The following is a 57,017-nucleotide window of genomic DNA, read 5'->3' as shown; positions in this document are numbered from 1 at the left end:
GCGTTGGGGACGCCCGCCCGCGCCGCGTGCTCGCGCGCCGTCGCGATCGACGCCTCGTGGTAGTCGACACCGACGAACCGGGAGTCCGGAAACGCCTGCGCCATGAGGATCGTCGTCACGCCGTGCCCGCAGCCGATATCGGCCACCCGGGCGCCGGCCCTGAGCTTGTCCACGACACCGTCGAGCGCGGGCAGCCAGGAGGACAGCAGGTGGGCGTGGTAGCCCGCCCGGAAGAACCGCTCAGTCCCGCGGAACAGACACGGATGGTGTTCGCCCCACTCCATGCCCGCACCGGTGCGGAAGTTCTCGACGGCGCGCGCCTTGACGTGAAACAGGTCCTCCACCACCGCATAACCACCCGGCAGATCCACCGGTCCGTCCGGATTCGCCAGGCACAGCGCCTGTTCCTCGCTGAGGTGGTAGGTGTCCGCCGCCTTGTCGTACTCGACATACCCGCCCGCGGCCTGATTGGCCAGCCACTCGCGTACATAGCGTTCGTCGGTGCCGGTCCGTTCGGCCAGTCCGGCGGAGGACCAGGCCCCCTCGGCAAGAGCCGAGTACAGCCCGAGCTCATCGCCGATCAGCACCAGCATGGCGCTCATCGCCGCGCCGAGATCGCCTATCGCGCGACCCAGAAACGCCTGGAGCTTGTCTTCGTCGATGGCCATCGCCGGCTCCTTCGCCCATAGGTATGGACGACTTCGAAGCTACTCGCGTCCGTGCGCCGACGGAACCGTTCGAGCAAAGATCCGATCAGTGCGCGGTCACCACTGCGAGCCCTGGCACACCACGCTGTACGGCGCGTCCTGGGCCACGAGGACCTGGCCGTCGACGGCGACATCGCAATGCGGGTTCGGCGCACCGACCCCACCCTTGGTGGTGCTGCTCACCTGCAGGATCGCCCACTGCGGATCGGCCAGCGTGGTCTCGAAGACGAACGGCCGGTCCGGCGCGACGTTGATGGTCTCGCGCTTCACATAGGAGTAGGCATCGGCGTTGTAGGCGGCCTTGTCGGCCGGCTGGGCCGTCAGATACAGCACCTGGAAGTCATACGGGGCAGTTGAGGTGAGGGTGTAGCGCACTTGGTGCCCCGCCGCCGGCTCGGCGTGTGCCACGCCGGTGGTCGCCACGAGGGCCGCGCCCGAGATCAACACCGCTCCGACCTTGCTCATACCTTTTCGCATGTCCGTCACATCGCCGGACGCTACCCGATCGTTACAACTGCCACATCAGCACCTCGGCGCCGCCGGCTAACGACGGACCACGACCGAGCGACCAACAGGTTAATTTGTTCGTCACATTCAGAAATTCCACAGAAACCTGCCAGCTCTAACGTCCCGATTCGACACGCCTCCTGCGTGTGCATGTGAGCCCGCGATTCCCTCGCGATACGCGAAATCGATGGAAAGGCAATAGATGCGACTCAACAGGTCGGTCCTGGCAGCCGGAAGCGTGGTCGCAGCGACGGCCCTCGTGCTGTCGGGATGTGGCAGCAAGGCCGGCGAGAACGACAGCACCGCAGCGGCCGCGTCCTGCGTGGACACCTCCGGTTCGACCATCAAGGTCGGCTCACTGAACTCGCTGTCGGGCACCATGGCCATCTCCGAGGTGACGGTGCGCGACGCCATCAAACTGGCCGTCGAGGAGATCAATGCCAAGGGCGGCGTGCAGGGCAAGCAGATCCAGATCGTCGGCGAGGACGGCGCCTCAGATCCCGCGGTCTTCGCCCAGAAGGCCGAGAAGCTGATCAAGGACGACTGCGTCGCGGCCGTCTTCGGCGGTTGGACGTCGTCGAGCCGCAAGGCCATGCTGCCGGTCTTCGAGAGCAACAACTCGCTGCTGTACTACCCGGTGCAGTACGAGGGCCTGGAATCCAGCAAGAACATCTTCTACACGGGCGCCACCACCAATCAGCAGATCGTCCCGGCGCTGGACTACCTCAAGGAGAAGGGCGTCAAGTCGCTCTACCTGGTGGGCAGCGACTACGTCTTCCCGCAGACCGCCAACCGGATCATCAAGGCCTATGCCGGCGCCAACGGGATCGAGATCAAGGGCGAGGACTACACCCCCTTGGGCTCGACGGACTTCTCCACGATCGTCAACAAGGTGCGGGCGTCGAATGCCGGTGCGGTGTTCAACACCCTCAACGGTGACTCCAACGTGGCGTTCTTCAAGGAGTACACCAACGCCGGACTGACCCCGCAGAAGATGCCCGTGGTGTCGGTGTCCATCGCCGAGGAAGAGGTCACCGGGATCGGGGCCAAGAACATCGAGGGACAGCTCACGGCCTGGAACTACTACCAGACCATCGACACCCCGGTGAACAAGGCGTTCGTCGCGGCCTACAAGAAGGCCTACGGCGAGAACAAGCCGACGTCAGACCCGATGGAGGCGGCCTACGTCTCGGTGTATCTGTGGAAGAACACGGTGGAGAAGGCGAAGGCCTTCGACACCAAGGCGATTCAGGACAATGCGGGTGGCGTGACCTTCGACGCGCCCGAAGGGCTGGTCACCATCGACGGCGAGAACCACCACATCACCAAGACCGCCCGGATCGGCGAGATCCACCCCGACGGCCTGATCTACACCATCTGGGAGTCGAAGGGTCCGATCGTGCCGGATCCTTACCTCAAGTCCTACCCGTGGGCTGCCGGTCTGTCCGGATAGCACCGGGGCGAACGAAAGCGACGGGGAACTAACAACCGTGGATGTCCTGATCGGACAGCTGGCAACGGGATTGAGCCTCGGCTCGATCCTGTTGCTGGCTGCACTGGGCCTGTCACTCACCTTCGGGCAGATGGGCGTCATCAATATGGCGCACGGCGAATTCATCATGGCCGGCTGCTACACCGCCTACCTGGTGCAGCAACTGGTATCCAATGCCGGTGCCTCACTGCTCATCTCACTCTTGGTCGGGTTCGTCGTCGGCGGCCTGCTCGGAGTTCTGTTGGAGACCACACTGATCCAGCGGATGTATCACCGTCCGCTGGACACCTTGTTGGTGACCTTCGGGGTGGGCCTGATCCTGCAGCAGGTGGCCCGTGACCTCTTCGGTGCACCCGCGGTCAACGTCGGCGCACCCACCTGGCTGTCCGGCGGCGTCGAGATCCTCGGCGCCGTGGTGCCCAAAACCCGGCTCTTCATCCTGGTGCTGGCCGTCCTGTGGGTGACGGTGCTGGCCGTGGTGCTCAAGGCCAGCCCGATGGGACGGCGGATCCGCGCCGTCGTGCAGAACCGCGACCTCGCCGAGACCAGTGGAATCTCCTCGCGCAGAACCGATATCACCACCTTCTTCATCGGCTCCGGCCTGGCCGGGGTGGCCGGGGTGGCACTGACACTGATCGGCTCCACCAGTCCCACCACCGGGCAGAGCTACCTGATCGATGCGTTCCTGGTGGTGGTCGTCGGCGGACTCGGCCAGATCAAGGGCACCGTCATCGCGGCCTTCAGCCTCGGCCTGCTGAATTCGTTCATCGAGTACAGCACCACCGCGTCACTGGCGAAGGTCATCGTGTTCGTGGTGATCGTGATCTTCCTGCAGGCCAGGCCCCAGGGCCTGTTCACCGTGCGGACAAGGAGTCTCGTATGAGGACACTCGTGGGCCGCTGGCAGACCTGGGCCGGGTTCGCCGTGGCCGCGGTACTGCTGTTCGGCGTCGCACCGGCGGTGCTGTCGAGCTTCCGGTTGGGTCTGCTCGGCCAGTACCTGTGCTACGCGATCGTCGCCGCGGGTATCGGATTGGCTTGGGGCCGTGGCGGAATGCTCACCCTGGGCCAGGGTGTCTTCTTCGGCCTCGGCGCCTACATGATGGGTATGCATCTGAAGATCGCCGACGCCGAGATCCGCAAGCAGACGGTGCCGGACTTCATGCAGATCGCCGGTATCCCCAAACTGCCCGCCTATTGGGAACCGTTCGCCTCCCCCGCATTCACGATGCTGGCGATCCTCATCGTGCCCGCGGGCATCGCCGCGCTGCTGGGTCTGGGCGTGTTCAAGCGCCGAGTCAAGGGTGCCTACTTCGCGATCCTCTCGCAGGCCCTGGCCGCCGCCCTGGCGATCCTGCTCGTCGGACAGGCCACCCTCGGGGGTAGCAACGGACTCAACGGCTTCCGGACCTTCTTCGGCTTCCGGCTGTCCGATCCGGTGAACCGGCAAATGCTGTACTTCATCGCCGCGGCGGTGCTGCTCATCGTCGTCGCCGTGGTACGCCAGCTGATGCAGAGCCGCTACGGCGAACTGCTGGTCGCGGTCCGCGACGGCGAGGAGCGGGTCCGGTTCCTGGGCTATGACCCCGCCAATATCAAAGTGGTGGCGTACACCGCGGCGGCACTGTTCGCCAGCATCGCCGGCGCCCTCTTCGCACCGATCATCGGATTCATCACCCCGGCGCAGGTCGGCATCGTGCCCTCCATCGCGTTCCTGATCGGTGTCGCGATCGGCGGACGCACCACACTGTTGGGCCCGGTACTCGGCGCCGTCGGCGTCGCATGGGCGCAAACCGCGTTCTCCGAACAGTTTCCGTCGGCCTGGACCTACGCGCAGGGACTCCTGTTCATCGTCGTGGTCGGATTCTTCCCGGCCGGTCTGGCGGGGCTCGGGGTGTTCCTCAAGCGCCGGCGCGCCGCACCGACACCCGATCCCACCCCGGATCCAGAACCCGAGAAGGTGGGTGCCGCCACATGACCGACACCAAGGCCGAGCCGGCGGCCGGCGGCAACGTGGGCATGGGCACGCAATACCTTGAGGTACGGGGCCTGACCGTCGATTTCGACGGATTCAAAGCCGTCAGCGATGTCGACCTGACCCTGTTCCAGGGTGACCTGCGTTTCCTGATCGGGCCCAACGGCGCCGGCAAGACCACGGTGATCGATGCCATCACCGGTCTCGTCGCCGCCACCGGTTCGGTCAGCAAGTCCGGGAAGGAACTGCTGGGCCGCAAGGTCCATCAGATCGCCCGACTCGGGGTGGGCCGCACGTTCCAGACCGCCACGGTCTTCGAGCAGCTCACCGTGCTGCAGAACCTCGATATCGCCGCCGGGGCGGGCCGGTCTCCGTGGACGTTGCTGCGGCGCCGGTCGGGCATCCTGCCCTCGATCGAGGAGGCCCTGGAGACGACGGGCCTGACGGCCCTGGCCGACAAGCCGGCCGGGGTGCTGGCACACGGGCAGAAACAGTGGCTGGAGATCGGCATGCTGCTGGTGCAGAACGCCGATGTGCTGTTGCTCGACGAGCCGGTGGCGGGCATGAGCCATGAGGAACGGGAAGAGACCGGAAATCTCTTGCGCCGCATCGGCAGTGAACGCACCGTGGTGGTCGTCGAACACGATATGGATTTCATGCGTGCCTTCGCCACGTCGGTGACCGTGCTGGCCCGCGGCCAGGTGATCGCCGAAGGCTCGGTCGCCGAGGTGCAGGCCAATCCGAAGGTGCAGGAGGTCTATCTCGGCACCGCCGCGGCCGGCCTCTCCGAAGAGGAGGCCTGATGCTCGAATTGATCGACGTACACAGCGGTTACGGCCGTTCCGAGGTCATCCACGGGGTCAGCATCGAGGTGCCGTCGGCCGGGGTGGCCGCGGTGATGGGGCACAACGGCGCGGGAAAGACCACCCTGTTGCGGGCCGCGGTCGGACTGCTGAAATGCACGGCGGGCAAGGTGCGCTTCGACGGCGCCGATATCACCAAACTGAGGCCCAGTGCCCGCGTCGCCAAAGGCCTGGCCTATGTGCCGCAGGGCCAGCAGTCCTTCGGCCAGCTCACCACCGCGGAGAACCTGCAGGTGGTGGCCGACGGCCGGAAGAACGGTAAGGCACTCATCGATGAGCAGCTCGATCTGTTTCCCGCGCTCAAGGAGCTGCTCACCCGGCGGGCCGGACTGCTCTCCGGCGGGCAGCGTCAGCAGCTGGCCATCGCGCGCGCGCTGATCACCGGCCCCAAGTGCCTGATTCTCGACGAGCCCACCGAAGGCATCCAGCCCTCGGTGGTGGCCGAGATCGAAGCCGCGATCACCGCACTCACCGCGCGCGGTGACCTCGGCGTGCTGCTGGTCGAGCAGCACATCGGGTTCGCGCTGGAATCCGCACAGCGGTACTACATCCTGGAGTCCGGGCGGGTCACCTCGTCGGGCACCGGTGGCTCGGCCTCCGAAGCAGAGGTCCGCGCCGCGATGGCCATTTGACGGCACCGCCGTCGTGGCCATCTGACGGCACCGCCGTCGTGACCCGCGGGGCTACAACTCCAGCAGTACCGTCACCGGACCGTCGTTGACCAACTCGACCGCCATATCCGCACCGAACACTCCGGTGCTCACCTCGGCGCCCAGGCCCCGCAGCGCATCCGCGAACGCGTGGATCAGCGGTTCTGCGACGGGCCGGGGTGCCGCGGCGTTCCAGGACGGCCGGCGCCCCTTCACGGTGTTGGCGTACAGGGTGAACTGGCTGACGACCAGGATCGGGGCGGCGACGTCGGCGGCTGCCTGTTCCCCATCGAGAATCCTTAGTCGCCACAGCTTTTCGGCCATCTTCGCGGCGAGTGCGGCGTCATCGGTATGCGTGATGCCGACCAGTGCCAGCAGTCCCTGCCCCTCCGGGTCGATCCGTCCGACGATCTCGCCGTCGACCACCACGCGGGCCGACGTCACCAGCTGCACCAGAACTCGCATGCCCTGACCTTATGGTGTGGAGGTGAGCGCACCATCGCAGCCGCACATCCTGGCCGACCGGGGCGGTCTGGTGATCGCGCAGAGCGGACCGGACATCCTGGTGATCGACCGCGGTGGCGGCGGGTGGCAGATCGCGACGTTCGTCCTGGCGATCCTGACCCTGGTGTGTGGCGGCTTCGGGGTGATCGCACTGTTCACCGCGGAGGTCCCCCTCGCCGTCAGCGCAGTGCTGCTGATCGTGGGCCTGGCCGCCGGGGTGGGAGCACTCGGCACCGCCGGGGCGATCCGCAGACGCAGACGGGCCCCGGTCAGCGACTTCACCCCGGTCGCGGTGTTCGACCGGGCCCGCCGCGTCTACCGCGACGGCGCGGGCCGGCCGGTGGCACCGTTGGACCAGGTGCGGTTCGAGTGCCGGGCACAACTCACCTCCAGCTCGGCGATGCTGGTGGCGGTCACCCCTACGGGAACGCGGATTCTCAAGCGCGGCAACCCGTTCGGCGGCAGCGTCGGCAACCTGGACCGCGTGCTCACCGCGACGGTGTTCGGCCCCTAGCGCTCACACCTAGGCCAACCGGGACAGCACCTCGGCCACCACGTCACCGGCGGCGATATCGGTCTGCTCACCGTTGGAGAGATCCTTCACACCGATGGTGCCGGCCTCGATATCGCGGTCGCCGGCCACCAGGGCGAGGCGCGCCCCGGAGCGGTCGGCGCCCTTCATCGCGCCCTTGAGGCTGCGGTCACCGTAGGCCAGGTCGACGCGCGCCCCCGCGTTCCGCAGCGCCGCCGCGATCTTGGCCAGTTCCAGTTTGGCCGTCTCACCGAGCGGGACACCGTAGACATCGACGCGTCCCACCGCACCGACTGACTTGCCTTCCGCCTTCAGCGCCAGCATGGTGCGATCCACCCCGAGGCCGAACCCGATTCCGGACAAGTCCTGGCCACCGAGCTGACGCATCAGCCCGTCGTAGCGGCCGCCACCACCGATACCGGACTGGGCACCCAGACCGTCGTGCACGAACTCGAACGTCGTCTTGGTGTAGTAGTCCAGCCCGCGCACCATCCGCGGGTTGACCACATAGGGCACGCCGAGGGCGTCCAGATGCCCCAGCACCGTCTCGAAATGCGCCTTGGCGACATCGGAGAGGTGATCGAGCATCAGCGGCGCGCCGGCGGTCATCTCGCGCACCGCCGGGCGCTTGTCGTCGAGCACGCGCAACGGGTTGATCTCCGCGCGGCGGCGGGTCTCTTCGTCGAGGTCGAGCCGGAACAGGAACTCCTGCAGCAACTCCCGGTACTGCGGACGGCAGCTGTCATCGCCCAGCGAGGTGATCTCGAGGCGGAACCCCTCGAGTCCGAGCGACCGGAAGCCGCCGTCGGCGATGGCGATCACCTCGGCGTCCAGGGCGGGATCGTCCACACCGATGGCCTCGACACCCACCTGCTGCAACTGCCGGTAGCGGCCGGCCTGCGGACGCTCGTAGCGGAAGAACGGTCCGGCGTAACAGAGCTTGACGGGTAACTGGCCACGATCCAGACCGTGTTCGATGACCGCCCGCATGACCCCGGCGGTGCCCTCGGGACGCAGGGTCACCGAACGCTCTCCGCGGTCGGCGAAGGTGTACATCTCCTTGCTCACCACATCGGTGGACTCGCCGACGCCGCGGGCGAACAACGCGGTGTCCTCGAAGATCGGCAACTCGATATCGCCGTACCCGGCCCGCCGGGCAGCCCCGAGCAGGCCGTCACGCACCGCCACGAACTGCGCGGAGTCGGGAGGCAGGTAGTCCGGTACGCCCTTGGGCGCTTTGAAGTCAGCCACAGTAGTCAGCCACAGTAATCAGTCACAATCGCAAACCTTCGAGGAACGGGTTGGTGCGGCGCTCGAGCCCGATCGTGGACTTCTCACCGTGTCCCGGTAGTACCACGGTGTCATCGTCGAGCACCAACAGTTTTGTCACGATCGAGGTGAGCAGTTGACGTCCGCTGCTGCCGAGCAGGTCGCTACGGCCGATCGCACCTTTGAACAGAGTGTCACCGGTGAAGGCACTGGCCGGGCTGATCCCCCCGTCGCTGCGCTCGTGGGCGCCGACACGGAAGACGACCGATCCCGGGGTGTGCCCCGGGGTGTGGTCCACGGTGACCGGGATACCACCGAGATCCAGCAGCTCGCCGTCGCCGGTGAGTTCGACGACCTGCCGGGGCTCGGTGAAGAACGCGGCCACCGCTCGCTTGCCGACGCCCAGCAGCAGCGATTGCGCCTTCCCCGCTACGCCCAGATCCATGATCGGATCGGTGAGCATCGCGCGGTCGTCCGGATGGATGTAGACCGGGCAACCGTAGGTGTCGGCCACCTTCTGCGCCGACCACATGTGATCGAGGTGGCCGTGGGTGAGCAGCACCGCCGCCGGGGTCAGCCGGTGCCGGTCCAGAATCTGCTGCAAAGGCCGCGACGCCCGCTGTCCGGGGTCGATGATCACCGCATCGGCGCCCTCGTGCGGAGCGATGACGTAGCAATTGCACGCCAGCGCTCCGGTCGGGAACCCGGTGATGAACACGCCCCCATTTTCCCATGCGGGGTTACGCGACCGCGGGTCGCGCCACGCGCACTCAGTTACGCCTGGCAGACTCGGTGCCGAGTGTGACCCTGACGTAGGAGGACAGCGGCGGTGCCGACGAACAAACAGCGACGCGAAACGGCCCAGCGCAAGCTCGACAGGCAGCTCGAACGACGGGCCGCGCAGGCCCGCCGGCGGCGTCTGTTGACGATCATCGCCTCGGTGGCCGGCGTCATCGCGGTCGTGGCTGCCGCGGTGTTCACCGTCATCTACACCAACAAGGATTCCGGCAGCGCGACGGCGTCGGCCTCACCCAGTTCCTCCACCGCCCCGCAGCCGGCCGCCGACGGCAAGCTGCCCGCTTTCGTCGCCCCGGCGGACCTGGGCGCCAACTGCCAGTACCCCGCGACCACCGAGGCCGCCGCCAAGAAGGTGAACCCGCCGCGCACCGGCAAGGTGCCGACGGACCCGGCGCAGATCAGCACGAGCATGGCGACCAATCAGGGCAATATCGGCCTGCAGCTGGACAATGCCAAGGCCCCGTGCACGGTGAACAGCTTCGCCAGCCTGGCCCAGCAGGGGTACTTCAACGACACCCCGTGCCACCGGCTGACCACCGGCGGGCTGGCGGTCCTGCAGTGCGGCGACCCGACCGGTCAGGGCACCGGCGGCCCCGGCTACCAGTTCGCCAACGAGTACCCGACCAACCAGTACCAGCCGGACAACCCGGCGCTGCAGCAGCCCGTGCTGTACCCGCGCGGCACCCTGGCCATGGCCAACGCCGGTCCGGGCACCAACGGCAGCCAGTTCTTCCTGGTGTACCAGGACTCTCAGCTGCCGCCGAACTACACCGTGTTCGGCACCATCGATCAGACCGGCCTGGAGACGCTGGACAAGATCGCCAAGGCCGGCGTGGCGGGCGGCGGCCAGGACGGCAAGCCCGCGCAAGAAGTCACGGTGAAGTCCATCCAGCTGGACTGAGTCGGTGACGGTCCCCCCGCCGTACGGCGGCTATCCCCCGCCGTACGGGTACGCTCCGCCACCACCGCCGCCCGGCTATCCGCCGCCGCGGCCGACCAACGCCCTCGCGGTCGCCTCGCTGATCTGTGCGTTCCTGATCGCGCCGCTGGGCATCGTGTTCGGCCACATCTCGCTGTCGCAGATCAAGCGCAGCGGCGAAGAGGGCCGCGGTATGGCGATCGCCGGCCTGGTGATCGGGTATGTGCTGACCGTGCTCGGCACGCTGGTGTTGATCTTCACCATCGTGGTGACCCGGCTGCTGCTCCAGGATTTCCGCAACGGGCTCGACCGGTACGAGTGGAATCCGACCATCACCGCCGCCCCCGCCGCCGGTCAGCCGCTCCCTCCGTTCCAGCCGCCGGTCAACCTCGGCGCCAACTGCCAATACCCGGCCACCACCGAGGCTGCCGTGCGGCCGGTCCGCCCGCCCCGCGTCGGTAAGGTGCCGACCACCCCGGCGACGGTGAACGCGGTCATCACCACCGACCGCGGGGTGATCCCGGTGATGCTCGACAACGCCAAGGCGCCGTGCACGGTCAACAACTTCGCCAGCCTGGCCGCGCAGGCCTATTTCAACGGCACGCCCTGCCACCGGCTGACCGTCGGCGCAGACCTCGGCGTGCTGCAGTGCGGTGACCCGTCCGGAACGGGCAAGGGCGGACCCGGCTACCAGTTCCCCAACGAGTACCCGACCAACCAGTACCGGCTGACCGATCCGGCCGCCAAGACTCCGGTGGTCTATCCGCGCGGCACCCTGGCCATGGCCAATGCCGGGCCGGGCACCAACGGCAGCCAGTTCTTCCTGGTCTACAAGGACTCCGAATTGCCGCCGACCTATACCGCGTTCGGCACCATCGCGGCCCCCGGGCTGGCGGTGCTCGACCGGATTGCCGCGAGCGGTGTCGCCGGCGGTGGTGACGACGGGAAGCCGGCCGATCCGGTGAACATCACGACGGTGCGGGTGCAGTAGCCGACCGACGGCTAGGCTGGGGTGAAGATACCGGTACCGCCGACTGGCGGCATGGGAAATATCAACCAGGAGAACGAAATTCATGCGCAGCACGGCTGCCGTTGCCGGCGTTGGGGACTCCACGGCACGAATGCGCGCACCGGCGCAGTGTTGGCTGACCGACATGGACGGCGTGCTGGTGCGCGAAGAGCACGCCCTTCCCGGTGCCGCCGAGTTCCTGGCGCGGCTGACCGAGAAGGAACGTCCCTTCCTGGTCCTCACGAACAATTCGATCTTCACCCCCCGCGATCTGGCTGCGCGGCTGAGCCGGTCGGGGCTGACCGTGCCCGAGGAGTCGATCTGGACCTCGGCGCTGGCCACCGCCACCTTCCTCGATGATCAGCTCGCCGGCGGGTCGGCGTATGTCATCGGCGAAGCCGGCCTCACCACCGCGCTGCACGAAGTCGGCTACACCCTGACCGACACCGACCCCGATTTCGTCGTCCTCGGCGAGACACGGACGTATTCGTTCGAGGCCATCACCAAGGCGGTCCGGCTGATCGGGGACGGCGCCCGGTTCATCGCCACCAATCCGGATGTGACCGGCCCCTCGGCACAGGGACCGCTCCCGGCGACCGGTTCGGTGGCGGCCATGATCACCAAGGCCACCGGACGCGAACCGTACTTCGTCGGGAAACCGAACCCGATGATGTTCCGCAGCGCACTCAATCGCATCGCAGCCCATTCGGAGACCACCGTCATGGTCGGCGATCGGATGGACACCGACGTGGTTGCCGGTATCGAAGCGGGCCTGGAGACCATCCTGGTGCTCACCGGCTCGACCACCGAGGCCGATATCACCCGCTACCCGTTCCGGCCGGGCCTCGTGCTGCCGTCCATCGCCGAGGCCATCGACCTCATCTGAGCCGCGGGCTCAGTCCCGCTTGGACTGGATGTAGAACTCGACATCGTCGCCGCTGACCTTGGTGATCTTCATATGCGCGGTGTAGTTGCCGTCCGGCCCGGTGAAGTGGCAGTCGAACTGGGTGCCGACCTCGGCCTTCACCCCCGACGGGCACGTCACGTCGGTCGGCTTGAATCCGGTCTTGGAGACCACCTTGACGACCTGTTCGGCGGCGCCCTCGGGCTTGATGGTGGAACCACAGCCGGCCGCCAGGACGGCCAGCGAAGCAAGGAGTACGGCCATGGCTGCACGCATCGTCGCAGTATCGCAGCCTGTGAGATCCGTGTCACCCGGCTGGTTGAGATGAAGTCCGGCGGCACGCGTGTTGCACGAGAAACTTGTGTCGACCCCCACCCCGAGGAGACATCGTGACGGCGGACGCGGCCACACCCGTCGAAGTGCAGCGGGGTGCCTACACCCTGCTGCTGGTACTCAGCGGCGTGGCGCTGGGCGTGTCCGGGGTGCCCGCCCCGTTGTACGGGATGTACGAAGAGGTCTGGCACCTCACCCCGCTGGCCACCACGGTCATCTTCGCCGTCTACGCGGTGGCGGCACTGGGTGCGGTGCTGGTGTCGGGCCGCATTTCCGATGCGATCGGACGCAAACCGGTGCTGCTGGGCGCGCTGGTGGCGATGATCGTCGGGCTCGCCGTGTTCCTGATCGCCGACAACATGGCGATGCTCCTGCTTGCACGTGTCATCCACGGCGCCGCCGTCGGTTCCATCGTGGTCGCCGGTGCCGCCGCGCTGCTGGATCTGCGACCACACCACCGGGTGCGCTCGGGCCAGTTGTCCGGCGTCGCGTTCAACATCGGGATGACCGTCGCCATCGTCGGCTCGTCGATCCTCGCGCAATACGCACCGCACCCCATGCGCACGCCGTACGCGGTGGTGGCGGCGATCGTCGCCCTCGTCGGTATCGGGGTGATCGCCCTGCGCGAACCACACCTGGCCCGCACTCGTGGGCCGATCCGGCTCGCCCGCCCGTCCGTGCCCGCGCACATCCGCAGCGACTTCTGGTTCGCCGCGCTGGGCGCGGCCGCCTCCTGGTCGGTGCTCGGCGTGCTGCTGTCGTTGTATCCCTCCCTGGCCGCCCAGCAGACCCACGTGCACAACGTGGTGTTCGGCGGCGTCGTGGTGGGTACCACCGCTTTCGCGGCCGCGTTGGCCCAGCTGTGGTCTGCCCGGGTGCCGGCCCACAGGGCCGCGATCTACGGCGATATCGGGATGGCGGTGGCGCTGGTCATCACCATTCCGGTGCTCGCCACCGGGAATCAGTGGCTGGTCTTCGCCGCGGCCGCGCTGTTGGGCGCCACCTTCGGGCTCGGGTTCGGGGGTTCACTGCGCCACCTGTCCGAGGTGGTGCCCGCCGACCGTCGCGGCGAGACCATGTCGGCGTTCTATCTGCTGGCCTACACCGCGATGGCGGTGCCCACCATCGTCGCCGGCTGGGCGGCCACGCAGTGGCAGTTGCACGCGGTGTTCCCGTGGTTCGCCGGCGCGGTGGCGCTCGCCTGTCTGGGCGCGGCGGGCGTCGGCGCGCTGACCACCCGCCGGGCAGCTCAGGCCTGACTGCGGCTCACGCCGCGGAAGTCACCCGGTAGACGTCGTACACACCCTCGACATTGCGCACCACGTTGAGCACGTGGCCCAGATGTTTGGGATCGCCCATCTCGAAGGTGAACCGGCTGATCGCCACCCGGTCATTGGACGTCGTCACCGACGCCGACAGGATGTTCACCTTCTCGTCGGCCAGCACCCGGGTGACATCGGACAGCAACCGGTGCCGGTCCAGGGCCTCCACCTGGATCGCCACCAGGAACACCGAGGACGGCGACGGCGCCCAGTGCACCTCGATGATGCGTTCGGACTGCTGTTGCAGCGACGTCGCGTTGGTGCAGTCGGTGCGGTGCACGCTGACCCCGCCACCACGGGTGACGAAGCCGAGGATGTTGTCACCCGGCACCGGGGTGCAGCATTTCGCAAGCTTGGTCAGGACACCGACCGCCCCGGGCACCGACACCCCGACGTCATCGCTGGTGCGTTGCCGCACCTGCATGGTGGTCGGCGTGGCGCGCTCGGCGATCTCGTCCTCGGCCTCTTCATCACCACCGAGTTGGGCCACCAGGCGCTGCACCACATGCCGCGCCGAGATGTGCCCCTCACCGACGGCGGTGTACAGCGCCGAGACGTCGGCGTAGTGCAGCTCCCGAGCCAGCGACGACATCGACTCGGCATTGAGCAAGCGCTGCAACGGAAGTCCGCTGCGGCGCACCTCACGGGCGATCCCGTCCTTGCCCGCCTCCAGCGCCTCCTCGCGACGCTCCTTGGCGAACCACTGCCGGATCTTGGCCTTGGCCCGCGGTGACACCACGAACGTCTGCCAGTCCCGCGAGGGTCCGGCCGTGGTGGCCTTGGACGTGAAAACCTCGACCTGGTCCCCGTTTTCGAGCTTGCGCTCCAACGCCACCAGTCGGCCGTTGACCCGCGCGCCGATACAGCGGTGCCCGACCTCGGTGTGCACCGCGTACGCGAAGTCGACCGGCGTCGACCCGGTGGGCAACGTGACGACGTCACCCTTCGGGGTGAACACGAAGATCTCCTGCACGGCAAGGTCGTAACGCAGCGACTCCAGGAACTCCCCCGGGTCGGCGGCTTCCCGCTGCCAGTCCAGGAGCTGGCGCATCCAGGCCATCTCGTCGATCTCGTTGGCCGTGTGACCGGCGGGCAAACCGTTGCGACCCTTGGCTTCCTTGTAGCGCCAGTGCGCGGCGATGCCGAACTCGGCGGTGTTGTGCATCTCGTTGGTGCGGATCTGCACCTCCAGCGGCTTGCCTTCCGGCCCGACCACCGTGGTGTGCAGGGACTGGTAGACGCCGTAGCGCGGCTGCGCGATGTAGTCCTTGAACCGGCCCGCCATCGGCTGCCAGAGTGAATGCACCACGCCCACCGCGGCGTAACAGTCGCGCATGTCGTCACACAGGATGCGGACGCCGACCAGGTCGTGGATATCGTCGAAATCACGGCCCTTGACGATCATCTTCTGATAGATCGACCAGTAGTGCTTGGGCCGGCCCTCCACCTTCGCGCTGATCTTCATCGCGGACAGCGCCGTACCGATCTCGGCCCGTACCTTGGCCAGGTACGTGTCCCGGGACGGGGCCCGGTCGGCCACCAGGCGCACGATCTCCTCGTAGCGCTTCGGGTGCAGGATCGCGAAGGACAGATCCTCCAACTCCCACTTCACCGTCGCCATACCCAGTCGATGAGCAAGGGGGGCAATGACTTCCAGCGTCTCGCGGGCCTTGCGGGCCTGCTTCTCCGGTGGCAGGAAGCGCATTGTGCGCATGTTGTGCAGCCGGTCGGCGACCTTGATGACCAGCACCCGGGGATCCCGGGCCATGGCGATGATCATCTTGCGGATGGTCTCGCCCTCGGCGGCGGTGCCCAGTGCCACCTTGTCCAGCTTGGTCACCCCGTCGACCAGATGTCCCACCTCGCTGCCGAAGTCGGTGGTCAGCGCCTCCAGCGAGTAGCCGGTGTCCTCGACGGTGTCGTGCAGCAGCGCGGCCACCAGGGTGGTGGTGTCCATACCCAGCTCGGCCAGGATGTTCGCCACCGCCAGCGGGTGGGTGATGTACGGGTCACCGGAGCGGCGCAGCTGATCGGCATGCCGCTCCTCGGCCACATCGTAGGCCCGCTGCAGAATCGCCAGATCGGCCTTCGGATGGAACTCGCGGTGCACGGCGACCAGCGGCTCCAGCACCGGGTTGACCAGGCTGCGCTGCGCCGTCATCCGGCGGGCCAGCCGGGCCCGCACCCGGCGCGAGGCGCTGGTCTTGGAGGTGTCCAGCGCGGCGGTATCCCCCTGCTGTGGCGGGACCGCGACGGCCTGCCCCGTGACGGGTTCGTCGGGCATGATCACCTCCTGAAATTAAAGGATATCCCCCACGCCGTTCACACCGTGGTCAGGCTGGTGACCCGCAACGGATGCACCGCCGCACGCCCCGGCAGGGCCGTCAGCTCGAGCACCACCGCCGCTCCGGTGACGTGCGCACCGCTGCGTTCCAACAGCCGGGCCGCCGCCGCCAGCGTTCCTCCGGTGGCCAGCACATCGTCGATCACCAGAACGCGCCGGCCGACCATGTCGATACCGTCGGCCGGGATCTCCAGCGTCGCCGACCCGTACTCCAGCTCATACCGCTCGGCGTGCACGGGCGGCGGCAGCTTGCCGCCCTTGCGCACGGCCAGCACCCCGGTTCCCAGCTTCAGGGCGACGGCCGCGCCCAGCAGGAATCCCCTGGCGTCGATCCCGGCGATCAGATCGGCACCGTCTGCCGCCTCGGCCAGCGCGTCGGTGACGATGGCCAGCCCGCGAGCGTCGGCCAGCACCGGGGTGAGGTCCTTGAACTGGACACCCGGCTGCGGGAAATCGGCGACGTTGCGGGTCAGTTCGGCGATCACGGCGGCGGCACTAGACATGACTCAACCTGCTCACTATTCCAAGACCCATCGGTCCATATTCCATCCCGCACCCCAGCGGGTCGGGTTGGCCTGCACCGCCGACACCCGCTTCGAGGTGAGCAGGGTGCGCTGCTGACGGTACAGCGGCAGGGTCGGAATATCGCCCCACAGGATCGGTCCGGCCTCGCTGAGCAGCCTGCTCAGCTCCTTGGGGTCCGCGGTCACCGCGAGCGCGTCGATGATGCCGTCGATGCGCTCGTTGGCATACCCGGACAGGTTGTTGCCGTTGCCGTACCGCAGATCGTAGGCGTCCAGCGCGGAGGATCCCGTGGATCCGCTGCCGACCGCGCCGCCCGTGCTGCCGATGAGCACGTCGATGCTGTTGTCGCGCAGGCTCTGCGGGCCGACGGAGTCACCGGACTCGTCGGTGACGGTGATCCCCGCCGGCGCGCATGACTGCGCGATCGCCCCGACCGTCGCCGCGATCCGGGCATTGGGGGTCTGGTAACCGATTCGGACCGTCAGCGGCTGATTGTTCAGGGCCGCACGGGCGGCGTCCGGATTGGCCACGCTGAACTGCCCTGCCTCGCCGGCACTTTCGGCAGCCGCCAGCGCGTCGTCGACGGTGGGGCTGAGTCGCACGTTGGCGATCGGAACCTCGGCGTTGCGGGCGATGGTGTCGCGCGGGGTGCACAGGGCCAGCGCACGCCGGGCCGGCGGCGCAGCCAGCGGACCCTGCGCGGAGAAGATCAGCTGCTCGATCCCGGCCGACGGGGTGTCGGTACGGGTGTAACCCGCGGGCAGGTTCAGCGTGCCCGACGAACCGGCGGCGATGTCCACCACGTCGAACGCGCCGCGGTTCACCCGGTCCTGGATGTCAGCTCCCCTGGGCCACACCGTCACCCGCTGGGCGACGGGCTTGGCGCCCCACCATTTGTCGTTCGCGGTCAGCACCACCGCGCCGTCCTTGGCCACCGACGCGATCTTGTAGGGACCCGAGGACGGGAACTTCTTGAGGTCGATATCGGGGCCGAGGTTCCACAGCGTGTTCCAGGCTTTGGCGATGCGGTCGATGGCCGGGGCGTCACCGGTCTGCAGGGCCGTCGTCACCGCGCCGTCGCCGAGGCCGAGCTCGTCGGCGATCACATGGGACGGCATCAGCGAGGTGGCCCCGAACAGTTGGCCGTAGTCCACGACGCCGCGGTCCGGGGCGAACGTGACCCTGGCCTTCTTCGCGCCCGGGGCGCAGTCGACGGTGGCGACATCGCGGTACCCGGCCGTGCTGGCCGCGTCGAAGCCCGGGTTACGCCCCGACTGCGCGGCCCAGGCCAGCACCATGTCGTCGCAGGTGATCGGTTTGCCGTCGGAATACACGGCGTTGGCGTTGATCTCGTAATCCAGGATCAGCGGCGAGCGGCCGACCACCGCGACACTGCCGTAGTCGCGGTCACCGATGATCTGGCCGTCGGGGCCGCGGTAGGTGAATCCGGTCTGCACGCGCGCGAACGCCTGCGGCCCGCCCGATGCGGCACCCACCACCGTGTTGGTGTTGTAGGTGATCAGCGTGCCGTCGACGGCGTAGTCGATGACGTGGTCATCGGCCGACGAACAGGCGACCGAGGTACCGACCACCAGCATCAGCGCGGCAACCGCCGCACCGATCCGTGCGATCGACCGTCCGCGCACTAGCGACGCCGCTTGCCCGACGGTCGGTTCGGCCGGACCGGACGCGCACCGGGAACCGGCTTGTCCGGGGCCGGCGTGGTGACGACATCCGCCGCGACGGAGTCCTCGATCTCCGTGGCGGTCACGCCCTCGGTGACCGCGCCGGCCTTGGCCGCCGCGGTGCGCCGGCGCAGCACCCGTTTGGTGTGTGCGCTCACCAGCTCGGTGCGCTCCCGCATCGTGACCAGCAGCGGGGTCGCGAAGTAGATGGACGAGTAGGTACCCACGATGATGCCGACCAACTGCACCAGCGCGAGGTCCTTGAGCGTGCCGACGCCGAGCAGCCAGACCGCCACCACGATGAGCGCGAGGATCGGCAGCAGCGAGATGAGGCTGGTGTTGATCGACCGCATGAACGTCTGGTTCACCGCGAGGTTGGCCTGTTCGGCGAAGGTGCGCCGCGTGGTGTGCTCGAACCCGTGGGTGTTCTCCTCCACCTTGTCGAACACGATGACGGTGTCATAGATGGAGAAACCGAGAATCGTGAGCAGACCGATGACGGTGGCGGGAGTGACCTCGAATCCGACCAGCGCGTACACCCCCGCGGTCACGATGATGTCGAAGAACATGGCCGCCAGCGCCGCGATGGCCATGTACCGCTCGTAGCGCACGGTGATGTAGATCGAGACGATCACCAGGAACACCACCAGCGCGATGAGCGCCTTCTTGGTGATCTGGCCACCCCAGGTCGAGGACACCGCCGAGTCGCTGATGGCCTGCTTGCTGGGCTTACCGTCCGAGCCCTTGGGCTCGAACGCGTCGAACAGTGCCACCCGCAGTTTCTCGGTATCGGCATTGCTCAGCGTCTCGGTGCGGATCTGCACCGTGGCCGAGGCGCCGTTGCCGACGATCACCACCGACTCCGGTGCGGTACCGAGGGCCTTGCTGAAGACCGTCTCGACCTGCTCCGCGGTGGCCTGGGCCTTGACCCCGTCGACGGGCATGGACACCTTGGTGCCGCCCTCGAAGTCGATACCGAAGGTGAAGCCGCGCAGCAGCATCGCGGCGATCGCCACCGCCACGATGGCACCGCTGATGATGAACCACATCTTGCGCTTGCCGATGACCTCGAACGCACCCGTGCCGGTGTAGAGCCGGACGAAGAAACCGTGCTGCGGCAGGTTCGACGACTCGGCCGAATCCAGCGCCGGTGCCTCGACGGCGCCAGAGTCTTCCAGGCCGGTGCTGTCAGTGCTGTGCTTGGCGGACTTCTGTTCTGTCGACACTGATGTCATCCCCGTCCCGTGGTGTGCGCGGCACGCCGCTCGCGAGCGATCTGCTGCACCGCGCCGAGACCGTTGAATGCGGGCTTGGACAGCGTCGCCGATTTGGTCGTCAGGTACACCAACGGCCACGTGACCAGGAAGACCACGAGCACGTCCAGGATGGTCGTCAGGCCGAGGGTGAACGCGAATCCCTTGACCTGGCCGACCGCCAGCACGTAGAGCACGGCCGCGGCCAGGAAGGTGACTGCGTTACCCGACAGGATCGTCTTGCGGGCCCGGGCCCAACCACGCGGCACCGCCGACCGGTAGGAGCGGCCCTCCCGGATCTCGTCCTTGATGCGTTCGAAGAACACCACGAACGAGTCGGCGGTGGTGCCGATACCGATGATCAGACCCGCGATACCGGCCAGGTCCAGGGTGTAGTTGATATATCTGCCCAGGAGCACCAGCAGCGCGAACACGAATGCGCCGGAGGCGACCAGGGACAGTGCCGTCAGCAGACCGAGTACCCGGTAGTACAGCAACGCGTACGCCAGGACCAGCGCCATACCCACGGCGCCGGCGATGAGGCCGGCCCGCAGTGACGTCAGACCGAGTGTGGCGGAGACGGTTTCGGCCTCCGAGGACTCGAACGACAGCGGCAGCGAGCCGTATTTCAGTACGTTGGCCAGCTCGCGAGCCGAGTCCTGGGTGAAGCGGCCGGTGATCTGGGTGCGCCCACCGGGGATCGCCTCCTGGATCTCCGGGGCACTGACCACCTGGGAGTCGAGCGTGAACGCGGTCTGGGTGCCGACGTTGGCGGCGGTGAAGTCCGCCCAGATCTTGGCACCCTCCGGTTTGAACTGGACGTCGACCACATAGTCGCCGCGCTGCTGATCCAGTCCCGAGCTGGCGCTCTCGATCTGCTCACCGCTCATGATCGACTTGTCGAGCAGGTACACCGTGGTGTGGTCCGAGGAGCAGGTCACCAGCGGCAGGTTCGGATCGTCGTTACCCGCCAGCACGTCCTCGTCGTTGCAGCGGGTGGCCTGAAACTGCAGGGCCAGCAACTGGATGCTCTGGTCGGTGCTCTGACGCAGCTGCTTCTCATCGGAGATACGTTGGGCCAGATCGGCTTTGGATCCCGGTGGCGCGGGGGCCGGTGCGCCCGGTGCCGCCGGTGCGCCCGGTGCGGGGGTGCCCGGTGCGGGTGGCGCCGGCGTCGGCGCGGGTTCCTGCGGGTACGGGCGCGGCTGAGCCGCCGGGGCCGCCGGGGCCGGCGTACCCGCTTGGCCGGGCGCAGTGACCGGGGCCTCGGGCTCGGCCGGCGCCAACGCCGGCAAGCCACCACCGGGCGGCATACCGGGCGGTGCTCCCGGCGGAGCACCCGGAGCGCCCTGGGGCGGCTGCTGTCCCTTGCCCTGCGCGGGGATGGCGTGGATCACCGGGCGGATGTAGAGCCGCGCGGTCTGCCCCAGGTTGCGGGCCTCGCTGCCATCGTTGCCCGGGACGGTGATCACCAGGTTGTTGCCGTCGATGACGACCTCAGAGCCCGACACCCCCAGGCCGTTCACCCGCGAGCTGATGATCTCCTGCGCCTGCATCAGGGATTCCCGGGACGGCTCGGAGCCGTCCGGGGTACGCGCGGTCAGGGTGACGCGGGTGCCGCCCTGCAGGTCGATGCCCAACTTGGGATCGGCCTGCTTGTCGCCGGTGAGAAAGACGAGAAGGTAGACGCCGACCAGGAGGACCAGAAAGAGCGCCAGATAGCGGGCAGGATGCACCGGCGCCGAAGTCGATGCCACGGTTGTTGGGTCTCCTTGGAAAGCGGTCTACGCGGGGCGGGTGTTACGGGGAGGGTACGCGGTGAGCCTGAGCCGGCTGCGGTCAGTTGCCGTCGGCCTTGGGCGCCGGACGATCCGTGAGCTCCACGGCACCGGACTCCTCGTCGATATCGTCGAAGTCCTCGTCATCGGCGGAGTCCTCGATGCGGTCACGCACCGCAAGCTTCATCCACGTGGTGATCACACCGGGTGCGATCTCCAGCTCGATGTTGTCGTCGGAGATGCCGGTGATGGTGCCCTGCAAGCCCGACGTGGTGTGGATCCGGTCGCCGACACTCAGCGATTCGTGCAGGTCGATGGTGGCCTGCATGGCTTTCTTCTGCTTACGCGAGGCAAAGAACATGAAGGCGCCCATGATGAGGATGAGCGGCAGGAATACGACCAAGTCCATGAAACGGCTGTCTTTCGTGATTGTTGCGCGGGCATGGCTGTGCGAGCTCGGTCGCGGCGCCTCGTCGCACCCAGTGTGCCATCATCGCCGACGGGAACCGCGACACCCTGCCCGGGCCACCGCGGGCGCCCGAGCCGACAAACCGACCGCCGGATGCGTTCAACACGACGGAAATCGTGGCAAGATGGACCACGTAACACTCGATCCGAAGTCACATAGCTGTTCAACTTCTGTTTTCACCCGCGTAAGCGGTTGGCGGATTAGGCTTCCGATTGCGTGTCATCCCCGCCGTGCACACCGAGCAGGAGTCAACCGTGACTGCCGTCGAGCAGACCCGCCATCTCGCCACCACCATCCCCGGGCCGAAGTCATCTGCCCTGGCCGACCGCAAGAATGCTGCGGTGTCCCGGGGCATCGGCACCACCATGCCGGTCTACGCCGCGCGCGCCGCCGGCGGCATCGTCGAGGACATCGACGGCAACAGGCTCATCGACCTCGGCTCCGGCATCGCCGTCACGACCATCGGCAACGCCTCACCGCGCGTGGTCGACGCGGTGGCGGCCCAGGCCGCCCGGTTCACCCACACCTGCTTCATGGTCACCCCGTACGAGGAGTACGTGGCCGTCTGCGAGCAGCTCAACCGGCTGACACCGGTGGCCGGGGACAAGCGCTCGGCGTTGTTCAACTCCGGATCCGAAGCGGTCGAGAACGCGATCAAGATCGCCCGGTCCTACACCCGTAAGCAGGCGGTCGTCTCGTTCGACCACGCCTATCACGGTCGCACCAACCTGACCATGGCGCTGACGGCGAAGTCGATGCCCTACAAGCACGGCTTCGGCCCGTTCGCCCCCGAGGTGTACCGCGCTCCCCTGTCCTACCCGTTCCGGGACGCGGAGTTCGGCAAGGAACTGGCCACCGACGGCGAGCTCGCCGCCAGGCGTGCCCTCAGTGTGATCGACAAGCAGGTGGGCGCCGACAACCTGGCCGCGCTGATCATCGAGCCGATCCAGGGCGAGGGTGGCTTCATCGTGCCCGCCGAGGGCTTCCTGCCCACCCTGCTGGACTGGTGCCGCAAGAACAATGTCGTCTTCATCGCCGACGAGGTGCAGACCGGGTTCGCCCGCACCGGCAAGATGTTCGCCTGCGAGCACGAGGGCATCGACCCCGACCTGATCGTCACCGCCAAGGGCATCGCCGACGGCCTGCCGCTGTCGGCGGTCACCGGCCGCGCAGAGATCATGGATGCCCCGCACGTGTCCGGGCTGGGCGGCACCTACGGCGGTAATCCGGTGGCATGCGCGGCGGCCCTGGCGACCATCACGACCATCGAGGCCGACGGATTGGTGGCTCGCGCCGCCGAGATCGAGACGCTGATGAAGGAGCGGCTGGGGCGGATCCAGGCCGACGACGACCGCATCGGCGACGTCCGCGGCCGCGGCGCGATGATCGCCGTCGAACTGGTCAAGGCCGGGACGACCGAGCCCGACGCAGAACTCACCAAGTCGCTGTGCGCCGCGGCACACGCCCAGGGCGTCATCGTATTGTCTTGTGGGACATACGGAAACGTGTTGCGCTTCCTGCCGCCGCTGGCCATCTCGGATGACCTGCTCCACGAAGGTCTCGACGTGTTGGCCGCGGCGCTCGCCACCCTCTGAGGACGGCGTCCGGCGCCGCCGGATATGTGACGGCATTCACACCGTAGCCGAGCAGGTGGGTAGCATCCGTCGGAACACTCTCCTGACCTACGGATGACCGATGAGGGCTTACATCGCCGCGTTGAGGTCGTGGTGGCGACAGCCCGACCACTACGACTGGCTGTCGAGCTATCTCGCGGCACAGGGACTGCGTGGTCCCACGCGGGTGATGATGGTGCTGGTCATCGTCTTGCTGGGTACCGGATCGCAGCTCATGCACTGGAGCCCGACCGGTCCGGCTGCCGGCCTGCCCCGCACGCTCTCCACCGGGGTGACGGTGATCACGGCCAGCCTGGCGGCGCCCTGGGCGCTGCACTGGCCGACGAGGCGGGAATCCCGGCTCTTCGCCATGGTCGCGGCCGTCTGTATCGCCGCGGCCGCACTGCTGGACCGCGATCCGGCCGCCGGACTGCTCGGCTGCACCGTCTTCGCGGCGATCGCGGGCTACGTCGCGTTCTTCCACACCAGCCCGGTTCTGGTCAGCGTGATCGCGCTGGCCTTCGCCACCAGCGCGATCAACGCCGGCCGGCTCGCGGCGGCCGGCGATCCGGCCGGCGCCCTGGCCAGACTCCTCGTGGTCACGGTCGGAGTGCTCGCCGTGCCGTGCTCGCTGCAGGTACTCGTCCACCTGCTGGGCAGTGACGCCGCCGAATCGGATCTGGACGCACTCACCGGCGTGTACAACCGGCGCGGCTTCCGTCGCGTGGGCTACGACCTGTTCACCCGGGCCCGCGAGGCCGGCGTCACGACCGGCATGGTGCTCGTCGACCTCGACGGGTTCAAACGGATCAACGACACCCGTGGCCACTCAGCCGGAGATCAACTGCTGGTGGCGGTCAGCGACATCCTGCGCAAGCACGCCCCCCGCGATACCGTCGCCGCGCGGTTCGGGGGCGAGGAGTTCATCATCGCCGGCCTTCTCGACGACGGCACCGCAGCGCTCTTGGCCGAGCACGTACGTCGTGAGGTGGCGGCCCTACCGGATGCGATCACCGTCAGCATCGGCGCCGCCACCGCGGATGTCGGCGACGCGGAAGATCACGAGTTGCAGCTCATCCTGGACCGCCTCGTGGATGCCGCCGACGACGCCATGTACAGCGCCAAAAGGGCCGGCGGCAACCGGGTCCACATGTCGCGGTGAGCGCGGATCAGTGTGGTACCGGCGTGCGCCGATGCCAGAAGTGGCGACGGCGCCGCGGCTCCCGCATGTCCCGCGGTTCGTCGACGTCGGTCGCGACCGGGCGCTGCGCGTAGCTCACGTCACGAACGCTCCGTACCGACAACCGGCCCACCGCCAACGCGGCCAGGACCGCGATCAGCGTTCCCAGCCCCGTGAAGAACGCCAATTCCAGCAGCAACACACCCTGGGCATTGAGCGTTGCCGTCGGGGCGCCGAGGTCGCCGATCGCCAGCGTGGCGGTGAACGACCTGCCCACCACGAACCAGACCCCGGCCGCCACGCCCAGCCACCCACCAAGCATGGCCGTCGCCCGGTTGCCCGACATCAGCAGCAGCAGGCCGCCCACCACCGCCACTACCCCCGGGAGCACCTCCAGCCAGCCCCGGGCCGCGGTCCAGGTCCAAGCCTGGGCCGGGGTGTACGCGAAATCCAGATAGGGACCGACGAACGGCGCCAGCGCGCCCCAGGCCCCCAGCAGAACCACCAGAAATCCGCTCGCCGCACCGCGGCTGCGCGGAATCGCCAGCCGTCCGTGACGGGCCGCAACCACCGTTTCGGTCATGTCTCCTCCTCGGTCCACAAGCGGGATACCCACCGTTGGCACCGCTCAATCGGGCAAGTCGCAGCAAACTCCCGAACGGCTGCGTACTATCGGATCCGAATGCCTCAACCACAAACGAACGAGCTGACGGTGGACTGGATACGCAGGTGGTGGCGGCAACCCGACCACTACGACTGGCTGTCGGACTATCTGGAGTCACAAGGCCAGCAACGGCCGATTCGCATCTTCCTCGCCGTGACGCTCGCGGTGCTCGGTGCCATCCCGGTGTTGATAGAGCTCGGTCGCCCTGGACCGCCGGACGTACTCGCCGTCATCGTCATGATCACCGCCACCGGGCTGTGTCTCGCCATGGCGGCGATGTGGCTACGTCGATGGCCCACCCGCACCCAGTCCCGGGTGTTCGCGATCGGCTCGGCGCTCTGCGTCGGCGCCGCCTGCCTGGCCGAGCCCGATCCGCAAGCCGGTCTGATCGGGTGCAGCATCTTTGCGGCCATCGCCGGTCTGGTCGCCTTCACCCACACCAGTCCCTACCTGGCGCTCATCTGCGGGATCGCCGTGGCGACCGTCACCGGTTGCGCAGCCAAGATCGCCATGCTCGGTGACCCGCTGGGCGGAGTGAGCAAGGCGATCATCGTGCTGGTGGGCATCGTCACCGTGCCCGGGGTGGGACAGATCATGGTGCAGATGCTGGGCACGGGCGCGGTGCAGTCGGATGTCGACGCGCTGACCGGCCTGCACAACCGGCGCGGTTTCTACCGGGGCGCCGCAGAGCAGATCACCCGTGCGCGCAGTTACCGCAGCTCTCGTGTCGGTGTCGTGCTCGTCGACATCGACGACTTCAAGCGGATCAACGACACCGAGGGGCACGCGGCCGGTGACCGGGTGCTGATCGCGGTGGCTGCCACTCTTCGCCGGGTCGCCGGTAAGTCGGCCGTCACCGCCCGGGTGGGCGGCGAGGAGTTCCTGATCGCCACGGCAGTCGGCGGCAGCAGTCTGCGGGCACTGGCCGAGCGGGTCCGCGCCGAGGTGGACCACCTCCCGCAGGGCGTCACCATCAGCGTCGGCGCAGCGTGCACCCCGTCGGCCACCGACGGTGACATCCGGACACTGCTGGATCAGCTCGTCGAATTGGCCGACGAGGCGATGTACAGCGCGAAACGGGCCGGTGGCAACCGGATCGACTATCGCGAACTGGACGCCCCGCCGCCGCCTAAACCAGCCCCACCGCCAGCAGCACCACCGCGATCAGCGGGAACACGCCCTGGGTGACCGCGGCACGTGCCTTCTCGGGCGACGACAACAGCAGCACCAGCGCGGCGGCCAACATCGATCCGACGCCGGCGAAGATCAGCGCCGCACCGACAGCGGTGTGTCCCGTCAGCAGTGCGCCGATCCCGATGCCCGACACGATGGCCAGGAACAGGTTGTAGAACCCCTGGTTGAACGCGAGTTCCTTGGTGGCGGCGGCCTCATCGGCCGTGAGACCGAAGGTCGCCCTGGTGCGGGCCGATGTCCAGGTCAGCGACTCCATCACGAAGATGTAGACGTGCAGCAACGCGGCGAGGCCCGCGACGATCACACCGGCAGTCAGCATGTCGTCTATTCAAACAGTCCGACCCCGCCCAGACCGGCGACTGGTGGTTGGAGGCCGAGGTGTGTCCAGGCTTGCGGGGTCGCCACCCGGCCGCGCGGGGTGCGGGCGATCATCCCGGCTCGCACCAGGAACGGTTCGCAGACCTCCTCCACGGTCGTGGGTTCCTCCCCGACCGCGACGGCCAGCGTCGACACCCCGACCGGCCCACCGCCGAAACTGCGGGTCAGTGCGGACAGCACCGCACGGTCCAGCCGGTCCAGGCCCAGCTCGTCGACGTCGTAGACCTCCAGCGCCGCCTTGGCGATATCGCGGGTGATGATGCCGTCGGCCCGGACCTCGGCGTAGTCACGCACCCGACGCAACAGCCGGTTGGCGATCCGGGGTGTGCCCCGGGAGCGCCGGGCCACCTCGGCACCGGCCTCGGCGCCGAGTTCGATGCCGAGGATTCCGGCCGAGCGGGCCAGCACGCGTTCCAGGTCCGCGGGCTCGTAGAAGTCCATGTGGGCGGTGAAGCCGAACCGATCACGTAGCGGCCCGGTCAGCGCACCGGACCGGGTGGTGGCACCGACCAGGGTGAAGGGCGCGACGTCGAGCGGAATCGAGGTGGCGCCAGGACCTTTGCCCACGACGACATCCACCCGGAAGTCCTCCATCGCGAGATAGAGCATCTCCTCGGCCGGCCGGGCGATCCGGTGGATCTCGTCGATGAACAGCACATCGCCTTCGACCAGATTGGACAGCATCGCCGCCAGGTCACCCGCGCGTTCCAGGGCGGGCCCGGACGTGACCCGAAGCGCCGCACCGAGTTCGGCGGCGATGATCATCGCCAGCGAGGTCTTGCCCAGGCCCGGCGGCCCCGACAGCAGGATGTGATCCGGTGTGCCGCCGCGGTTCTTGGCGCCCTCGAGGACGAGCTGAAGCTGTTCGCGGACCCGATGCTGGCCGATGAACTCCGCCAGCGAGCGCGGCCGCAGGCTGGCGTCGACATCGCCCTCGCCGACCGTCAGTGCGGGTGAGACCTCCCGCTCGTCGGGACTCTCGGCGTCCTCACTGAACCGACCCATGTCTACTTCTTACCGAGCATGGACAACGCGGCGCGCAGCGCGCTGGAGGTGGTGGCCTCCGGATCGCCGGCGAGCACCTTGTCGGTGGCCTCCTCGGCCTGCTTGGCCGCAAAGCCAAGCCCGACAAGGGCTTCCACCACGGGGCCGCGAACACCGAACCCGCCCACCGCGGCCGGGCCCGCCCCGGCGACCGCACCGATCTTGTCGCGCAGTTCGAGCACCAGGCGTTCGGCGCCCCGCTTCCCGATACCGGGCACCCGGGTGAGTGCGGTGACGTCACCGTCGGCGAGCGCCTGGCGCAGCGCATGGGCGTCGTAGACCGCAAGCGTCGCCAGCGCGATCTTGGGACCCACTCCGGACACCCCGAGCAGGGTGGAGAACAGGTCCCGGGCCTCGCCGTCGACGAACCCGTACAGCGTCATCGAATCCTCGCGCACGATCATCGCGGTGATCAGTCTGGTCTCGTCACCACGGCGCAGAGTCGCCAGTGTGGACGGGGTGGCCATCACCTTGTAGCCCACCCCCGCCGCCTCGATGACCGCGTGGTCCAGTGCGATGTCGATCACCTCGCCACGTACCGATGCGATCATGCGCGGGCCGCCTTCAGTCGAGCCTGGTAGGTACGTCGAGCTTCGGCGGCCTTGGCCTCGGCTTCGGCCATCCGGGCGATCATCGGCGCCCGCCAGCAGTGACAGATGGCCAGCGCGAGGGCATCGGCGGCGTCGGCGGGGGTCGGTTTCTGCTGCAGGGCAAGGATCTTGGTGACCATCGTGGTGACCTGCGCCTTGTCCGCCCGGCCGTTCCCGGTGACCGCGGCTTTGACCTCGCTGGGCGTGTGGAAGTGCACGTCGATACCGCGACGGGCCGCGGCCAGGGCGATCACACCGCCAGCCTGCGCGGTGCCCATCGCGGTGTTGGCGTTGTGGTTGGCGAAAACCCGCTCGATGGCCAGCACATCCGGCACGTGCGTATCCAGCCAGTGCTCGACGGTGTCGCTGATGGTCAGCAGTCGCATGGCCAGCGGCGAGTCCGACGGGGTCCGCACCACGTCGACGTCCAGCGCGATCACCTGGCGGCCCTTACCGCTCTCGATCACCGACAGCCCGCAGCGGGTCAACCCGGGGTCGACACCCATCACGCGCACGCCCAACCCTTCCGTCTACGAACAGCTGTTCGATACCTTAGCCGCGGACGGCGACAAGGCGACGCAGGGACACACCCGAGCCATCCGGTCGGGTCCGAAGCCCACGGGTCAGACGATGGTCGCGCGGGTTTCCGGCTCGTCGAGCGGCCGCTGCATCTCCGCGACGATCTCAGCCATCCGCGCACGCGATGCCGCCCACCCGCGGACCTTCTCCTCGCGCGGGTCGTCGCCCTTGCGGCGCACCACGATGGTCCAGGGTGCACCGAAGAACCTGGCTGCCAACCAGAACGGCCAGATGACGAGGGCGGGCAACGTGAACATCAGCCCGATCCAGAAGAAGACACCGCTGTCGCCGGGGTCGAAAGCGATGGCCCCGAACGGCCACCACACCCGGCGCACCGAGCAGCGGACCCCGACCGCGTCCTTGAATCGGGTCACCGCGACCGCGTCACGACAGGACCGCTACTCCTCATCGAGCTGGGCCGCGACATCCTCGGGGATGTCGACGTTGGTGTAGACCTCTTGCACATCGTCGCTGTCTTCGAGCGCGTCGACGAGCTTGAGCACCTTGCGGGCGGCCTCCAGGTCGACCTGCACGCTCACCGACGGTTGGAAGCCGGACTCGGCCGAGTCGTAGTCGATCCCGGCGTCCTGCAGCGCGGTGCGCACCGCGACCAGGTCGGTGGGCTCGGAGATGATCTCGAAGCTCTCGCCCAGGTCGTTGATCTCCTCGGCGCCGGCCTCCAGGACCGCCGCCAGCACGTCATCCTCGGACAGCCCGTTCTTCTCCAGCGTCACCACGCCTTTGCGGGAGAACAGGTAGGACACCGAACCCGGATCGGCCATATTGCCGCCGTTGCGGGTCATCGCCACCCGGACCTCGCCGGCGGCCCGGTTCTTGTTATCGGTCAGGCACTCCACCAGGACCGCGACACCGTTGGGTCCGTAGCCCTCGTAGGTGATGGTCTGCCAGTCGGCGCCGCCGGCCTCTTCGCCCGCGCCCCGCTTGCGGGCCCGCTCGATGTTGTCGTTGGGGACCGAGGACTTCTTGGCCTTCTGGATGGCGTCGTAGAGGGTCGGGTTGCCACCCGGATCACCACCACCGGTCCGCGCGGCCACCTCGATGTTCTTGATCAGTTTGGCGAAGTTCTTGCCTCGACGGGCGTCGATGATCGCCTTCTTGTGCTTTGTGGTGGCCCACTTGGAATGGCCGCTCATGCAGGTACGCCCTCTTTCTGGTCTAACTCCGGCTGTCCACTCTACTTGGACAGATCCCCTTCGATATAGCGCTGGAGGTTCGGCGCGACGGCGGCGACCAGTTCGTCCTCGGTCATGGTGGCCACCGGCTCGATCCGCCAGATGTAGCGCATCATCGCCAAGCCCATGATCTGCGAGGACACCAGGCCGCTGCGCACCTTGCGATCGTGCTCGTCGGCACCCAGCTGCGCCACCCCCATCAGCTGACCTTCGACCACGCGGCGCAACTTCTCCCGCGTGCTCTGCTCGTGCGCCGCGGTCTGTAGTACCGAGCGCAGTACGGGCCCGATCTCGTCATCGCCCCACGCACCCAGCATCAGCCGCAGCAGCGCGGCGCCGAGGTCTGGCAGCGGTGTCGCCCAGGTGTTGGCGACGTTCTCCAACCAGCGCGGGGGCGGTGTCGTCGCCGCATCCAGCAGCCGATCCTTGGACCCGAAGTAGTGGTAGACCAGCGCCGGATCGACGTCGGCCGCCCGCGCCACCGACCGGATCGTCGTCCCGGCGTATCCGGTGTCCGCGAACGCATCGCGGGCAGCGCCGAGGATGCGCGCCTGAAGGACGCCGCGTTCGTCTCGCGGCCCCGGGGGCACCGCCTTCTTCGCCATCGCGACACCCTATCAATATTTTCACGTTGCGTTGAGATTAATTTCAACGTACCGTGAGACTATGGCAACGTCCCCCCTGAAAGCCCCACTGAACGGGCCTCAGACCACCGGCCGCACGTTCCGCAATCTCAGCGAGCCGCAATACGGCATACGCCGCGACATCAACGTCGGCGTGCCGGTCCGCGACGGCATCTCACTGATGGCCGACGTACACCGACCCGACGCCGACGGCCGCTTCCCCGTCCTGATCGCCGCGTCGCCCTACCCACGTCAGATCCAGGACCTCGGCGCACCGATGGGTTTCATCGAGGCCGGTAACACCCCGTTCTGGGTGTCGCGCGGCTACGTACACGTGATCGCCAATGTCCGTGGGACAGGCGGGTCGGGTGGCGAATTCGGCTTCTTCGACGGACAGGAACGTCGCGATATGCACGACCTCGTCGAATGGGCTGCGGCCCAACCGTGGTGTGACGGCAACGTGGGGATGATCGGCATCAGCTACTTCGCGATGACCCAGCTGGAAGCCGCGGTCGAGCGGCCTCCGCATCTCAAGGCCATCTTCCCGCTGGCCGTCACCTCGGATCTATTCGAGGCGGCCTCACACCACGGCCTGGTGAGTTCGGCCTTCATCACCCCGTTCCTGTCGATGATGGGGTTGACCGCCGCCCGCAGCGACGACTTCTGGCGCAGCCTGCCGCTTCAGATCGCCCGCAAGGTGCTCAATCTGCCGCCGCTGCACCGCAAGTTCGGCACGATGAACGGCGAGGCCGCGGTGACGCTGATGCACCAGCTGCTCAAGCTGCCGCACGACCCGCACCCCTGGGATGACCTCTGGCTGGATGTGTTCGTCAGCCACCCCGTGCGCGACGAATGGTGGGACGACCGGGATCTCACACCGCTGCTGGGCAATATCGACATCCCCGTCTATCTGGGCTGCGACTGGGAGAACGTACCGCTGCACCTGCCCTCGACGTTCATCACGTGGAAAGCGCTGGCGCACAACCCGAATGTGCAACTGGGCATGCTCGACCGGTACGGCTTGACATGGCCGTGGGAAAGCATGCACACCGAGGCGCTGGCCTGGTACGACCACTGGCTCAAGGGTCGCGACACCGGGATCCTCGACGGCGACCGGGTCCGGTACGCGCTTCCCGGTGGCGAGCCTGCGCAATGGCGCACCAGCACGTCCTGGCCGCCGGCGGCGACAGCCACCGAATTCGCGCTGCGCGCCGACGGCGTTCTCGGCGCGGACGAGGGGCAGCCCGGCACAAGGGAGTACATGACCTTGGGCGCCGGGACCGGTCGGGTCAAGGCCGGCGAGCTCGACCCGCCGGCGTTGCTCACCTGGACATCGCCGGAGCTGCCGGCCGACCTGGATGTCGTCGGGGAGATCGAGCTGCGGCTCATCGCGTCGGCCACCGCCGCCGACACGGCCTGGCTGGCCACCCTGCAGGACGTGGCACCCGATGGCGAGGTGACCGAGGTGACGGCCGGCTGGTTGCGGGCCGGCCTGCGTGAGGTGGACCCGGCCGCGAGTGCACCCGGAGCCCCGGTGCTACCCTGCCGCCGACCCGTCGCGGTCCCGATCGGCGAGCTCGTCGACTATCGGATTCCGTTGGTACCCAACGCCCGGCGCTTCGGCAAGGGGCACCGTATCCAACTGGTGCTGGCCGGCGATGATCAGGATCCGGACGTGCCGGCGATCATGAACTTCCGGCACGCGAGTGTGGGCACCAGCAGCCTGAGCACCGTCGCCTCGTCGTCACGGCTGCTACTGCCCGTGGTCTGAGCGCTCGCCGGCCTTCGGTGCGGTGAGGTCATAGACCGTGTCGGTGCCCACCTTGACCGGCGTGAAATGCGCCTGGACCCAGTCGGAGATATCGGTGTGCACGTTGCGGCCGAAGGCGCCGTGACCGTTGGCGGCCGGCAGGATGTAGTAGGTGATCTGGTGGCCCGCCACATCGTCCTTGAACTGGCTCAGGGTGGGCACCGGGTCGCTGCCGATGAATCCACCGATCGCCATGACCGCTGTGCCGCTGGACAATTCGAGCGACGACGCGGACGAAGATCGGTTGATCGCCGCCGACCACGTCGTCGTGGTGCCCCTGAGCATGGCATCCAGTTGCGGGCTGTCGATGTCCTGGCCCCAGCCGCCGTGCCGGTCACCGGCCTGAGCCGGACCCACCAACGGTCCCCCGCCGGTGTGCGGTTGGCCGATGGTGGCCACCGAGTAGACCGCCGAACCCGCGAGTCCGCCCAGCACGGCCACCGTCACCGCGACCGTCGCGCCCCGTCCGCGCCGGGACGAGGCCAGCGCCCACAGCAGCGCGGCCGTGGCGAGAACGCTCACCCCGAGGATGACCCAGCGCAGGGGTGGCAGCCAGCTCGCGTTGCGGCCCAGGATCCACCAACTCCAGCCACCGGTGCTCAGCAGCAGCACGGCCAGGCCGAGGCGACCGAACCAGCCGGTGCGGCGCCGCCACATCTCCTGCAGGCCGATGGCGAACATCGCGGCCACCGCCGGCGCCAGGGACATGCAGTAGTACGGGTGCACATTGGTTTTCATGAAGCTCAGTACCAGGCCGTCGATCAGCAGCCAGCCACCGAACAGGATGGTGCCGGCCCGCACCACGTCGGTACGCGGTGCGCGCCCACGGGACACCAGCACCAGCACCGTCGCCAGCAGCGCACCCACCAGCAGCCAGCCGATCTCATAGCCGAACTCCCCGGTGAACAGCCTTGGCAGCCCCTGCTTTTGGTCACCCCAGCCACCCATACCGTGATGCGGTTGCGCCACGGCCTGACCGGCCGAGGCGCCGATCTGCGCCTTGTCCTGGAATCCGTAGTTGTTGTGCCCGAGTACCCGGCCGAACCCGTTGTAGCCCAGCACCAGATTCATGAAGTTGTTGTCGGTGGAACCGGCGAGATACGGCCGCGACGACGCCGGCCACGCCAGCGTCAGCAGCACGTACCAACCCGAGGACACCAGAAACGCCCCCAGCGCCCCGAGCAGGTGCAGCAGCCGCGACCGCCATGCCACCGGTGCCGCGATCAGGTAGACCAACCCCAGCGCGGGCATCGACATGAGCCCTTCGAGCATCTTGGCCAGGAACGCGAAACCCAGCGCCACCCCGGCTAGCGCCATCCAGCGGGCGCCGTTTCGTTCCAGAGCCCGCACCGTGCAATACGCCGCCGCGGTCATCAACAACACCATCACCGCATCGGGATTGTTGAACCGGAACATCAACGCCGCCACCGGCGTCAACGCCAGCGCGGCGCCGGCCAACAGCGCGGCCCACCGCCCGCTGATCCGGCGCACCGCAGCGTAGAGCAGCCACACCGAGCCGACCGCCATCAACGCCTCGGGCACCAGCATGCTCGCACTACTGAACCCGAACAACTGACCCGACAGGCCCATCACCCACTGCGACACCGGCGGCTTGTCCACCGTGATGAAATTGCGCGGATCCAACGACCCGAACAACAACGCCTCCCAGTCCACCGACCCGGCCTGCGCGGCCGCAGCATAGAACTGATTGCCCATCCCGTTGACCGTGATATTCCACAGATAGAGCACGGCGGTACCGATCAGCAGCAGCGGCTGCGCCCAGCGTTGCAGATCCCCCGGCTGCGGCAGCTGCGGTCCGGTGTGGGTGGGCGGTACGAAGAACGTCGCCGTCTCATGAGTCGTCGCTGTCACACAGCCATTGAGGACGCGTGACATGTGAACAAGCTGTGCGTGCCACCGGGCTCCGCTGTGACAGCAAACTCCATGCCGGCGTTGGGCGAACGTTCACCCAAGCGAGTCGACGAAGAGCTTGTGCACCCGGCGGTCACCGGTGACCTCGGGGTGGAACGCCGTCGCCAGCATCCGGCCCTGCCGGACCGCCACGGGATGCCCACCGGCGCGTGCCAGCACCTCGACACCGGGGCCCACCCGCTCCACCCACGGCGCGCGGATGAACACCGCGTGCACGCCGGTGTCCAGACCCTCGAATGCGATGTCCTCTTCGAAGGAGTCCACTTGACGTCCGAAAGCATTGCGCCGCACCGACATATCGATGCCTCGTAGCGGCTCGGCCCGCCGCCCCTCGACGCCGGCATCCAGGATCTCGGTGGCCAGCAGGATCATTCCGGCGCACGACCCGTACGCGGGCATTCCGTCGGCCAACCGCGAGCGCAACGGTTCCAGCAGGTCGAATTCGCGCAGCAGATGGCTGATCGCGGTGGACTCACCACCCGGGATCACCAGCGCATCCACGGATTCCAGCTCCGCCAGCCGACGCACCGTCAGCGCTTCGGCACCCGCTTCGCGCAGCGCGCCCAGATGCTCACGGGTGTCGCCCTGCAGGGCGAGCACCCCGACCCGGACACTCACGTGGCGGGCGGGGTGAAGTCCCGCTGGTAGCGGGTCAGCCCCTCCTGCATGACGGCGGCGACCATCTCCCCGTACTGGTTGAACAGCTTGCCCTGGGTCAGCGCCCGGCCACCGCACGCCGACGGCGAGGACTGGTCGTAGAGCAACCATTCGTCGGCGCGGAACTGCCGCATGAACCACATCGCGTGATCCAGTGACGCGATGTTCAGGTGCTTACGCTCGTCCGGGTGGTTCACCTGCGCCGAACCGAGCAGCGTCAGATCGCTCAGATAGGCCAGTGCGCAGATGTGCAGCACCGAGTCGTCGGGCAACGGATCGCGGTGGCGGAACCACACCTGCTGCTGGGAGGCCTTGCCCGGCACCTTCACCACCTGCGAGCGCGGCACGATGCGCACATCCCACTCGGCGAACTGGGCGAACCCCGCGTCATCGAAGGCTCCCCCGGACCGGAATCCGGGCAGGTCGTCGGGACCGGGCGCGGCGGGCATCTCATCCTGATGCTCGATACCGCTCTGATCGGCCTGGAACGACGCGGACATGCTGAAGATGGTCTGGCCGTGCTGGATGGCGCTCACCCGCCGGGTACAGAACGATCCGCCGTCGCGTAACCGCTCCACCAGGTACACCGACGGCGCGCGGGCGTCACCGGGCCGCAGGAAGTACCCGTGCAGCGAGTGCACCTGGAATTTCGGATCCACGGTGCGGACGGCGGACACCAGCGACTGGCCGGCGACATGCCCCCCGAACGTGCGCTGCAGGAATCCCGACTCCGGACTGAACACCCCACCGCGATAGATGTTGACCTCGAGCTGTTCCAGGTCGAGGATCTCTTCAATCGCCACAGGTTGTGTTTACCAGCCGCGTTCGGCGAGCCGATGCGGGACCGGGATGTCGTCGACGTTGATGCCGACCATCGCTTCGCCGAGCCCGCGCGACACCTTGGCCAGCACATCGGGGTCGTCGTAGAAGGTGGTGGCCTTCACGATGGCCGCGGCGCGGGCGGCGGGGTCGCCGGACTTGAAGATGCCCGAGCCCACGAACACACCCTCGGCACCGAGCTGCATCATCATCGCGGCATCGGCCGGGGTGGCGATACCGCCGGCGGTGAACATCGTCACCGGAAGCTTGCCGGCCCGGGCCACCTCGACCACGAGGTCATACGGCGCCTGCAGTTCCTTTGCCGCGACGAACAATTCGTCCTCGCTCAACGAGGTCAACCGGCGGATCTCGGCGCCGATGGTGCGCATGTGCGTGGTGGCGTTGGACACGTCACCGGTGCCGGCTTCCCCTTTGGAGCGGATCATCGCCGCGCCTTCGGTGATCCGGCGCAGGGCCTCGCCCAGATTGGTGGCGCCACACACGAAGGGGACGGTGAAGCGCCACTTGTCGATGTGGTTGGCGTAGTCGGCCGGGGTGAGCACCTCGGACTCGTCGATGTAGTCCACCCCGAGGGCCTGCAGGATCTGGGCCTCCACGAAATGCCCGATCCGCGCCTTGGCCATCACCGGGATGGTGACCGCATCGATGATGCCCTCGATCATGTCGGGGTCGCTCATCCGCGACACTCCACCCTGGGCGCGGATATCGGCCGGGACGCGCTCCAGCGCCATCACCGCGACCGCACCGGCCGCCTCGGCGATCCGGGCCTGCTCAGGGGTGACCACGTCCATGATGACGCCACCCTTGAGCATCTCGGCCATACCGCGCTTCACCCGGGCTGTGCCGGTCTGGTTGCCATTCGCTGCGGTATTCATCGCTATCTCCTCCAGTTCACTACTGATTCAGTCTAAAGGTGGTGCCAAATCAATTGGATCCGCAGGCTCAACGAATCTGTTGAGGCTGCGTACCCGGTCCCGCGCCGCGCACATCCGCGAGCTCACCGGCCTGGGCCAGAAGCTCACCGAGCTGCAGCGGATACACGGACTCCCCCTCGGCGACCAGCTCGGCGATCATTGTCTCATCGCACCAGGAGTGGCCGTGAATGTAGCGCCGTTCCAGCGGTGTGCGACCGCTCGCGGCCGGTTCGAAGCGGCGGGTGCGATGCAGGAAGTACAGCTCCTCACTGCGCACCACGGCCCCGTTGAAGTCGATGATGGCGTCGCGGCGCCACACTGGTCCGACCAGCTCGACGGCGGCCACCTGCAGACCGGTCTCCTCGACCAGCTCACGCACCGCCGCCTCGGCGAGCTCTTCACCGGGCTCCACCGCGCCACCGACGGTGAACCACCAGAACCGCACATCCTCACCGTCACGCGCCGGGTCCGATCCGCGGAACAGCAGCACCCGGCCGGCCTCGTCGAGCAGCACGACACGGGCCGAGATCCGTCGGCTGACCAGCCCGACATCGCGCGCCGCCGGTCCTGCGCGCTCGGCGATCTCGAAGTAGCTGGGCAGCGCCGCCGTCCCACCCAGGTGCAGCAACCGCACCATCGGGCGGTCCCGCAGCGCCAGGGTGTCGCGGACGGCATCGTTGTGGAAGCGGCGGGCGAGCAAGACGCGCGCCTCGGCGTCGGCGAGCTCGGCGACCAACGCCACCGGCAGCGCCGACGGGGCGACAGCCTCCAACGCCGCCGACAGTTCGTTCTCGGCGGCCTCGCGGGACGTGCGAGGCGCGCGTTCGGCGGCATCGGCCAACGCGGCGAGCCGCTGCCCCTCGGGTTCTCGTCCGTACGCGTCGACGGCGACAGCCCTGGCCACCACCGCGCGCCGGGCCAGCGCGGCGTCGAGCGCCTGCCAGGACAGGTCGTACCGCACATGCAGGCGATCCAGCCTGTTGGCGGTCAGATAGGCCCACGACCCGGTCAACAGGACGGCGGCGCCGATCAGCACCCCGAGGACGATCAACAGAGCAAGCACTAGTCGGTCACCCGGACCTTGACCCCCGCCATCGCCACGGTCTCGTAGACCCGCATGATGTCGGCCGCCACCACCGACCAGTCGTACCGCTGCACCGCGACGGTGGCGGTGTCGACGTAACGCCGGCGCAGCGCGTCATCCCCGAGAACCTCGACCAGCGCATCGCCCAGCGCGGCGGCGTCGTCGAGGGCCACCAGCCGCCCGGCCGCGCCGTTGTCGAGCACGCGGCGGAACGCATCCAGATCGCTGGCGACCACCGCCGTGCCCGCGGCCATCGCCTCCACCAGCACGATCCCGAAGCTCTCCCCGCCGGTGTTGGGTGCGCAGTACACGTCGGCGCTGCGCAGTGCCGAGGCTTTGGTGGCATCGTCGACCTGCCCCAGGAATCGCAGATGAGAGGCCAGTTCGCCGGCTTCGGCGGCCAGTGCCTGCTCGTCGCCGCGGCCCACCACCAGCACCTCCACCTCGGGGAAGGCCGCCGCCAGTCGGGGCAACGCCGCGAGCAGCACCGCCATCCCCTTGCGCGGTTCGTCGAAGCGGCCGAGGAACAGCACACAGCGGCCCGGCCGCGGGTAACCCGCCAACAGCGGTGCGTCCGAGAACGCCGACACGGGCACCCCGTTGGGGATTTCGACGGCGTCCGAACCGAGCGCCTCCATCTGCCAGCGGCGGGCCAGATCCGACACGGCGATACGCCCGACGATCTTCTCGTGCCACGGCCGCAGAAGCCCCTGAAACACACTGAGCGTCAACGATTTCGTCGTCGAGGTGTGGAACGTCGCGACGATCGGCCCCTCGGCGATCATCAGCGCCAGCATCGACAGGCTGGGTGCGTTGGGCTCGTGCAGATGCAGCACGTCGAAATCACCCTGGCCGAGCCATTTCTTGACGGTGCGGTGGGTGGCCGGCCCGAACCGCAGCCGGGCCACCGAGCCGTTGTACGGGATCGGCACGGCCTTGCCGCCCGACACCACGTAGTCCGGCATCGCGACGTGTGGGCTTGACGGCGCCAGCACGCTCACATGATGGCCCTGCGCGTGGTACACCTCGGCCAGCTGCAGGACATGGGCCTGCACCCCGCCGGGTACGTCGAAGGAGTACGGGCACACCATCCCGATGCGCATCATTCCCCCACGTCTGACCCCGGGTCGCTGCGCTCCAGCCCGCCGAGCTCAGACCCCGGGTCGCTGCGCTCCAGCCCGCCGAGCCGCGCGCGACGCTCGTCCGACAGGTCGGCCAGCCACTGCGGCTGCAGCATGTGCCAGTCCGCGGGATGGGTGGCGATATCGACGGTGAACTGGTCGGCCAGGGCCTGGGTGATCACCTGCACGTCACCGGAGGACGTGTCCAGGGGTGGATGGATACGGATGGCCGGGCTGTCACCTTCGTACCAGCAGTAGGTGGGCAGCAACGCCGCACCGGTCTCCAGCGCCAGTCGCGCCGGACCGCCGGGCAGCCGGGTGGGCTCACCGAACAAGTCGACCTGCACCCCGGAGCGGGTCAGATCGCGATCCGACATCAGGCACACCAGACCGTTGCCGCGCAGCCGATCGGCGAGCACCTCTGAAGGCGGGCGGGCCCCGCCCGTCAAGGGCAGCACCTCGAAGCCGAGGCTCTCGCGGTAGTCGACGAACCGCTGGTACAACGACTCCGGCTTGAGCCGTTCGGCCACCGTGGCGAACTTGCCGTGCGTGTTGGTCAGCCACACCCCCGCCATATCCCAGTTGCCGCTGTGCGGCAGCGCCAGGATCGCACCGCGGCCGGCGGCCAGCGCGTCGACGACGTTCTCTTCACCAAAGGCCAATGCCCGCAACCGGTCCGCGAGCTTCTCGTGATCCATCGACGGTAGCCGGAAGGCCTCCCGCCAGTACCGCGCGTAGGACGCCAGCGACGCCCGGACCAGGTCGGCGGGTACCGCCGCCGGCGGCACGCCCAGGACCCGGGCCAGGTTCTTGCGCAACTGCTCGGGCCCGCCACCGCGGGCCGCGTACCGCGCACCCGCGTCGAACATGTTGCGGGCGGCGAACTCCGGCATCGCGCGCACCAGCCGCCAGCCCGCCGCGTAGCCCAGATCGGTCAGCTCGCCACCCAGTGGCACACGCAATCCGCGGACCCGCGGCAGACCTGCCGACGGTGTGCTCACTGCTCATCTCCCGCCGGCGGCGCGGTATCGGCGGCCGGCATGGCGTCCATGGCCCCCGGCGAGGTCCGCACCGCGTGCAGCCGCTGGGCGACGGTCACCACGCTGGCCACCGCCAACACCCACATCGCGACGTCCAGGATCAGCGGGAGGCCGAACAACCCCGACAGCCCGGCGCCGGCCAGCACGATGACCAGCCGCTCGGGCCGTTCGATGATGCCGCCGTCTCCCCGCAGGCCACTGGCCTCGGCTCGGGCCTTGATGTACGAGATCACCTGCGAGGTGACCAGGCAGACCAGTGTCGCCACCAACAGCTGAGCGTTGTGCATCCCGAACACGATCCACCAGGCCAGACCGCAGAACACCGCGCCGTCGGCGATCCGGTCACACGTGGCGTCGAGCACCGCGCCGAACCGGGTACCGCCACCGCGCTCCCTGGCCATGGCGCCGTCGAGCATATCGGCCAGTACGAAGAAGAAGACCGCCACCGAGCCCCACCACAGCTGGCCGACCGGGTACAGGATCAACGCCGCCAGCACCGATCCGGCGGTGCCGAGAACGGTGATGCTGTCCGGGGTGAAGCCGACGCGCAGCGCCGCCCTGGCGACCGGTTGGGACAGCTTGGTGTAAGCCGCCCGGGTCATCAGGTAGAAGTCGCTCATGTGCCCGGCTGCCCCGTCGTAGCCCCGTCCTGCGCCGCCCATTCCGCGGCCAGCAACTGACGCGTGTCGCGCAGCAACTGCGGAATCACCTTGGAGTCGCCGATGATCGTGATGAAGTTGGCATCACCACCCCACCGCGGCACGACGTGCATGTGCAGATGCTCGGCAAGCGATCCGCCCGCCGATGTCCCGAGGTTGAGTCCCACGTTGAACCCGTGCGGGCGGGAGACCGCCTTGATGACCCGAATCGCGTTCTGCGTGAACGCCATCAGCTCGGCGCTCTCCTCCGCGGTGAGGTCCTCCAGTTCGGACACCCGCCGGTAGGGCACCACCATGAGGTGGCCGGGGTTGTACGGGTACAGGTTGAGCACGGCGTACACCAACTTGCCGCGCGCGACCATCAGGCCGTCCTCGTCGGACATCTGCGGGATGTCGGTGAACGGTTCCGTCGACAGCGCCGAACCGGCCCCCTTCTTCAACGGAGATTCGGCGATGTAGCTCATCCGGTGCGGGGTCCACAGCCGCTGGAGATGGTCGGGATCGCCGACACCCCGGTCGACGATGCCGTCGGTCACGAGTCCACCTTGAACAGATCGGCATCGGGGGTCGCGTTCTCCCGCCGGGCGATCCAGTCCACGATCGCCGCCACGGCCGCCTCCCGGGGTACCCCGTTGAGCTGGCTGCGGTCGCCGAACCTGAAGGACACCGCGTCTGCCTCCACATCGGTGTCCCCGGCCAGCAGCATGAACGGCACCCGCTGGTTGGTGTGGTTGACGATCTTCTTGGCCATCCGGTCGTCACTGGCATCCACCTCGACCCGGACGCCGTGCGATTTGAGTTCTGCTGCAAGCGCTTCCAGATACGGGATGTGCTTGTCCGCGACGGGCACCCCGACCGCCTGTACCGGCGCGAGCCACGCCGGGAACGCGCCCGCGTAATGCTCGGTGAGCACCCCGAAGAACCGCTCGATCGACCCGAACAGGGCCCGGTGGATCAGCACCGGCCGCTGCCGGCTGCCGTCCGCGGAGGTGTACTCCAACTCGAAGCGGTCGGGCATGTTGAAGTCGAGCTGGATGGTCGACATCTGCCAGTGCCGGCCCAGCGCGTCCTTGACCTGCACCGAGATCTTCGGGCCGTAGAACGCGGCGCCACCGGGATCGGGCACCAGATCCAGCCCGGACGCCTCGGCCACCTCGCGCAGCGTGGCGGTCGCCTCCTCCCAGAGCTCGTCGGAGCCGACGGACTTCTCCGGGTCGCGGGTGGACAGCTCCAGGTAGAAATCGTCCAGACCGTAGTCCGACAGCAGGTCGAGCACGAAACCCAGCAGCGAGGTCAGTTCATCGCGCATCTGCTCGCGGGTGGTGTAGATGTGCGCGTCGTCCTGCGTCATACCGCGCACCCGGGTCAGGCCGTGGATGACACCGGACTTCTCATACCGATATACCGAGCCGAATTCGAAGAGCCGCAAGGGCAATTCGCGATAGGACCGGCCACGCGAGCGGTAGATCAGGTGGTGCATCGGGCAGTTCATCGGCTTCAGGTAGTAGTCCTGACCGGGCTTGCGCACGGTGCCGTCCGCGTTGAACTCGGCATCGATCTGCATCGGCGGGAACATGCCGTCGGCGTACCACTCCAGGTGACCCGACGTGATGTACAGGTTCTCCTTGGTGATGTGCGGGGTGTTGACGAACTGGTACCCGGCCTGTTCGTGCTTGCGCCGCGAGTAGTCCTCCAACTCCTTGCGGATGATCCCGCCCTTGGGGTGGAACACCGGCAGCCCGGACCCGAGCTCGTCGGGGAAGCTGAACAGGTCGAGCTCCACCCCGAGCTTGCGGTGGTCGCGGCGCTGCGCCTCCTCGATCAGCTCGAGGTGCCGGTCGAGCGCCTCCTGCGACTCCCACGCGGTGCCGTACACGCGCTGCAGGCTGGCGTTGTTCTGGTTGCCGCGCCAGTAGGCGGCGCTGCTGCGGGTCAACTTGAAGGCCGGGATGTACTTCGTGGTGGGGATGTGCGGGCCGCGGCACAGGTCACCCCAGATGCGTTCCTTGGTGCGGGCGTTGAGATTGTCGTAGGCGGTCAGCTCGTCACCACCCACTTCCATCACATCGGGGTCACCGGATTTGTCGTCGACGAGTTCCAGCTTGTACGGCTCATTCGCGAGTTCCTCGCGGGCTTGGTCCTTGGACTCGTACACCCGGCGGGAGAACAGCTGACCGTCCTTGACGATCTTGGCCATCCGCTTCTCCAGCTTCGCCAGATCCTCGGGGGTGAAGGGCTCGGCGACGTCGAAGTCGTAGTAGAAGCCGTCGGTGATCGGCGGGCCGATACCCAGCTTGGCCTGTGGGAAGAGTTCCTGCACGGCCTGGGCGAGCACATGCGCCGCCGAGTGCCGGATGACGCTGCGGCCGTCCTCGGTATCGGCGGCCACCGGCACCACCTCGACATCGGTGTCCGGTGTCCAGGACAGGTCGCGCAACCGGCCGTCGGCATCGCGGACGACCACGATGGCGTCGGAGGCGCCGCGTTCGGGAAGACCGGCGGCGCGGACGGCCGCCCCAGCGGTGGTCCCGGCAGCGACCCGGATCGGGGCTGCGGGGGCGGTGCTGGCGGCGGCAGTCATCGGGACTTCTCCTACTGGTCGAGTGCGGTCGCGACCATGCTATCGGGGCGGGTTCCTAGGATCCGATACCGATCGGGCTCTGCAGCCAGGCCGGTTCGAAGCCGATCAGACCACCGGCCCAGTAAAGCGCGCCCAAACCCCACAGACTGGCCACCACCACCAGGCCGGTGAAGGCCGCGCTGAGAGCCTTCACGGCGATGTGCTGACGGGCGAACCACGCCATCACCGCCTCATACCGCAACTTCGCCCAGTGCAGCGCCACCTGCGCCGCCCGGAACTCGGTGGCCAGGATCGCCAGGCCGAGGAAGACGATCGCCCATCCCGGACCGGGGTACGGGATGGCGACGATCCCGACGGCCAGCACCACGGTCCCGACCACCGCGACCACAACCCGGTAGACGAAGTCGGCAACGGGACGCTCCCGCAGGCGGTCGCGCCCGCGTGCCCAGCGCCGCTTGATATCGGAGACGCTCACGGCTGCCCCGGCTTGAGCCTGATGAACAGGGCGTCGCCCTCGGTGAGTACCTCGTCGCCGTCGAGCAGGCGGCCGCTCACGAAGAGCTTGCGTCCGTCTATCCGGTCGATCCCGGCATCCACCTGCAGTTCCCTCCCGATCGGCACGATCTTGCGGTAGTCGATGCCCAGGTGCGCGGTGCGCTGGTAGGGGCTCTTGGTCAGTTTGGCGGTGGTGAAGCCGAGCAGCGAGTCGAACAGCAGCCCGAGCATGCCGCCGTGCACCGCTCCGTTGCGGCCGAGGTGATAGCGCCGGAACCGGGCGGTCCCGCCGATCCGCCCGTCCTCGGTGACGACCAGGTTCACCGGCACCGACATGATGTTGCCCCGGTTGGGCAGGTCCATCCGCCGGCCGGAGGGGGAATGCCATTCGTCGGCCTCGTAGGGGGCCAGCAGCGCGGACACCTTTTCGATGAGGTCAGCCGCCTCGGCGATCACCTCGTCGGGTGCATCGGCGGCTCGCGCGTGGTCCTGCAGCGTGCGCACCGCGTCGACGAACCGGCCATAGTCCGGCCCGCCTTTGTCGGTGGGTTCGGGCGGGTTGAAACCACCGCCGGAGTGCGCTGCTGGGTCGGCCACACCGGTCACGTTATTGCACAGCTGGTTCCCAGGGCGGGCCGGTCGCATGATCCACGCCACAGCGGCAGCGCCGGCGGTAACCTGAGGAACCTATGCGAATCGCCCTGTTCGCGACCTGCTTGGCGGATGCCCTGTTCCCGCCCGCTGCGATCGCCACCGTCGCGCTGCTGGAGCGGCTCGGCCACGAAGTGGCGTTTCCTGCCGACCAGACCTGTTGCGGCCAAATGCATATCAACACCGGTTATCTCAAGGAAGCCACGGCCGTGGTGCGTCATCATGTCGAGGTGTTCGAGACGGCTGGCTGCGACGCCATCGTCGCCCCGTCGGGGTCATGCGTGGGCTCGGTGCGCCATCAGCACGCCATGGTGGCCCGCCGCGCCGGCGACGACGCCCTGGCCGCCCGCGCCGAGGCCGTCGCGGCCCGCACCTACGAGCTGTCCGAGTTCCTCGTCGACGTCCTCGGGGTGGATGACGTCGGCGCGTACTACCCCCACCACGTCACCTACCACCCGACGTGCCACTCCCTGCGCATGCTCGGCGTCGGGGACAAACCGTTGCGTCTGCTGCGCAATGTGCGTGGCCTCACCCTGGTGGAACTGCCCTCCGCCGACTCGTGTTGCGGTTTCGGCGGCACCTTCGCCCTGAAGAATTCCGACACCTCCACCGCGATGCTGGCCGACAAGATGACCAACATCCTCGACACCGGCGCCGAGATCTGCAGCGCCGGAGATTCGTCGTGTCTCATGCACATAGGCGGCGGGCTGAGCCGGTTGCGGGTCGGTGTGCGCACCGTGCACCTGGCCGAGATCCTGGCGGCTCAGGGATGACCTTCCTCGGCACGCCCGGGGTGGGCAACCTGCGCGGCGAGGTGTCGTTCCCGCATGCCGCCCGCGAGGCCCTGGGCAACGCCCAGCTGCGCCGCAACATCGGTCACGCGACACAGACCATCCGCGCCAAACGCCTTGCCGCAGTCGCTGAATGCGAAGATTGGGAGCAGTTGCGCGCCACGGGCAGCGCCGTGAAGCAGGACGTCATGGCACGTCTTCCCGAACTTCTCGAGCAGTTGGAGCGCAACGTCACCGAACGTGGTGGCGTGGTGCACTGGGCGCGCGACGGCGACGAGGCCAACCGGATCGTCACCGCGCTGATCAGGGACACCGGCTCCGATGAAGTGGTCAAGGTCAAATCGATGGCCACCCAGGAGATCGGGCTCAACGAGCATCTCGAGGCCGAGGGTATCGCAGCGTTCGAGACCGACCTGGCCGAACTCATCGTCCAACTCGGCCACGACAAGCCCAGCCATATCCTGGTGCCCGCCATCCATCGCAACCGCGCCGAGATCCGCGAGATCTTCAGCCGGGAGATGCCCGGTGCGGGTGAGCTGACCGACGAGCCCCGGGTTCTCGCGATGGCCGCCCGCGCCCATCTGCGCCGCAAGTTCCTCACCGCCCGCGTGGCCGTCAGCGGTGCGAACTTCGGTGTTGCCGAGACGGGCACGCTCGCGGTGGTGGAATCCGAGGGCAACGGCCGGATGTGCCTGACCCTGCCCGAAACCCTGATCACCGTGATGGGGATCGAGAAGATCATCCCCACCTTCGCGGACCTGGAAGTGTTCATGCAACTGCTGCCCCGGTCCTCGACCGCGGAGCGGATGAACCCCTACACCTCCATGTGGACCGGCGTGCATCCCGGCGACGGGCCGCAGCAATTCCATTTGGTACTGCTGGACAACGGCCGCACCCGGGTACTCGCCGACGAGGTGGGACGTGCTGCGCTGCACTGCATCCGGTGCAGCGCCTGCCTCAACGTGTGCCCGGTCTACGAGCGCACCGGCGGGCACGCCTACGGATCGGTCTATCCCGGTCCCATCGGGGCCATCCTCAGCCCCCAGCTGACGGGTACGACCGGACACGACGACCCGAACGCCAGCCTGCCGTACGCGTCCTCGCTGTGCGGCGCCTGCTTCGAGGCCTGCCCGGTGAAGATCGACATCCCGTCCATCCTGGTACATCTGCGTGCGAGACAGGTGGATCAGGAAAGAGGCGGTCTGCCCGGCGCGCAGGATCTCGCCATGAAGGCCGCCGGCTGGGCCATGTCGTCCCCCGGGCGTTTCGCACTTGCGGAGAAGGCGCTCGGGGTGGGCCGGCTGATGGCGGGCAAGGATCACCGCATCGGCGCGTTGCCCTGGCCGGCATCGAAATGGACCGGCAGCCGCGATATCCCGGAGCCACCGAAGGAGACGTTCCGGCAGTGGTGGGCACGCACCCACGGGAGCGACACATGACAGACGCACGAGCGGCCGTGCTCGGCCGGATCCGGGGGGCGCTGGCCTCCGTCCCGCCGGAATCTGTTGTGGTTCCGCGTGATTACGCGCGCGAGCCACTCACCGGTCCGGCCGATGTGCAGCGTTTCGCCGAGGCCGTCGCCGAATACCGGGCCAGGGTGCACCTGGTGTCCGATGTCTCCGAGATATCTGCCACCGTGGCCGAACTCGTCGGACCCGACGCCACCGTGGTGATCCCGGCCGACCTGCCCGCCGAGTGGAGCGAGGGCACCCGGACGCTGGCCGACGACCCGCAGTTGAGTGTCGATACCCTCGACCGTGCCGACGCCGTGCTGACCGGCTGCGCGGTGGGCATCGCCGCGACCGGGACCATCGTGCTGGACGCCGGATTCGCCCAGGGCAGGCGCGCGCTGACCCTGGTGCCCGATCACCACATCTGCGTGGTGCGGGCCGACCAGATCGTGGACACGGTGCCGCAGGGTTTCGCGGCGCTGGACCCCACCCGGCCGTTGACGTTCATCTCCGGCCCCAGTGCCACCAGCGATATCGAGCTGCAGCGGGTCGAAGGGGTGCACGGACCGCGCACCCTGGACGTGCTGATCGTGTCCTAGCGTTCCAAGACTCCGCCAAGAGGTCGGCCCCGGTGCCGCTGGATGCCTGGCCCGGCTGTCCGAACGATCATCCCGAGGGGCCCTGCCACCGTGACGCAGGGTCCACCGTCATTCGGGCCAGCTGTTGTTGCGGATGATCTCCACGAAATCGGCCCGGACGTAGGACGGGTCGTAGTGCGCCAGCACGTCGGCGTTCATGTTGCCGAACGTGCTCGCCGGCCGATGCAGGTTGCCGTCGGCGAAGGCCTGCAAGATCCTGTTCTTGAAATCGGGCCGCGGATGGGCCGCCGTCACCGCCGCGATCTGCTCGGCGGACAGCAGGTCGACGCCGATACCGACCACATCGGTCTCGACACCCGCGATGACACCGGCGACCTCCGGCTCCAGGAACTCGGGCACCCCGGGGGTGGTGTGCAGGGCGATGCCCAGCCACACCAGCTTGGCCGAGGCCTCGTCGATCCCCCGCTGCAGCAGGAAGTCCCGGGCCGCGTTCGCACCGTCCACCTCGAATCGCAGCTGCGAATCGCGGTAGCCGTCGGTCAGCCCGATGTCGTGGAACATGGCGCCGGTGTAGAGCAGTTCCATGTCGGGTCGCAGCCCACGGCGGCGCGCATGAAGAGCGCCGAACAGATACACCCGGCGTGAGTGGTGGTACAACAGGTCGTCCTCGGTATCGCGGATATAGGCGGTGACATCGCGCACCAAGGCGGTGTCCGGGATGACGATGTCCGCAATGGTCTCGGCGGTGGAAGTGCTCACGATCGAATCTCCTTGTTCTGCAGGTCCTTTTGGCTTGCTGACACCAGTCTCGATCCGGACGCCGGGCACGCGGTATGGCGCAGCGGCCGTCTTTCCCACAGAATGCGACACAATGGGCAGGTGGCAGCGCGGGAGATGGTCATCGTCGTCTTCGACGGCGTGAAGCTGCTCGACGTCGCGGGCCCGGCCGAGGTCTTCGCCGAAGCCAACAGGTTCGGGGCGCGGTATCGGCTGCGAATCGCCTCACCCGACGGGCGCGATGTCACCACGTCCATCGGTACCCCGTTCGCGGTCACCGACCGGCTCGCGGACGTCGAATCCGCCGACACGGTGCTGGTCGCCGGTGGCGACAACCTCACCGCCCGCGCGATCGATCCCGCGCTCGTCGATGCGGTGCGCGAGGTACCGCCGCGCACCGGCCGGCTGGCGTCCATCTGTACCGGCGCGTTCATCCTGGCCACCGCGGGACTGCTGGACGGCCGGCGGGCCACCACCCACTGGCGCCACGTCACCCTGCTCGCCCACGCGTTCCCGCAGATCGGTGTGGAACCGGATGCCATCTTCGTCCGTGACGGGGACGTCTACACGTCGGCAGGTGTCACGGCGGGTATCGATCTGGCGCTGGCGCTGGTCGAGCAGGACCACGGTGCCGAGCTGGTGCGTTCGGTGGCGCGCTCCCTGGTGGTGTATCTCAAACGCGCGGGCGGCCAGTCGCAGTTCTCCGCACTGGTGGAGGCCGACCCGCCGCAGGAATCGGCGCTGCGGGCGGTCACCGCCGCCATCGCCGCCGATCCGGGTGCCGACCACAGCGTGAAACGCCTTGCCGCGGTGGCGGCGTTGAGCACCCGCCAGCTGACCCGGCTGTTTCACACCGAGCTGGGCACCACGCCGGCCCGGTACGTGGAGAAGGTCCGCATCGACACCGCACGGGGCGCGCTCGACGCGGGGCACAGCGTGGCCGACGCGGCGCAGATCGCCGGCTTCGGCAGCGCCGAAACGCTGCGCCGGGTGTTCGTCACCCAGTTGGGGTTGTCCCCGAAGGCATATCGCGACAGGTTCCGCACGGCTCAGGTGTCACCCGACCAGCCGTCCTGACTGCGATAGTGAACCGGTGGACCTGACCTATCCCGAAGTCGGCGCGACCAACGGCCCGCTGCCTGCCGGGTATCACCATGTGCACGCGGTGGCGCCGATCGGGAACGGGCGCGCGCGCTTCGAGGCCGCCGCCGACGCGGTCATGCACTGGGGTATGCAGCGCGGCGCCGGGGTGCTGGTGCGGGCCGACGGCGATATCGCGGCGGTGGGCAGCGAGGTGGTGGTCGGATTCGGCCCGCTGCGCGCGCCGTGCCGGGTGGTGTACGTGCTGGCGGAAGACGACCGCCGCGGGTTCGCCTATGGCACGCTGCCCGGGCATCCGGAATCCGGCGAGGAACTGTTCACCGTGCGCTACGACCCCACCACCGACACCGTCTACGCGGAGGTCATCGCATTCTCGCGGCACGGCACCTGGTGGAGCCGGCTCGGCGCACCGATCACCGCTGTGGCGCAACGGATCATCACCAACCGGTACCTGTCCGCGGTGTGAGCGCTAGGTACAGCCGCTCACGCTGACCCGTCCGCGGGGCCCGCCGACATTGCCGCACACGCTGACGTTCGACCCGATCGGAGGCGGCGGGGGCGGAGGCGGCGGGGCCGTCTCGAAATCCTCGGGCAGCGGCGCATACATGGACGGTGGCGGCGCCCAGTCCGCGATGGCGCCGGCGATATCGGTGCAGCCGCCGACGCTGACGTGTCCGCGCCGGCCACCGACGCTGCCGCAGACGTCGGCGTGCGCCGGTATCGCCACCATCATCGGAGCGACGGTCAACCCCACGACACCGGCGGCGACCGCCAGCCACGCCCTGATGCTCATCGCGTGAGTATAGAGCGCGTGAAAGCCGTGATCTGCTACTTGCTTTGCAGCAGGCGCTCGATGTTCGCCGTGAGCTCTGGGGTGCCGAAGGTGAGTTCCTCGGCCGTGGTCGCATAGTCCAGGGTGATCTGGACCTGATGTTCCAGCTGCATGTTCAGGATGCGCTTGGTGCTCTCGACGGCTTTCTGCGGCAATTCCAGGATGCGTGTGGCCGCACCCAGGGCCTCGGCCAGCGGATCGGCGACCACATGGTTGGCCAGCCCGAGTTCGACCGCCTTCTGCGCCGGGATCCGGGCACCGGTCAGCGCGTACTCCTTGGCCTGCAGAATGCTCATCTGCATCGGCCAGACCAGCGGACCGCCGTCGGCGGCCACCAGACCCACCTGCACGTGCGGGTCGGCCAGGAACGCCTTCTCCCCCATGTAGACGATGTCGCTCAACGCCACCACACTGCAGCCCAGGCCAACGGCCGGGCCGTTGACGGCGGCGATCACCGGGATGCGGCAGCGCACCATGCCCATCACGATCTCGCGGCCGTCGATGATGGTCTTGGTGCGCAGCTCGACATCCTCGCTGAGCTCTTTGATGTAGGTGAAATCGCCACCGGCGGAGAACGCCTTGCCCGCGCCGGTGATCACGGCGACTCGAGCGGTGGGGTCCAGACTCAGCCGATTCCAGATCCGCGCCAGGCCGACGTGCAGATCGTCGTTGACGGCGTTGAGCTCCTCGGGCCGGTTCAGCGTGATGATGCGCAGTGGGCCGTCGGCCTCGACCTGGATCTCGTCGGGCATGTCGTACATGTCAAACCGCCATTCTCAGGATTCGGCCAGCGATGATGTTCTTCTGGATCTGTGAGGTGCCGCCCATGACGCTCTGGGACCGGCTGTAGAGGTAGGTGCTGAACAGGTCGGGGTCGGCGGTGCCGGTCTGGGCCAGCACCGCATGCCCGACGGACTGCTCGACCCAGGTCATCAACAGTTTGTCGATGGATCCTTCGGGGCCGTGCGAGATCCCGTCGAGCTGCTCGGACAGTCGCCGGCGCACGTGCTGCCGCAGCACCTGCACCTGCACTGTGGCCCAAGCCAATTCGTCACTCGGCGCGCCGCGGCGGGCCAGCTGGTTCACCGTCTTCTCGTAGCGCGCGGCGTAACCCAGCGTGGACGGCTCACGTTCGTGGCCGACGACGGTCATCGCCAGTGCCCAGCCGTCACCCGGGTTGCCGACCATCTGACTGGCCGGCACCCGCGCACCGTCGAACAGCACCTGGCCGAATTCGTTGCTGACCCCGTTGATCATCTTCAGCGGCCGTTGCTCGATACCGGGTTGGTGCATGGAGACCAGGAACGCCGAGATGCCTTTGTGCCGCGGCACGGACTTGTCGGTGCGGGCCAGCAGCAGGCACCAGTCGGCGACGTCGGAGTAGCTGGTCCAGATCTTGTGACCGTTGATGACGTACTCATCGCCGTCCAGAGTGGCCGTGGTGGTCAGCGAGGCGAGGTCGGAGCCGGCGCCGGGCTCGGAGAAGCCCTGGCACCAACGCTGCGTGCCGTCGATCATGCCGGGCAGGAAACGCTGCTGCACTTCCTTACTCGCGTGCCGGCCCAACCCGGTCACCAGGTAGCCGAGGCTGGGCCGGGGCGGGGCCCCGGCGCGGGCCAGTTCTTCGTCCACGATGACGTCGTACACCGGGGGCAGTTCCAGCCCGCCGAACTCCTTGGGCCAGGTTGCTCCGAAAAACCCTGCGGTGTGCAGGGATTGGTGCCACTCCCCCTGCCGGGCCCAGTATTCCTCGGTTGTTTTGGGGAAGGTCGGGGCCTGTTCGGCGAGCCAGGCCCGCAGCCGCCCACGGAAGGCGGCTTCGGGTTCGGAGTCACGAAAGTCCAACGGAGATCTCCTTCAACGACACCGACCACAGACCGGTGGACACCAGCACCCGGCGCAGGTACACGTGCGCCAGGCATTCCCAGGTGTTGCCGATACCGCCGTGGACCTGGATGGCGGTTTCGCACACGGTGTGTGCGGATTTCGCGCAGTACACCTTGGCCACCCGGGCGGCCTGCAGCGCGACGTCCGGATCCTCCTCGTCGACCGCCCAGGCCGCGTAGCGCAGGATGCTGGTCGAGCCCTCGAGGAGGACCAGGCTTTCGGCGAGCAGGTGCGCGACGGCCTGATAGGAGCCGATCGCCTTGCCATACTGCTCGCGCACCTTGGCGTAGTCGCAGGCCAGGTCGAAGGCACCGCGCGCCGCGCCGAGGATGTCCGCCGCGGTCACCACCAGCGCCAGCGCCTGGGCGCGCTGCGCCGACGCGGTATCGAGGGCACCGGCCGGGCTGACCTCGCCGGCCGGCGCCTGCCAACGGGTCAGGTCCACCCCGGGGGTGGGTTCGCCCAGCGCGACGGCGCCGACCGCTACGCCGTCGAGCACCACACCGCGGTTCAGGCCGCGTGCATCGGGCGCGTGCGCGCCGAAGACGATCGTCGCCGCGTCCTGCCCGAGATCGTCGGCGAGCACCGGCCCGAGAAACGGCACATCGACCAGCCTGCGGCCGAACTCCTCGGCGACCAGCGCGACCTCCACACCCGAGGCGCCGTCGGAGCGCAGCGAGCGCCAGCCGGTGGCAGCGACGGTCTTCTCCAGCCGCGCCACCCGCTCGGTGTCATCCAACTCGCCGACCGCACCCGGGCCGAGATCGTCGGCGAGTTTGGCGGCCGCATCCCGGAGCTGTTGCTGCTCACCGGTGAGCCGAACATCCATGAGAGGACCCTATCCGTTTTGAAGAATGTAATTCTCATTCGGTCAGAACTTTACTACCGGACGGGCCGATTTCACAGTCCGCCGGCCAGCGCCCATGCTCGTCGGGCCAGGCCCCGATACCGGTCCCGAAACAGGTCGGTACCGGCCCGGGAGTCGGACGCGTTACCGTCCAGCCCGCGTTTCCACACTCCGGCCACGATCGACGCCAGCCGGAACATCGAGAAGACGACATAGCTGTCCAGGTCCGCGGGCACCTCCACACCGGCGTGCCGGCAGTAGCTCGCCACGAACTCGTCCTGGGTGGGGATACCGGTCCCGGCGAGATCCTCGCCGGCCACCCCCATCAACGGGTCGGCATCACCGGGCAGGTGGTAGGTCATGGCGGCATAGCCCAGATCGGCGAGCGGGTGGCCGATGGTGGCCAGCTCCCAGTCCAGCACCGCCACGATGCGCGGCTCGGTCGGATGGATCAGGACGTTGCCCAGTCGGTAATCCCCGTGCGCGATGGTGGCCCGGTCGTCGGCCGGTAGATGCTCGGGTAGCCAGGCCGCCAGCCGCTCCATGTCCTGGCATTCCTCGACCTTGACCGCCGCCCACGATCGCGTCCACAGCGCCACCTGACGCGCCAGGTAGCCGTCGGGCCTGCCGAAGTCCCCCAGCCCGGCCCCGCGCCAGTCCACGCTGTGCAACCGGGCCAGCACGCGGGCCAGATCCTGGTAAACCGCGGCCCGTTCGGCCGGGGTGCCGTCGCGCAACACCCGGTCCGGGAACACCCGGCCGGGCACGTGGTCCATTACGAAAAACGGCGTGCCGAGGACCTCGGCGTCCTCACACATCAGCCGCATCACCGGTACCGGCACGCCGGAGCCGGCCAGCGCCGCCATCACCCGGTGCTCACGGCCGACATCGTGCGCGCGCGGCAACAGCACCCCCGGCGGCTTCTTACGTAGCACGAATTCTCCTGCGCCCGTGCGCAAATGGAAGGTGGGATTGCTCTGGCCGCCCTGGAACTGGCGGATTTCCACCGGCCCGTCGATCCCGTGTGCCCGCAGGTACCGGCCCAGTGCGGCCTCATCGATGCGGTGCTGGGGCAACACGTCGACCAGCTCGGGTACACCGGACATGCCCGCAGCGTCTCATATCCGTTCACCCGTCCGACGCTCATTGCGCGCGCGATGTGCACGCACCCCTGCCAGACTTTCCCCATGACCGATCTCGATGTGCCTTCCCCGAACGCCGAGCGTGCCCGCACCGGCCTGTCCTCCGACGCCCTGCGCCGGGCCATCATCGACCACGTGCGGTACTCGATCGGTCGTCCCGCCGCCGCCCTGCGCCCCGAGCACTACTACCGGGCGCTGGCGCTCGCCGTCCGGGACCGCATGCAGGACAACCGCGTCGCTTCCACCCAGACCTCACTTGATCTCGGCAGCAAGCTCACCTGCTACCTGTCCGCGGAATTCCTGATGGGACCGCAACTGGGCGCCAACCTGCTCAACCTCGGCATCGAGCAGGCCGCCCGCGCCGCGCTGGCCGAACTCGGCCAGGACCTCGACGAGGTGCTGGCATGCGAGGAGGAACCCGGCCTGGGCAACGGCGGCCTCGGCCGACTGGCGGCCTGCTATCTGGATTCGCTGGCGACGCTGGCGCGCCCCGCGATCGGGTACGGCATCCGCTATGAGTTCGGCATCTTCGACCAGGAGATCCAGGACGGCTGGCAGGTCGAGAAGACCGACAACTGGCTGGACAACGGAAATCCCTGGGAGATCGCCAAGCCCGATGTGAACTACCTGGTCAACTGGGAAGGTCACACCGAGCACTACACCGACGACGCCGGCGTGTCCCGGATCCGCTGGGTGCCCGCCCGAGTCATCAAGGGTGTCGCCTACGACACCCCGATCCAGGGCTACGGGGTCAAGACGTGCAATGTGCTCACTCTGTGGAGCGCACGGGCGGTGCACGAGTTCGCGCTGGAGGCGTTCAACACCGGCGACTACTACAAGGCCGTCGAGGAGGAGGTCACCTCCGAGACCGTCACCAAGGTGCTCTACCCGAACGACGAACCCGAGGCGGGCAAGCGACTGCGGCTGCTGCAGCAGTACTTCTTCGTATCCTGCTCATTGCAGCACGTTCTGCACATCGTCGACGACCTGGCTGATCTGTCCATTTTGGAGCTACCCGAGCGGTTTGCCATCCAGCTCAACGACACTCACCCCTCGATCGGTGTCGCCGAGCTCATGCGCCTGCTGGTCGACGAACGCCGGCTGGACTGGAACACGGCCTGGGACATCACCGTGGCCACCTTCGGCTACACCAACCACACGCTGCTGCCGGAGGCCCTGGAGAAGTGGTCGCTGGAGATCTTCGGTGAGAGCCTGCCCCGGCACCTGGAGATCATCTACGAGATCAACAGCCGCTTCCTGGACGAGGTGCGCGCCAAGTTCCCCGGTGACGAGGACCGGGTGCGCCGGATGTCGCTGATCGGCGAAGAGGGCGGCAAGACCGTGCGGATGGCCTACCTAGCCACCGTCGGCAGCCACGCGATCAACGGTGTCGCCGCGCTGCACTCCGAACTGCTGAAGGACAGCGTCCTCAAAGACTTCTACGAGCTGTGGCCGGAACGCTTCTCGAACAAGACCAATGGTGTGACACCGCGTCGTTTCGTGGCGCTGTCCAACCCGGGACTGCGCCAGCTGCTGGATCGCACCGTCGGTGACGGGTGGCTGACCCATCTGGACCGGTTGCGCGGGCTGGAACCGTTCATCGAGGACGACGGGTTCCGGGCGGAATGGCGAGATGTCAAGCGGGCCAACAAGTCACGGCTCGCAGAGCTGGTGCTCGCCGAGACCGGCGTCGAACTGGATCCGTCCTGGCTGTTCGACATCCAGGTCAAACGCATCCACGAGTACAAGCGCCAGCACCTCAACGTGCTGAACATCGTCACCCAGTACCTGCGGATCAAGAAGAACCCCGGCATCGAGATGGCGCCCCGGGCCTACATCTTCGGCGGCAAGGCCGCCCCCGGCTACTTCCTGGCCAAGCGCATCATCAAGCTGATCACCGCCGTCGGCGACATGGTCAACTTCGATCCCGAGGTCAACCGCTTCATGAAAGTGGTGTTCCTGCCCAACTTCAACGTGCAGAACGCCCACCTGATCTACCCGGCCGCCAACCTGTCCGAGCAGATCTCGACCGCAGGTAAGGAAGCCTCGGGTACCGGCAACATGAAGTTCATGATGAACGGGGCGTTGACCATCGGCACTCTCGACGGCGCCAACGTCGAGATCCGCGAAGAGGCCGGTGCCGAGAACTTCTTCCTGTTCGGGCTCACCGTGGACGAGGTCGAGGCACTCAAGCGCGACGGCTACCGGCCGTCGGATTACGTCGCGGCCAACCCTGAACTGGCGGCGGTCCTCGATCTCATTGCCGGCGGCCACTTCTCGCACGGCGACACCGAGGTGTTCCGCCCACTGATCGACAACCTGCGCTACGACGACCCCTTCCTGGTGCTCGCGGACTACGCCTCCTATGTCGAGTGCCAGGACCGCGTGAGTGCCGCGTGGCAGGACCGCGATGCGTGGTCGCGCATGTCGATCCTGAACACCGCCCGCAGCGGCAAGTTCTCCTCCGACCGGGCGATCGAGGAGTACTGCGACGACATCTGGGGGGTCGGGCCGGTCAACATCGGGACCTAATCCCCTGTCGAGCACTCGTAGATAACTGGTAAGCCGGTAGTTATGACCACCACCACCGCACCCCTCTCTGATGCCGAGCTCACCCAGCTGGATGCATACTGGCGTGCCGCCAACTATCTGTCGGTGGGTCAGATCTACCTGCTGGACAATCCGCTGCTGCGCGAACCACTGCAGCCCGAACACGTCAAACCTCGGCTGCTGGGGCACTGGGGCACCACCCCCGGGCTCAACCTGCTCTACGCGCACCTGAACCGGGTGATCCGGCACCGCGACTCCGATGTGGTGTTCGTCACCGGTCCCGGGCACGGCGGCCCGGGACTGGTGGCCAACACCTACCTCGAGGGCACCTACAGCGAGGTGTACACCGGCATCGGCCAGG

Annotated in this window: 59 protein-coding genes (2 of these 59 cut by a window edge); 21 read left to right on the top strand and 38 right to left on the bottom strand. The window is 67.9% G+C overall.

From position 1 onward, the window contains the following. Positions 1-668 carry the 5' portion of a class I SAM-dependent methyltransferase gene (locus tag FHU31_RS13910; RefSeq protein WP_167159120.1) on the bottom strand. It extends 385 nt beyond the left edge of the window, so 668 of the gene's 1,053 nt are visible here — the first part of the coding sequence; it begins with the start codon at positions 666-668; its stop codon lies off the left edge, out of view. Between the two features lie 96 nt (positions 669-764). Beyond that, entirely contained in the window at positions 765-1,184 is a 420-nt protein-coding gene (locus FHU31_RS13905) for an Rv2576c family protein (protein ID WP_208410963.1), read from the bottom strand. Between the two features lie 232 nt (positions 1,185-1,416). Here FHU31_RS13905 and urtA point away from each other — a divergent pair, with 232 nt between their 5' ends. From urtA to urtE, 5 genes are read left to right on the top strand one after another with little or no spacing between them, the layout of a single operon-like run. After that, a complete protein-coding gene (gene urtA / locus FHU31_RS13900) occupies positions 1,417-2,667 on the top strand; it encodes an urea ABC transporter substrate-binding protein (RefSeq protein ID WP_167159116.1) in 1,251 nt (416 codons plus the stop codon). Between the two features lie 37 nt (positions 2,668-2,704). Then, positions 2,705-3,589: an urea ABC transporter permease subunit UrtB gene (urtB, locus tag FHU31_RS13895; protein WP_167159114.1), complete on the top strand. Its 885-nt coding sequence runs from the start codon at positions 2,705-2,707 to the stop codon at positions 3,587-3,589. Next, the gene (gene urtC, locus FHU31_RS13890) at positions 3,586-4,683 is read left to right on the top strand and encodes an urea ABC transporter permease subunit UrtC (RefSeq protein ID WP_167159112.1); all 1,098 of its coding nucleotides are present in this window, start codon (positions 3,586-3,588) and stop codon (positions 4,681-4,683) included. The genes urtB and urtC overlap by 4 nt, the downstream gene beginning before the upstream one ends. After that, on the top strand, positions 4,680-5,483 hold the full coding sequence (urtD, locus tag FHU31_RS13885) for an urea ABC transporter ATP-binding protein UrtD (protein ID WP_167159110.1): 804 nt from the start codon (positions 4,680-4,682) through the stop codon (positions 5,481-5,483). The genes urtC and urtD overlap by 4 nt, the downstream gene beginning before the upstream one ends. Then, the gene (gene urtE, locus FHU31_RS13880) at positions 5,483-6,175 is read left to right on the top strand and encodes an urea ABC transporter ATP-binding subunit UrtE (protein ID WP_167159108.1); all 693 of its coding nucleotides are present in this window, start codon (positions 5,483-5,485) and stop codon (positions 6,173-6,175) included. Before urtD ends, urtE begins: the two co-directional genes overlap by 1 nt. 51 nt (positions 6,176-6,226) lie before the next feature. On the opposite strand, the gene dtd is transcribed toward urtE, so the two are convergent. Further along, a complete protein-coding gene (dtd, locus tag FHU31_RS13875) occupies positions 6,227-6,658 on the bottom strand; it encodes a D-aminoacyl-tRNA deacylase (protein WP_167159106.1) in 432 nt (143 codons plus the stop codon). A 22-nt stretch (positions 6,659-6,680) separates the two neighbouring features. Here dtd and FHU31_RS13870 point away from each other — a divergent pair, with 22 nt between their 5' ends. After that, on the top strand, positions 6,681-7,211 hold the full coding sequence (locus FHU31_RS13870; protein ID WP_167154307.1) for a hypothetical protein: 531 nt from the start codon (positions 6,681-6,683) through the stop codon (positions 7,209-7,211). 9 nt (positions 7,212-7,220) lie between these two features. Here the strand turns inward: FHU31_RS13870 and hisS are convergent, their stop codons facing one another. Then, the gene (gene hisS / locus FHU31_RS13865) at positions 7,221-8,480 is read right to left on the bottom strand and encodes a histidine--tRNA ligase (RefSeq protein WP_167159104.1); all 1,260 of its coding nucleotides are present in this window, start codon (positions 8,478-8,480) and stop codon (positions 7,221-7,223) included. Between the two features lie 22 nt (positions 8,481-8,502). After that, positions 8,503-9,216, bottom strand: coding sequence for an MBL fold metallo-hydrolase (locus FHU31_RS13860; RefSeq protein ID WP_167159102.1), 714 nt, complete (start codon positions 9,214-9,216; stop codon positions 8,503-8,505). Positions 9,217-9,327: 111 nt separating this feature from the next. On the opposite strand from FHU31_RS13860, the gene FHU31_RS13855 reads away from it, so the two are divergent. The 3 genes from FHU31_RS13855 (at position 9,328) to FHU31_RS13845 (ending at position 12,110) form a co-directional block, all read left to right on the top strand. Beyond that, positions 9,328-10,197, top strand: a complete 870-nt coding sequence (locus FHU31_RS13855) for a peptidylprolyl isomerase (RefSeq protein ID WP_090364380.1) — start codon at positions 9,328-9,330, stop codon at positions 10,195-10,197. Positions 10,198-10,201: 4 nt separating this feature from the next. Continuing rightward, complete coding sequence (locus FHU31_RS13850) at positions 10,202-11,206, top strand: peptidylprolyl isomerase (protein ID WP_167159099.1); 1,005 nt, start codon at positions 10,202-10,204, stop codon at positions 11,204-11,206. Between the two features lie 130 nt (positions 11,207-11,336). Next, positions 11,337-12,110 (top strand): HAD-IIA family hydrolase, encoded by a 774-nt coding sequence (locus FHU31_RS13845; protein WP_167161026.1) that lies wholly within the window; start codon positions 11,337-11,339, stop codon positions 12,108-12,110. 9 nt (positions 12,111-12,119) lie between these two features. Here FHU31_RS13845 and FHU31_RS13840 read toward each other — a convergent pair whose 3' ends face one another. Further along, the gene (locus tag FHU31_RS13840) at positions 12,120-12,404 is read right to left on the bottom strand and encodes a DUF4333 domain-containing protein (RefSeq protein WP_090364375.1); all 285 of its coding nucleotides are present in this window, start codon (positions 12,402-12,404) and stop codon (positions 12,120-12,122) included. A 110-nt stretch (positions 12,405-12,514) separates the two neighbouring features. On the opposite strand from FHU31_RS13840, the gene FHU31_RS13835 reads away from it, so the two are divergent. Continuing rightward, the gene (locus tag FHU31_RS13835; protein WP_167161024.1) at positions 12,515-13,720 is read left to right on the top strand and encodes an MFS transporter; all 1,206 of its coding nucleotides are present in this window, start codon (positions 12,515-12,517) and stop codon (positions 13,718-13,720) included. 7 nt (positions 13,721-13,727) lie between these two features. Here the strand turns inward: FHU31_RS13835 and FHU31_RS13830 are convergent, their stop codons facing one another. From FHU31_RS13830 to yajC, 6 genes are all read right to left on the bottom strand, one after another. Beyond that, a complete protein-coding gene (locus tag FHU31_RS13830) occupies positions 13,728-16,067 on the bottom strand; it encodes a RelA/SpoT family protein (protein ID WP_167159098.1) in 2,340 nt (779 codons plus the stop codon). A gap of 38 nt (positions 16,068-16,105) precedes the next feature. Next, a complete protein-coding gene (locus FHU31_RS13825) occupies positions 16,106-16,630 on the bottom strand; it encodes an adenine phosphoribosyltransferase (RefSeq protein ID WP_167159096.1) in 525 nt (174 codons plus the stop codon). Positions 16,631-16,645: 15 nt separating this feature from the next. Further along, entirely contained in the window at positions 16,646-18,250 is a 1,605-nt protein-coding gene (locus FHU31_RS13820; protein ID WP_167161022.1) for an ABC transporter substrate-binding protein, read from the bottom strand. A 47-nt stretch (positions 18,251-18,297) separates the two neighbouring features. Then, positions 18,298-19,515 carry a protein translocase subunit SecF gene (secF, locus tag FHU31_RS13815; protein WP_409371246.1) on the bottom strand — a complete coding sequence of 406 codons (1,218 nt, stop codon included), beginning with the start codon at positions 19,513-19,515 and terminating at the stop codon, positions 18,298-18,300. Between the two features lie 53 nt (positions 19,516-19,568). Further along, positions 19,569-21,347: a protein translocase subunit SecD gene (gene secD / locus FHU31_RS13810; protein ID WP_167159092.1), complete on the bottom strand. Its 1,779-nt coding sequence runs from the start codon at positions 21,345-21,347 to the stop codon at positions 19,569-19,571. 82 nt (positions 21,348-21,429) lie between these two features. Continuing rightward, the gene (yajC, locus tag FHU31_RS13805; protein WP_167159090.1) at positions 21,430-21,777 is read right to left on the bottom strand and encodes a preprotein translocase subunit YajC; all 348 of its coding nucleotides are present in this window, start codon (positions 21,775-21,777) and stop codon (positions 21,430-21,432) included. Between the two features lie 314 nt (positions 21,778-22,091). Between yajC and gabT the strand changes: the two genes are divergently transcribed. Beyond that, complete coding sequence (gene gabT, locus FHU31_RS13800; protein WP_167159088.1) at positions 22,092-23,432, top strand: 4-aminobutyrate--2-oxoglutarate transaminase; 1,341 nt, start codon at positions 22,092-22,094, stop codon at positions 23,430-23,432. A gap of 100 nt (positions 23,433-23,532) precedes the next feature. Beyond that, positions 23,533-24,612, top strand: coding sequence for a GGDEF domain-containing protein (locus FHU31_RS13795; RefSeq protein ID WP_167159086.1), 1,080 nt, complete (start codon positions 23,533-23,535; stop codon positions 24,610-24,612). A gap of 7 nt (positions 24,613-24,619) precedes the next feature. Here FHU31_RS13795 and FHU31_RS13790 read toward each other — a convergent pair whose 3' ends face one another. Continuing rightward, on the bottom strand, positions 24,620-25,213 hold the full coding sequence (locus FHU31_RS13790) for a hypothetical protein (protein WP_167159084.1): 594 nt from the start codon (positions 25,211-25,213) through the stop codon (positions 24,620-24,622). Between the two features lie 99 nt (positions 25,214-25,312). On the opposite strand from FHU31_RS13790, the gene FHU31_RS13785 reads away from it, so the two are divergent. After that, positions 25,313-26,482 (top strand): GGDEF domain-containing protein, encoded by a 1,170-nt coding sequence (locus FHU31_RS13785; RefSeq protein WP_167159082.1) that lies wholly within the window; start codon positions 25,313-25,315, stop codon positions 26,480-26,482. Here FHU31_RS13785 and FHU31_RS13780 read toward each other — a convergent pair. The 7 genes from FHU31_RS13780 to FHU31_RS13750 form a co-directional block, all read right to left on the bottom strand. After that, positions 26,424-26,807, bottom strand: coding sequence for a DUF1304 domain-containing protein (locus tag FHU31_RS13780; protein ID WP_167159081.1), 384 nt, complete (start codon positions 26,805-26,807; stop codon positions 26,424-26,426). The genes FHU31_RS13785 and FHU31_RS13780 overlap by 59 nt on opposite strands. 5 nt (positions 26,808-26,812) lie before the next feature. Further along, complete coding sequence (gene ruvB / locus FHU31_RS13775; RefSeq protein ID WP_167159079.1) at positions 26,813-27,871, bottom strand: Holliday junction branch migration DNA helicase RuvB; 1,059 nt, start codon at positions 27,869-27,871, stop codon at positions 26,813-26,815. A gap of 2 nt (positions 27,872-27,873) precedes the next feature. Further along, positions 27,874-28,461: a Holliday junction branch migration protein RuvA gene (gene ruvA, locus FHU31_RS13770; protein WP_167159078.1), complete on the bottom strand. Its 588-nt coding sequence runs from the start codon at positions 28,459-28,461 to the stop codon at positions 27,874-27,876. Continuing rightward, positions 28,458-29,015, bottom strand: coding sequence for a crossover junction endodeoxyribonuclease RuvC (ruvC, locus tag FHU31_RS13765; protein WP_167159076.1), 558 nt, complete (start codon positions 29,013-29,015; stop codon positions 28,458-28,460). Before ruvC ends, ruvA begins: the two co-directional genes overlap by 4 nt. A 108-nt stretch (positions 29,016-29,123) precedes the next feature. Then, positions 29,124-29,453 (bottom strand): hypothetical protein, encoded by a 330-nt coding sequence (locus FHU31_RS13760; RefSeq protein WP_167159074.1) that lies wholly within the window; start codon positions 29,451-29,453, stop codon positions 29,124-29,126. Between the two features lie 24 nt (positions 29,454-29,477). Next, positions 29,478-30,233 (bottom strand): YebC/PmpR family DNA-binding transcriptional regulator, encoded by a 756-nt coding sequence (locus FHU31_RS13755; protein WP_167159072.1) that lies wholly within the window; start codon positions 30,231-30,233, stop codon positions 29,478-29,480. Positions 30,234-30,274: 41 nt separating this feature from the next. Beyond that, complete coding sequence (locus tag FHU31_RS13750; RefSeq protein ID WP_167159070.1) at positions 30,275-30,877, bottom strand: TetR/AcrR family transcriptional regulator; 603 nt, start codon at positions 30,875-30,877, stop codon at positions 30,275-30,277. A 61-nt stretch (positions 30,878-30,938) separates the two neighbouring features. Here FHU31_RS13750 and FHU31_RS13745 point away from each other — a divergent pair, with 61 nt between their 5' ends. Beyond that, positions 30,939-32,666 (top strand): CocE/NonD family hydrolase, encoded by a 1,728-nt coding sequence (locus tag FHU31_RS13745; RefSeq protein ID WP_167159068.1) that lies wholly within the window; start codon positions 30,939-30,941, stop codon positions 32,664-32,666. Here the strand turns inward: FHU31_RS13745 and FHU31_RS13740 are convergent. The 12 genes from FHU31_RS13740 to FHU31_RS13685 form a co-directional block, all read right to left on the bottom strand. Beyond that, a complete protein-coding gene (locus FHU31_RS13740) occupies positions 32,649-34,577 on the bottom strand; it encodes an ArnT family glycosyltransferase (protein ID WP_420372082.1) in 1,929 nt (642 codons plus the stop codon). The genes FHU31_RS13745 and FHU31_RS13740 overlap by 18 nt on opposite strands. 93 nt (positions 34,578-34,670) lie before the next feature. After that, positions 34,671-35,255, bottom strand: coding sequence for a pyridoxal 5'-phosphate synthase glutaminase subunit PdxT (gene pdxT / locus FHU31_RS13735; protein ID WP_167159064.1), 585 nt, complete (start codon positions 35,253-35,255; stop codon positions 34,671-34,673). After that, a complete protein-coding gene (tesB, locus tag FHU31_RS13730; RefSeq protein WP_167159062.1) occupies positions 35,252-36,097 on the bottom strand; it encodes an acyl-CoA thioesterase II in 846 nt (281 codons plus the stop codon). The genes pdxT and tesB overlap by 4 nt, the downstream gene beginning before the upstream one ends. A gap of 9 nt (positions 36,098-36,106) precedes the next feature. Continuing rightward, positions 36,107-37,009 carry a pyridoxal 5'-phosphate synthase lyase subunit PdxS gene (gene pdxS / locus FHU31_RS13725; protein ID WP_167159060.1) on the bottom strand — a complete coding sequence of 301 codons (903 nt, stop codon included), beginning with the start codon at positions 37,007-37,009 and terminating at the stop codon, positions 36,107-36,109. A gap of 67 nt (positions 37,010-37,076) precedes the next feature. Further along, the gene (locus FHU31_RS13720; protein WP_167159058.1) at positions 37,077-38,111 is read right to left on the bottom strand and encodes an NUDIX hydrolase; all 1,035 of its coding nucleotides are present in this window, start codon (positions 38,109-38,111) and stop codon (positions 37,077-37,079) included. Then, on the bottom strand, positions 38,111-39,235 hold the full coding sequence (locus tag FHU31_RS13715; RefSeq protein ID WP_167161021.1) for a glycosyltransferase family 4 protein: 1,125 nt from the start codon (positions 39,233-39,235) through the stop codon (positions 38,111-38,113). The genes FHU31_RS13720 and FHU31_RS13715 overlap by 1 nt, the downstream gene beginning before the upstream one ends. Next, positions 39,235-40,146 (bottom strand): phosphatidylinositol mannoside acyltransferase, encoded by a 912-nt coding sequence (locus FHU31_RS13710; RefSeq protein WP_234901438.1) that lies wholly within the window; start codon positions 40,144-40,146, stop codon positions 39,235-39,237. The genes FHU31_RS13715 and FHU31_RS13710 overlap by 1 nt, the downstream gene beginning before the upstream one ends. A 104-nt stretch (positions 40,147-40,250) precedes the next feature. Beyond that, a complete protein-coding gene (gene pgsA / locus FHU31_RS13705) occupies positions 40,251-40,913 on the bottom strand; it encodes a phosphatidylinositol phosphate synthase (protein WP_167159054.1) in 663 nt (220 codons plus the stop codon). Next, the gene (locus tag FHU31_RS13700) at positions 40,910-41,488 is read right to left on the bottom strand and encodes an ATP adenylyltransferase (RefSeq protein ID WP_167159052.1); all 579 of its coding nucleotides are present in this window, start codon (positions 41,486-41,488) and stop codon (positions 40,910-40,912) included. The genes pgsA and FHU31_RS13700 overlap by 4 nt, the downstream gene beginning before the upstream one ends. Next, a complete protein-coding gene (gene thrS, locus FHU31_RS13695) occupies positions 41,485-43,533 on the bottom strand; it encodes a threonine--tRNA ligase (protein ID WP_167159050.1) in 2,049 nt (682 codons plus the stop codon). Before thrS ends, FHU31_RS13700 begins: the two co-directional genes overlap by 4 nt. Positions 43,534-43,588: 55 nt before the next feature. Next, positions 43,589-44,008, bottom strand: a complete 420-nt coding sequence (locus tag FHU31_RS13690) for a TIGR02611 family protein (RefSeq protein ID WP_167159048.1) — start codon at positions 44,006-44,008, stop codon at positions 43,589-43,591. Further along, on the bottom strand, positions 44,005-44,673 hold the full coding sequence (locus tag FHU31_RS13685; protein WP_167161019.1) for a PaaI family thioesterase: 669 nt from the start codon (positions 44,671-44,673) through the stop codon (positions 44,005-44,007). Before FHU31_RS13685 ends, FHU31_RS13690 begins: the two co-directional genes overlap by 4 nt. A 44-nt stretch (positions 44,674-44,717) precedes the next feature. Between FHU31_RS13685 and FHU31_RS13680 the strand changes: the two genes are divergently transcribed. The 3 genes from FHU31_RS13680 to FHU31_RS13670 are packed head-to-tail and all read left to right on the top strand — an operon-like array spanning position 44,718 to position 47,520. Next, positions 44,718-45,452: a (Fe-S)-binding protein gene (locus FHU31_RS13680; protein WP_167159046.1), complete on the top strand. Its 735-nt coding sequence runs from the start codon at positions 44,718-44,720 to the stop codon at positions 45,450-45,452. Further along, positions 45,449-46,909 (top strand): LutB/LldF family L-lactate oxidation iron-sulfur protein, encoded by a 1,461-nt coding sequence (locus FHU31_RS13675; RefSeq protein WP_167159044.1) that lies wholly within the window; start codon positions 45,449-45,451, stop codon positions 46,907-46,909. The genes FHU31_RS13680 and FHU31_RS13675 overlap by 4 nt, the downstream gene beginning before the upstream one ends. Then, positions 46,906-47,520 (top strand): LutC/YkgG family protein, encoded by a 615-nt coding sequence (locus FHU31_RS13670; RefSeq protein ID WP_167159042.1) that lies wholly within the window; start codon positions 46,906-46,908, stop codon positions 47,518-47,520. The genes FHU31_RS13675 and FHU31_RS13670 overlap by 4 nt, the downstream gene beginning before the upstream one ends. A gap of 108 nt (positions 47,521-47,628) precedes the next feature. On the opposite strand, the gene FHU31_RS13665 is transcribed toward FHU31_RS13670, so the two are convergent. Then, positions 47,629-48,279, bottom strand: a complete 651-nt coding sequence (locus FHU31_RS13665) for an HD domain-containing protein (protein ID WP_409371237.1) — start codon at positions 48,277-48,279, stop codon at positions 47,629-47,631. Between the two features lie 102 nt (positions 48,280-48,381). On the opposite strand from FHU31_RS13665, the gene FHU31_RS13660 reads away from it, so the two are divergent. Together FHU31_RS13660 and FHU31_RS13655 are read left to right on the top strand one after the other, a co-directional pair. Further along, a complete protein-coding gene (locus FHU31_RS13660; RefSeq protein ID WP_167159040.1) occupies positions 48,382-49,374 on the top strand; it encodes a GlxA family transcriptional regulator in 993 nt (330 codons plus the stop codon). Between the two features lie 16 nt (positions 49,375-49,390). Beyond that, complete coding sequence (locus FHU31_RS13655; RefSeq protein WP_167159038.1) at positions 49,391-49,864, top strand: DUF1990 domain-containing protein; 474 nt, start codon at positions 49,391-49,393, stop codon at positions 49,862-49,864. A gap of 3 nt (positions 49,865-49,867) precedes the next feature. Here FHU31_RS13655 and FHU31_RS13650 read toward each other — a convergent pair whose 3' ends face one another. The 5 genes from FHU31_RS13650 to FHU31_RS13630 all read right to left on the bottom strand — a co-directional run bounded on the left by FHU31_RS13650 (position 49,868) and on the right by FHU31_RS13630 (position 54,070). After that, positions 49,868-50,191 carry a hypothetical protein gene (locus tag FHU31_RS13650; protein WP_167159036.1) on the bottom strand — a complete coding sequence of 108 codons (324 nt, stop codon included), beginning with the start codon at positions 50,189-50,191 and terminating at the stop codon, positions 49,868-49,870. A gap of 35 nt (positions 50,192-50,226) precedes the next feature. Continuing rightward, positions 50,227-50,991, bottom strand: coding sequence for an enoyl-CoA hydratase/isomerase family protein (locus FHU31_RS13645; RefSeq protein ID WP_167159034.1), 765 nt, complete (start codon positions 50,989-50,991; stop codon positions 50,227-50,229). 1 nt (position 50,992) lies between these two features. Further along, positions 50,993-52,075 (bottom strand): acyl-CoA dehydrogenase family protein, encoded by a 1,083-nt coding sequence (locus FHU31_RS13640; RefSeq protein ID WP_167159032.1) that lies wholly within the window; start codon positions 52,073-52,075, stop codon positions 50,993-50,995. Then, positions 52,062-52,946 carry an acyl-CoA dehydrogenase family protein gene (locus FHU31_RS13635; RefSeq protein ID WP_167159030.1) on the bottom strand — a complete coding sequence of 295 codons (885 nt, stop codon included), beginning with the start codon at positions 52,944-52,946 and terminating at the stop codon, positions 52,062-52,064. The genes FHU31_RS13640 and FHU31_RS13635 overlap by 14 nt, the downstream gene beginning before the upstream one ends. A 71-nt stretch (positions 52,947-53,017) precedes the next feature. Next, entirely contained in the window at positions 53,018-54,070 is a 1,053-nt protein-coding gene (locus FHU31_RS13630; RefSeq protein WP_167159028.1) for a phosphotransferase family protein, read from the bottom strand. Between the two features lie 81 nt (positions 54,071-54,151). Between FHU31_RS13630 and FHU31_RS13625 the strand changes: the two genes are divergently transcribed. Together FHU31_RS13625 and FHU31_RS13620 are read left to right on the top strand one after the other, a co-directional pair. Further along, complete coding sequence (locus FHU31_RS13625; protein WP_167159026.1) at positions 54,152-56,638, top strand: glycogen/starch/alpha-glucan phosphorylase; 2,487 nt, start codon at positions 54,152-54,154, stop codon at positions 56,636-56,638. A gap of 42 nt (positions 56,639-56,680) precedes the next feature. Then, positions 56,681-57,017, top strand: the start of a protein-coding gene (locus tag FHU31_RS13620; RefSeq protein ID WP_167159025.1) for a phosphoketolase family protein. Its footprint extends 2,045 nt past the window's final position; 337 of the gene's 2,382 nt are visible here — the first part of the coding sequence; it begins with the start codon at positions 56,681-56,683; its stop codon lies off the right edge, out of view.

The organism is Mycolicibacterium fluoranthenivorans (assembly GCF_011758805.1).
Lineage (GTDB): Bacteria > Actinomycetota > Actinomycetes > Mycobacteriales > Mycobacteriaceae > Mycobacterium > Mycobacterium fluoranthenivorans.
This window is presented reverse-complemented; position numbering and strand designations above follow the sequence as displayed.

Coding starts and splice junctions, on each gene's coding strand:
- FHU31_RS13905 (WP_208410963.1), bottom strand. CDS start 1,184: ATGCGAAAAGGTATGAGCAAGGTCGGAGCGGTGTTGATCTCGGGCGCG.
- urtA (WP_167159116.1), top strand. CDS start 1,417: ATGCGACTCAACAGGTCGGTCCTGGCAGCCGGAAGCGTGGTCGCAGCG.
- urtC (WP_167159112.1), top strand. CDS start 3,586: ATGAGGACACTCGTGGGCCGCTGGCAGACCTGGGCCGGGTTCGCCGTG.
- urtD (WP_167159110.1), top strand. CDS start 4,680: ATGACCGACACCAAGGCCGAGCCGGCGGCCGGCGGCAACGTGGGCATG.
- urtE (WP_167159108.1), top strand. CDS start 5,483: ATGCTCGAATTGATCGACGTACACAGCGGTTACGGCCGTTCCGAGGTC.
- dtd (WP_167159106.1), bottom strand. CDS start 6,658: ATGCGAGTTCTGGTGCAGCTGGTGACGTCGGCCCGCGTGGTGGTCGAC.
- FHU31_RS13845 (WP_167161026.1), top strand. CDS start 11,337: ATGCGCGCACCGGCGCAGTGTTGGCTGACCGACATGGACGGCGTGCTG.
- FHU31_RS13840 (WP_090364375.1), bottom strand. CDS start 12,404: ATGCGTGCAGCCATGGCCGTACTCCTTGCTTCGCTGGCCGTCCTGGCG.
- FHU31_RS13830 (WP_167159098.1), bottom strand. CDS start 16,067: ATGCCCGACGAACCCGTCACGGGGCAGGCCGTCGCGGTCCCGCCACAG.
- FHU31_RS13825 (WP_167159096.1), bottom strand. CDS start 16,630: ATGTCTAGTGCCGCCGCCGTGATCGCCGAACTGACCCGCAACGTCGCC.
- FHU31_RS13820 (WP_167161022.1), bottom strand. CDS start 18,250: ATGCTGGTGGTCGGTACCTCGGTCGCCTGTTCGTCGGCCGATGACCAC.
- yajC (WP_167159090.1), bottom strand. CDS start 21,777: ATGGACTTGGTCGTATTCCTGCCGCTCATCCTCATCATGGGCGCCTTC.
- FHU31_RS13795 (WP_167159086.1), top strand. CDS start 23,533: ATGAGGGCTTACATCGCCGCGTTGAGGTCGTGGTGGCGACAGCCCGAC.
- FHU31_RS13790 (WP_167159084.1), bottom strand. CDS start 25,213: ATGACCGAAACGGTGGTTGCGGCCCGTCACGGACGGCTGGCGATTCCG.
- FHU31_RS13785 (WP_167159082.1), top strand. CDS start 25,313: ATGCCTCAACCACAAACGAACGAGCTGACGGTGGACTGGATACGCAGG.
- FHU31_RS13780 (WP_167159081.1), bottom strand. CDS start 26,807: ATGCTGACTGCCGGTGTGATCGTCGCGGGCCTCGCCGCGTTGCTGCAC.
- ruvB (WP_167159079.1), bottom strand. CDS start 27,871: ATGGGTCGGTTCAGTGAGGACGCCGAGAGTCCCGACGAGCGGGAGGTC.
- ruvA (WP_167159078.1), bottom strand. CDS start 28,461: ATGATCGCATCGGTACGTGGCGAGGTGATCGACATCGCACTGGACCAC.
- FHU31_RS13755 (WP_167159072.1), bottom strand. CDS start 30,233: ATGAGCGGCCATTCCAAGTGGGCCACCACAAAGCACAAGAAGGCGATC.
- FHU31_RS13750 (WP_167159070.1), bottom strand. CDS start 30,877: ATGGCGAAGAAGGCGGTGCCCCCGGGGCCGCGAGACGAACGCGGCGTC.
- FHU31_RS13745 (WP_167159068.1), top strand. CDS start 30,939: ATGGCAACGTCCCCCCTGAAAGCCCCACTGAACGGGCCTCAGACCACC.
- pdxS (WP_167159060.1), bottom strand. CDS start 37,009: ATGAATACCGCAGCGAATGGCAACCAGACCGGCACAGCCCGGGTGAAG.
- FHU31_RS13715 (WP_167161021.1), bottom strand. CDS start 39,235: ATGCGCATCGGGATGGTGTGCCCGTACTCCTTCGACGTACCCGGCGGG.
- FHU31_RS13710 (WP_234901438.1), bottom strand. CDS start 40,146: ATGCCGGAGTTCGCCGCCCGCAACATGTTCGACGCGGGTGCGCGGTAC.
- pgsA (WP_167159054.1), bottom strand. CDS start 40,913: ATGAGCGACTTCTACCTGATGACCCGGGCGGCTTACACCAAGCTGTCC.
- thrS (WP_167159050.1), bottom strand. CDS start 43,533: ATGACTGCCGCCGCCAGCACCGCCCCCGCAGCCCCGATCCGGGTCGCT.
- FHU31_RS13685 (WP_167161019.1), bottom strand. CDS start 44,673: ATGCGACCGGCCCGCCCTGGGAACCAGCTGTGCAATAACGTGACCGGT.
- FHU31_RS13680 (WP_167159046.1), top strand. CDS start 44,718: ATGCGAATCGCCCTGTTCGCGACCTGCTTGGCGGATGCCCTGTTCCCG.
- FHU31_RS13675 (WP_167159044.1), top strand. CDS start 45,449: ATGACCTTCCTCGGCACGCCCGGGGTGGGCAACCTGCGCGGCGAGGTG.
- FHU31_RS13670 (WP_167159042.1), top strand. CDS start 46,906: ATGACAGACGCACGAGCGGCCGTGCTCGGCCGGATCCGGGGGGCGCTG.
- FHU31_RS13660 (WP_167159040.1), top strand. CDS start 48,382: ATGCGACACAATGGGCAGGTGGCAGCGCGGGAGATGGTCATCGTCGTC.
- FHU31_RS13650 (WP_167159036.1), bottom strand. CDS start 50,191: ATGAGCATCAGGGCGTGGCTGGCGGTCGCCGCCGGTGTCGTGGGGTTG.
- FHU31_RS13645 (WP_167159034.1), bottom strand. CDS start 50,991: ATGTACGACATGCCCGACGAGATCCAGGTCGAGGCCGACGGCCCACTG.
- FHU31_RS13635 (WP_167159030.1), bottom strand. CDS start 52,946: ATGGATGTTCGGCTCACCGGTGAGCAGCAACAGCTCCGGGATGCGGCC.
- FHU31_RS13630 (WP_167159028.1), bottom strand. CDS start 54,070: ATGTCCGGTGTACCCGAGCTGGTCGACGTGTTGCCCCAGCACCGCATC.
- FHU31_RS13625 (WP_167159026.1), top strand. CDS start 54,152: ATGACCGATCTCGATGTGCCTTCCCCGAACGCCGAGCGTGCCCGCACC.